This is a genomic window from Flavobacterium sp., assembly GCF_036782315.1.
Classification (GTDB): domain Bacteria; phylum Bacteroidota; class Bacteroidia; order Flavobacteriales; family Flavobacteriaceae; genus Flavobacterium.
Genome location: NZ_DAIPZK010000003.1, coordinates 115,344 through 173,014, shown reverse-complemented (window position 1 = coordinate 173,014; position 57,671 = coordinate 115,344). Strand labels below are relative to the sequence as shown.

The following is a 57,671-nucleotide window of genomic DNA, read 5'->3' as shown; positions in this document are numbered from 1 at the left end:
CATAAGTTGTCTCATCAACATTTGAATATTCGCTTTTTTGAAGTTTCCTTTGATTCGAAATTACCTGATTCCAAACCATTTACAGAAATAGAAAAACTACCTTTCCCAATAGTAATTCACAATTTTATCGTTGCAAATTATTGTAATTCACTTTAAATTACTATTTTTGATTAACCCTAATAAATATACAAGCCATGAACGGAACATTAAATAAGGTTATTTTGATAGGTCATTTAGGTGACGAAGTTAAAATGCACTACTTTGAAGGTGGTAATTGCATTGGACGTTTTCCTTTAGCAACAAACGAAGTGTATATCAATAAGACTACTGGAGAAAAAATTACTTCTACAGAATGGCATAATATTGTTGTTCGAAATAAAGCAGCCGAAATTTGCGAAAAATACCTTTCTAAAGGCGATAAAATTTACATTGAAGGCCGAATCAAATCGCGTCAATGGCAAGCAGAGGATGGTGCAACTAAATACACTACTGAAATTCAGGTAACCGAATTTACTTTTTTAAACACTAAAAAAGATACTGATTTGGGAAAATCGTCTTTACCTACAGGTAGCGCTCCTGATGATTATAATGTTTAACTAAATTAATTTAATTTGGATCCTGACCCGGCCAGTTTACTCAATTCTATAGATTTTGAATTCCTTTTCGGAATCGCAGCAATTATGTTGTTGCTCATTTGTTCTGCATTCATTTCGGGTTCTGAAGTGGCGCTCTTTTCATTGTCTCAAAAAGATTTAGACGAAATATTAAATAAAGATTACAATAAAGGAACACTCATTTCTAAATTATTAGAAAAACCTAAAAAACTTTTAGCTACCATTTTAGTAGCCAATAACTTTGTAAATATTGCGGTAGTAATTCTTTTCTCTTCCTTTAGTGGTCGATTGTTTAATGGAATTGAATCTTCTATTTTCCGATTTATTTTAGAAGTAGTTGTGGTCACTTTTTTTCTATTGTTGTTTGGAGAAGTTTTACCTAAAATTTATGCCAATCGAAACAACATAGTTTTTTCACAAAAAGTAGCTATTCCAATTTCAATACTGAATAATGTATTATCGCCTATTAGCGTTCCTATGCGAAATGGAATTCTTTTTATTGAAAAGAAACTCAATGTACAAAAAGGGAATTTTTCGGTTGACCAACTTTCTCAAGCGCTAGAATTAACATCGCAAAACGACACTACTGATGGTGAGCAAAAAATATTAGAAGGAATTGTAACTTTTGGAAACACCGAAGTGCGACAAGTGATGAGCCCTAGAATTGATGTTTTTGCTTTAAATATTGAAGAGGCATTTGAAGAAATTATTCCTAAAATTGTAGCCAAAGGCTATTCACGAATCCCAGTTTATAAAGATAGTATTGATCAAATTGAAGGTATTTTGTTTATCAAAGATTTAATACCTTATATAGATAGCGAAGATTTTAATTGGACCGAATTATTACGTCAACCATTCTTCGTTCCAGAAAACAAAAAGTTAGATGATTTATTGAAAGATTTTCAAGGTATGAAAAGTCATTTAGCTATTGTAGTTGATGAATATGGTGGAACTTCGGGAATTATATCGTTAGAAGATGTTTTGGAAGAAATTGTAGGTGATATTAGTGATGAATTTGATGATGAAGATTTAATTTATTCTCAAATTGACGATAAAAATTTCCTCTTTGAAGGTAAAATCAGTTTGAAAGATTTTTACCGAATAATTGAAGTGGATGAAAACGAATTTGAAAGTAAAAAAGGCGAAGCCGAAACTCTGGCTGGTTTTTTACTTGAGATTTCTGGAAATTTTCCAAAGAAAAAGCAAAAAATAACATTCCATAATCTTATTTTTACCATCGAAAATGTAGATAAGAGAAGAATAAAACAAATAAAAGTTACGTTATTGTAATCATGATACAAAATATAGTAAAATGGAGTTGTTTGGGTTTGTTTTTAAGTTTGATTTCTTGTGGAGATGAAACCTTGCCAAAACCAAAAGGGCAATTGAGTTTGGAATATCCTAAAGCGAAATACTCTAAATTAAATTCCAATTGCTCATTCACTTTTGAGAAAAACAATTTAGCTTTAATCAAAGATAAGTCCTGTGCTTTTGAGATTAATTATCCAAAGATGAAAGCAACTATTTATCTAACTTATAAGCCAGTAAACAATGATATCGATAAATTACTGCGTGATGCTCAAAAACTCACATACGACCATGTGGTAAAAGCAGACGATATTACCGAACAACCTTTTATAAATGGAAAGAAAAAAGTGTATGGAATGTTTTATGAAGTAGGTGGAAATGCTGCAACTAATGCACAATTTTACGCTACAGATAGTACAAAAAACTTTATTGTAGGAAGTGTTTATTTTTACGCAAAACCTAATTTTGATTCCATTTTACCTGCCGCACAATATCTGAAAGAAGATATGCGAAGAATTATGGAAACGTTAGAGTGGAAATAAAAAACGCCCTGATTATCTCAGGGCGTTTTTTATTACATTTTTTTCGATTCCGTTACTTTATAAGAATCACCACCGGCAACAGCTTCAATAGTTTTGATTAACGATTCTAATGATTGTTTTTCTGCGTCGAATTTGACAGTTGCAATTTTAGTATCAAAATCAACAACCGCTTGTCCAACACCTTCTTGTGCTGCTAATTTGTTTTCTATTGTTTTTGCACAACCCATTGCACAAGTCATTCCTTCGATAGTAAAACTTGCCGTTTGCATTTTGGCTAAATCTGCTTCAGAAACCGCTTCTTTTTTAGTTTCTTCCACTGCAACTTCTTTGTTTTCTTGTTTGCAACTTGCTAATGAAAGCGTCATTATAAGTGCTAAACCAATATTTTTAAAATTTTTCATATCTGTAAATGTTAAATTATTTGTCTCACAATAAAGACATTGCAAAATTACAAAAATTCATAGTGCTATTTTCAAAATAAAGCCTGAATTTTGACACATAAAATGGCGCTATGGAAAACAATTCAACAAAATGGTATTTATTAGGCTTTTTAGGCTGTGTATGGGGAAGTTCTTTCATCTTAATGCAATTGGGTTTAAAAGGTGTGAATTCGATTCAATTGGGGAGTTTGCGAATAATTTTTGCCGCGATGTTTTTGATTGTTGTAGGGTTTAAACAAATTCCTCAAATTCCATCATACAAGTGGAAATACATTGCGTTAACTGCTTTATGTGGAACCTTTATTCCTGCATTTTTATTTGCTTTTGCACTTTCAAAAATTGATGGATCTATTAGTTCGATTTTAAATTCGTTAACTCCGTTAAATACCTTGTTAGTAGGTTTGCTCTTTTTTGGGATGAGTGTACAAAGAAGTCAAGTTTTCGGAGTAATTATTGGATTTATAGGTTGTGCTTTACTGGTTTTATTTGGCGACGGAGAAAATACTACCGAGAATTATTATTATGCCATCTTAATTGTAATTGCTTCCATTTTTTATGGTGTCAATGTTAATTTAATTAAAAAATACTTATCTGATTTAAAACCGTTAACCATTAGTACTGGTAACTTTTTAATCATGTTTTTTCCCGCTTTAATCGTTTTATACTTTACAGGTTTTTTTGATATCATTCACGAAACAAAGGTACAAACCTCATTAGGTTTTATTGCTGTTTTAGGAATCGTTGGGACAGGATTTTCGAATATTTTGTTCTTTAAATTAATTCAACTTTCATCGCCTGTTTTTGCTTCATCAGTAACTTATATTATTCCAGTAGTTGCTTTTATTTTGGGTTATTTATTTATGGATGAAACACTATCTATAATTCAATTATTAGGCGCTTTGATTGTTTTAGTTGGAGTATATTTTTCAAGCAAAAAATAAAAAAGCGCCCAATTTCTCGAGCGCTTTTCAGATTCATGTTTTGTTTATTATTTGAAATCAGCATCGGTTACACCTTCGTTAATTTTAACTTCAGTTGTAATTAATTCGATTTCGATACCAACATTCATGATGGTTTTGTATGGGAATTTTAATCCTTTTACGTCTTTGTAATCTTGGTAGTAAGTAGTTTGTGTCATTTTTTGACCGCCTTGCTCAACGTCTTTTACTTCAGCTACTTTAAATCCAGTTTTTACATCATAGAAATAAGTCGATTTTCCTTTTTTAATAGCATATGCATCTGCTCCATTGATGTTTTCTATTCCTGTTAAAGTAACATCTTTGTCTGTTAATAAAGATAATTCTTTAAAATTACCAGCCATATCTTGCATGTCTTTCAAATCTTGGTCTTTGAAATCTTTTCTTTGACCTTGTTGTACCATGTAAGCTTCTTTTTCGTTAACAACTTGTTTCATCATTACCATTCCCATAGCCTTCATTTCAACGCCTAATTTTTTAGGAGCTGTTTTTACTACTAATTCTAAAGGTGTTCCTTGAACAGTTCCGGCTGACATTACTGCTAACGTTTTTACGTTTTTAACAGCTTTTTCTCCACCGATAACATTAATGTAGTTGTTTAAAACGGTTTGAGCAGTTACACCAGCTGGGATTGGTTTTTTAACTTCTGGTTTATCTGTTGGATTACCATATTTATCAAAGTAGAAAATTGGTAATTTTTCTCTTTTGCTCATCCCTTCTAAACCAGGTAAAACATCTGCTGCTTTTCCAACGATAACTACTCTTGTTTTATCAGATAAGAAATATTTATTAGCTGCATTTTTGATATCTTCAGCCGTTACTGCATTGATATTTTTAATGTAGTTTTCGTAGAAATCTTCAGGTAAACCTTGTGTTTCTTTGTTTAAAGCGTAACCTGCAATAGTTGATGGTTTTTCAATTTGCATTACGAAGTTACCAACATATTTTGCTTTTGCATTTCTTAAATCTTCTTCAGAAACTAATTCTGTTTTGATTCTTTTTAACTCATTAAAAAATTCTACAACAGCACTGTCTGTAACAGTATTTCTAACAGAAGCGCTAGAACGGAATTTATTGATGTATTTTCCAGCACCGATAGAAGAGTAAGCGCCGTACGTCCAACCATGTTTTTCACGTAAGTTTAAGAATAATCTTCCTTCACCACCACCACCTAAAATTTGGTTAGCAAGTAAAACCGAAAAATATTCTTTATCTGTCATTTTTAAGTTTGACAAGTTTACTAACGCAATTTCTGATTGTACTGCGTTTGGTGTATCAATAAAGTTAATTTGACTGTATTGAACGTCTTTTGGATTAGAATACGTTAATTGAGGAGCAGTAGCTTTTTTCCAAGAACCAAATAATCTTTCTACTTCTTTTTTAACTTCTTTAAAGTTTACATCACCCACAATTACAAGGTAAGCATTTGAAGGAACGAAATACGTGTTATAGTTCATCACAACATCGTCTAAAGTAACATTCTTTAAAGTTTCTTCACTAGTAAATTCTCCTTTGTAGTGTTCTTTACCAAAAACTAAAACATTTTCAACTCTTCTGGCAATAGCTGCTACGCTTTTTTCGTCTGCTTTTAAACCTTCAATGATTTTCTCTTTTTCTTTTTCGAACTCTTTTTGGTCAAATAATGGATTTAAAGCTCCATCAGCCATTAATTCTAAGATTCTTTTAGAATATCTAGAAAGCCCGTTTGCAGAAGCGCCAGAGGCATAAAAATTAATATCAGCTCCTAAGAAATCGATTTCTTCATTAAATGCATCTTTATTAATTTTCTCAGTCCCGTTTCCTAACATTCCACTTAAAATATCAGAAACTCCTTTTTTGTTTCCTTCAGCATAAGGGGGATTGTCTAATGTTAAATTAAAAGAAACTCGTGGCAACTTGTGATTTTCAACCACTAAAACTTTCAAACCATTTTTTAGAACAAATCGCTGTGGTTTGTTAATGTTTATACTAGGTGCTGGCCCTGGTTTTGGTTGAGGTCTATCTTGTGCTTGCATTGTTATTGTTAAAAATAAACTGGCTGCTATGTATATAAATTTTTTCATATTCTTCAAATCTTAGTTTTGCGCTTTGTCTTTAGCAGGAACATAATCTAAAATCATTCTTTGGTTTGAATTTAGATATTTTTTTGCAACGTCTCTAATTTCTTCTCTTGTGATAGAACGATAAATATCAATTTCAGTGTTAATTAAATTAATATCGCCATATAACATATAATAAGTAGCTAAGTTGTCTGCAATACCTTCAACAGAAGAATTGCTGCTTACATAATTACTTTCAAATTTGTTTTGAAGCTTTTGGAAATCTTTTTCCGAAATTAATTCGTTTTGAATTTTTACTATTTCCTCATCAATTTCTTTTAAGATAGATTCTGTTGTGTTTTGACCCATTGGTAAACCATAGATTAAATACATCCCATAATCCTCTTGACTATAGTTAAAAGCTCCAATTTGTAAAGCCATTTTTTTGTCATCCACAATTTTCTTGTATAATTTAGAACTTTTTCCATCAGAAAGATATGTTGAAATCATGTCTAATACTCGAGCATCACGAGTTTTCATTGATGGAGTTCTGTACGAAGCTACTAACATTGGAATTTGAATGTTTGGATCTTGCCAAGTTGCTTTGAATTCTTTTGTAATTGGTGCTTCCTCGTATTTTTGACGTGTTACAGGAGCTCCTTTAGGAATAGGACTAAAATATTTTTTCACCCATTCTTTTGCTTGAGCTTTATCGAATTGTCCAGCGATTACTAAAACCGCATTGTTAGGCACATAGAATTTTTTATTAAACGCCAAGAATTCCTCTAAAGTAGCAGCGTCTAAATGTTCCATTTCGCCAATAGTTGTCCAGCGATAAGGATGCACTTTAAACATATTTTCCTTAACTGCTTTAATCAAATTCCCGTAAGGTTGGTTGTCAACACGTAATCTTTTTTCTTCTTTAACTACTTCATTTTGCGTATCAACTCCAATTTGGTTAATTACAGGATGCATTAATCTTTCAGATTCCATCCAAATAGCCAACTCTAGGTTGTTAGATGGGAAAACTTCATAGTAATACGTTCTGTCGTCAGTAGTATTGGCATTATTGTTACCGCCATTCGCAGTTACTAACTTAAACCAATCACCACGCCCGATGTTTTTAGTTCCTTCAAATAAAAGATGTTCAAAAAAGTGAGCAAAACCTGTGCGGTTTGGTTGTTCGTCTTTTGCTCCTACGTGATACATTACAGATGTAATCACCACTGGTGCTGAATTATCTTGATGAAGCACAACATGTAAACCATTGTCTAAATCAAATTCCTCAAATGTTACTTTTTGAGCCGTGGCAGTTCCGCCAAGCACTAGTGCAGTACCCAAAGCCATTAAAGTTTTTTTCATACGTTATTAATTTGTTTGATATAATTCTAATTAGACGCAATTTCGCGATTATGTTACAATTACATAATGATTTTTTATATAAAATTTATTGAAAATGCATTTTTTAGTTTTTTTATTGGATGTATAGTTGTTTGGTTTAGAAATTATTGTATATTTGCAACCTTAAATTTTTTAACTAAAATCATTGTTATGTACGCAATCGTAGAGATAGCAGGGCAACAATTCAAAGTAAGCAAAGACCAAAAGGTTTATGTTCACCGTTTAGCTTCAGAAGAAGGAGCTAAAGTTTCTTTTGATAAAGTTCTTTTATTAGATGAAAACGGAACAGTAACTTTAGGCGCCCCAGCTGTAGAAGGTGCTTCAGTAGAAGCCAAAGTGTTACAACACTTAAAAGGTGATAAAGTAATCGTTTTCAAAAAGAAAAGAAGAAAAGGTTACAAAAAGAAAAACGGTCACAGACAATCATTCACTCAAATTTTAATTGAGGGGATTTCAGCAACAGGAGCTAAGAAAAAAGCAACTAAAAAAGCTGATGTTGAAGTAGCAGAGGTTGCTGAAGAAGTTAAACCAAAAGCTAAAGCAACAAAAAAACCTAAAACTGAAGAATAACATTTAAAAATATTACGTCATGGCTCACAAGAAAGGTGTCGGTAGTTCGAAGAATGGTAGAGAATCAGAATCGAAACGTTTAGGCGTTAAGATTTATGGTGGTCAAGCTGCTATTGCTGGAAACATCATTGTTAGACAAAGAGGTTCGAAGCACAACCCAGGTGAAAACGTTTACATGGGTAAAGATCATACTTTACATGCTAAAGTTGATGGAGTTGTAAAATTCCAGAAAAAAGGAGAAAACAAATCGTATGTATCTGTAATTCCTTTTGAAGCTTAATAATTTTATTTAGCAAGCACAATATAAAACCTCTCGATTTGAGAGGTTTTTTTATTAAAATAAATGTGGTTTGTGTTTGCATATTTAATGCAATTACTTATATTTGCACCCACAATAAATCATACGCGGGTATGGTGAAATTGGTAGACACGCCAGACTTAGGATCTGGTGCCGCAAGGTGTGAAGGTTCGAGTCCTTTTACCCGCACTTAAAGCTCTAACGGAAGTTAGGGCTTTTTTATTTTGAGATTATAGCATTAAAAAAGCCGATTGAATAATTCAATCGGCTTTTCTTAACTAACTATAAATTTATTCTTTGATTAGTTTTTTTGCTTGGCTTATACCATTAATATCTGTTATTTTTATTAAATACATGCCATTTTCTAACGTTTCAATGTCTAATTGTTGATTAGATATGACATTTGAGAATGATTTAATTAATTGTCCTGTTATAGAGTAAATCTCTACTAGATTTGCATCTTCTGAAAGTGCAAAACCATTTTTTGTAGGGTTAGGATAAATGGCTACTTCATTTTTTATCACTTCTAAATTATTAGATGATAAAGTTGAAGGTCTGTTTCCATAAACTCTAAATTGCCCTGGAGTTAACGCAATAGTAGCTGTTGGGCTAGTTATGGTTATGGGAGTATTGTCCATTAAATTATACCATGTCATAGGATATGTGTACACATCAGTAGGGAAATTAGGGTTTATATTTTGGTTTCCTACAGAAAAGTTAGCAATAACAACTACATTACGTAACTGGGTAGTTGGATAAGCATTATTATAAACATATAATCTTTGACGTATATTACTTCCGTCAGGACTAATTGTGAAATCAGAACTAAATACAGGCTCTGAAGTTTTGATATTAATCAATCTTGACCATTCATTTAAAATGGCTGTTCTTCTTGAATCCGCTAACCAATTTTGTGTCCATTGAACTTGCTCTTTGGTGTCTAGTTTGCAATCTCCTGGTAACGCTGCGGTTTCATCGTTAATTGTTCCGTTAGTACAAGTATAAATAGATTGATTATTTCCTAATTCAGCAAAGTGCCAAATCATTTTTGGACCTGGTACTAAAATACTCATAGCGCCTAAAGCTCCCATTCTAGCTAAAGCATTGGTTAGGTTGCCATTTACAGGGGCAGTTCCTCCACCATTACCATAGGTTACGGCTTCATACATCATTCTATCTTTATCATGACTTTCGGGATAGCCTAATAATCTTTTACCTGAAAATCCTCTGCTAGTATGTCCCATTCTTGAAATGTTCTGTGTTGAGAATCCCATTGCAAGTTCTTTGTATTGCGTATACATTTCTCCCCACATCATAATGCCTTTACCTTCTCCAAGTCTGTAATTTGCCCATTGTTGTTCTTCAGTATCGGTTCCTAAATGTTCAAAAATTACATAATGGTCGTTATCTAAACTCCATGAGTAATCGGCATATTCTTTTAGTACATCCACACGATCTTGCTGGTATGCATTGGTACAAGCATCGTCTCCCGCATTACAGTTTTGAGTAAATCCTTTGGTTAAATCCCATCTAAATCCATCAATTTTATACTCTGTTATCCAATGCTTAATGGTTTGTTTAACATAATTTCTAGTTAGGATAGAAGCGTGATTGAAATCTTCACCTACACTATAGCTGTGTTTTGCAGTAGTATTGAAATAAGGATTGTCTGTTGCAGGACTTCCCCATCCATCTCCATCAGGGTCGTTCATCCACATTCTAACCATTGGATTTCTTCCAAATGCATGATTAAAAGCAATATCAAGAATAACAGCAATGCCATTTTGATGACATACGTCTACTAGTTCTTTGAATTTTTCAGGTGTACCATAGAATTTATCTAATGCCATGTGAAAAGCTGTATTATATCCCCAACTTTCATTTCCTTCAAATTCCATTACTGGCATTAATTCAATTGCATTAATTCCTAAGTTTTTGAAATATTGAATTCTATCAATAATGTTTTGATAACTTCTATTCGTATCAAAATCGCGTACTAACAATTCATAAACTACCAGTTTATCTTTGTTTGGTTTTGTAAAGTTAGTTACTTGCCAATTATATGGAGTTGCTCCTGTTTTAAACCAAGTTACTTCACGTTCTTGTCCAGTAGGATAGGGTGGTAAACCAGGAAAATTAGTACTTGAAATTCCAGGGTCATCGTATGGAGACAAAACTATAGTTGAACATGGGTCTGCCACTTTTACTAATGCAGGGGAATTTGCAAGAGGAGTTTGGTCTACTACCCAATATTGGTAAGTGTTATTAGCTCCAGGAGTAAGTCCAGTAAGTTCTAACCAAAATTTTCCTGTTGTTGGGTCTTTCTTCATAGCATAACTGCTATTTGGAATATAATTGTTAAAATTACCCGCTACATAAACAAAGTCTTTTCCAGGAGCTTCCAAAACTAAAGTGGCTTTAGTATTATCAGTGGAATTATAGTTAATTCCATTTACCAAACCAACAGGAATGGCTTGAGATGTATTTCCTGGATTTACAACAACATTAAATCTTCTGATAATTGTAGTAGCACCTAATGTAGCTTCTAATTCATAACTTGTGTTAGTAGTGATATTGGTATGACTAAAAGAATAATTAGAAGTTGTATTTGTATTAATGATAGTTCCGTTTGCTTTTAGGTTATAGGATGCATTTCCTCCAGTATTGGTGGCAACAATGTTTAGATTACCACCTGAATTTATGATTGTAGCGCTATTATTTGCCGGTGCTATTAAGTTGACTTGAAAAGTACCTACATTAAAGATAAAATCACCGCAAGATGGAGGTAGTTTTAAAGTTTGGCTTCCATTAGCATTTCTAAAAACCATTCCTAGTTTTGTTGCATTGGCTTGTTGTGTAGCGTTTAAACCAAAATAAGTGCTTGGAGTTAAAGTTATACTCCATGTTCCGTTTCCGTTATTAGTCATTAAACCAATTCCATCGTCTTGTCCCCAATTTCCTTTTACTGAAAAACCAAATGCATTACTGTCGTCTCCAATTCCTGCATGCATGTACACTTTTGTTGGGCTTGTTCCAATTAAATTACAAGACTGAACTGCAGTGGAAACGGTAATTGTAATTTGGTCTGTAACATTAAAGCTGCTGGGGGTTATTGTCACTTGTGCATTTGCAAAAGAGATAGAGCATAAAGTTAGTAGTGTAAATAATATTTTTTTCATAGCTATAATTTGAAAAGGGCTGCCATAGAAGCAGCCCTTTGTAAATTTAAATTAAAGAGCAATTAACTCGTAAGTATATCTTCTAGGATTTGATAAATCTAAGATTACTTTATAATTTCCAGCAGGGCCAGAGAATGTTAAATCTCCACCATCAACTAGATAACCATCAGCATTAACTGTTCCTAAATCGAAACCATTGCTCCATGCATTGTTTCCTCTAAATTTGAATGCACCTGGCACTAAAGCAATACTAGCAATTTCTAATTTTTTAGTGGTTGGGTTATATATTAAGTCAGTGTCTGAATCCCATCCTGTTGGTGTTGCAGAACCAATTATACCCCAACTAACCGCTGTTGTTGTATAAGTTAAAGTTGTTGTATTAGCTCTTACACGGTAATAACCTGTTACAGCAGAACAATTTGACTCTCCAGTTTCAGCTAGAATACCTGAAAAATCTCCATTATCTCCCCAGTCAGTATTTCCCCATTCAAATACACCCGATCCATTTGGCGCAACAAATTTAAATTCGCCATCAAGCCATACATACCCTTCATAATCTGTTTGACCAAAACCAGAAGCTGCAATTCTTGGAGCTGTTCCAGGGCTCCAACCTTGATGATTACCAGGTACTGCAAGTTTTGGTAAATCTGTTGTAAAAGGAGTAACAGTTATTGTAATTACATTAGAATAATTTGGTAAATCATTATTGGAGCCTAAAGAAGATTTTATTCTTACATCTAAATCACCAGCAACATAAGGAATTAACCCTGCTTGTAATGCAACGCCATTTAATGCTTCAACTGTCCAAACTATAAAACGATTAGTTGTACTTCCCGCAGAAACAATTGTTTCAAAATCGGTTCCAGAAAGTGCTACCTCTACTTCATAGTTTATTTCTGTTTGTACACTGTAATCAGCATGGTTCCAAACTAAGGTTGTGGCTTCATTTGTGGCATTTTGAGGGAGTAAAACATATGAACTTCCGTCTAGCGGTGTCAATAACTGCGGTCCCCCACTTGGAGTAGCTATTGTTTGATCGTCATTTTCACAAGAAACACTTGCAAAAAGTAATAACGTTAAAGTTGATATTTTTAATAAATTTTTCATGTTGTTACAATTTTTTTATGTTAATAACCAGGATTTTGTGTTAAGTTTGGATTAGCTTGCAAAGCGGTCAAAGGGATAGGAAATAAATTGTATGTATTTGGAATCGCAGTTCCGTTTTGAACATTACCTTTCCAAGGCCACAAATAAGATCCTCCAGTAAATTTTCCGAAACGAATTAAATCGCTTCTTCTATGACCCTCTAAGTTTAGTTCTCTTGCTCTTTCGTCAATTAAAAAATCTAACGTTAATTGTCCAGGAGTTATTGTTGTTGCATTTGAACGAGTTCTTACAGCGTTTACATAATTAACGGCTTGATTAAGTGTTCCGCCTGTTCCACCTCTTACAACGCATTCTGCATACATCAAGTAAGCGTCTGCTAAACGAAATAAAGGAAAATCAGTTCCTGAGAATACTGTTGGAGTGGAAGCAGAAAAATAATTACTATTTCTAAATTTAATTGAGGGATAACCATTTGTCCATTCTCTGTAATCTGACATTTCATACTGATGTCCTGAGGTCCAAAATAATTGCGCTCTGTCATCAGTTGAAGTATTAAGATTTCCAAAAAGGCCATACCATGCTTTAGTTGCTCTATGTCCACCCCATGCATCATTTCCGCCAGGATTTCCAAAAGGAATAGTGTTCATTGTAGCGCTATTCATGCTTCCATTAACAATATATGTTGTATTACCATAACTTTGACTAACTAAAGCATCAGCAATTAAGGGATAAATAATTTCTGGAGAAGTGTTGTTATCACCAGAGAAGTTGCTTACAAAGTTTGTAGCAAGTGTATAACCACCTTCATCAATTACTTTTTTAGTATAAGTTAAAGCTTCTGTATAGCGAGCTGTACCGGTATAAACTTCAGCGTTTAAATAAAGTTTAGCTAATAACATTCTTACTACAGCTTTGTTTGCTCTTCCATAATCGTTAGAAGTAGCAATAGAATTTTCAATTGCTAATAATTCTGATTCTACAAAATCAAATAATTGTTGTCTTGAAGCTTCTGGAAGTGGAGCAGACTGACCAACGTTTTCCTCAGTAACTAAAACTCCTTTCCCAAAACAATCAATCATATAGTAATATGCTAGTGAACGTAAGAAACGAACTTCACTAATTACCGACTCTTTGTTTGGAACGTCAACATTGTTTAATACAACCAATAGGTTATTACATTGTGGTACAGTGTAATATACTCGATTATATAGGTATCTAAAGAACTTGTTGTTCTCATCCCAATTTGAAGTAGTGGTTAACTGGTCTAATCCATTATCTCCCCAACGATTTTTCATTCCATCTGCTGTAAATTCTTGAAGATTGATAATTCCTCTCAAAAAGGGAGATTCTCCAGGATCATCACTTATATCAGAACTTCCTGGTCCATTTGGACCTGAAAGGGCAAATGAACCATATAATTTTGACATAATACCTGTAATTGCATTAGGGTCTTGTTGTAGCAATTGTTCTAAGGACAATTCTACTCTTGGCTCTGTATTTAAGTCATCGGTACAAGCAGATAGCGAAGCAAGTAATAGTATACTTAAAACAAATAATTTAATTCTTTTCATATCTTTTTTATTAAAAATCAAAGTTTAAACCAAATGTGAAACTGGTAGGTCTCGGATAAAAATTATTATCGATAGCACCAAAGTTTTCAGGATCTTGTCCTGTGTATTTTGTTAAAATAAATGGGTTGTTTACAGCTCCATATACTCTCATAGAAGAGTTTTTATAGAATTTGTTGAAACGGTATCCTAAAACTATGTTTTCACAACGTAAAAAAGTAGCGTCTTCTAAAAAATAATCTGAGAAAGTAGCATTTCCGTTGTAATTTTGGAATTGTATATCTGCAGCACCGTCATAAAAATCTAAAACATTTGATAAACTACTAGAGTTTGTTGGAATAGATCTGTTAACCCATCCTGAAGTTAATTTTCTTGCATTGTAAATTTGACCTCCTAATTGTCCTCTAAAATTAGAACTAAAATCCCATTTTTTATAGGTAAAGTTTATACCAAAACCAAATGTCCAATTTGGAATTACAGCTTTATAATATCTGTCATCATTAGTTATAACACCGTCAGCATTTCTATCTACAAAGGCACCAGGAATTGCATTTCCATTTTCATCATATAACTGTTGAAAAACCCAAAAAGAATAGGGTTGAAATCCCACAGCATGAGTTGCAATATTAACGTTAGTTCCTGTTGGAAGCCCACCTCCGGCAGATATTCTTTCGAGACCACCTAGATTAGTTACTTTTGAATATGTGTATGCGATATTTGTTGGAATATTAAATGTAAAGTTGTCATTTTGAATTAATTTAAAATTTATGCCTAATTCAAATCCTTTACCTTCTGTACTTCCTACATTTTTGATGAAACTGTCTGATAATCCTTGTCCTGGAGGAAGTGGAACTCGAGCTAATAAATCATCTGTTTTTCTTTTGTAAATATCAAAACTACCCGAAATAAAATTGTTTTTAAATAAATCAAAATCAAATCCTATGTTATAAGTGGTGGTTTTTTCCCAAGTCAAATCTTTATTAAATGCTAAAGCAGAGTAAAGATTTGAATTTTCTAAATATTGACTGTTATTATTACCTATTGTAAATAATGGAGTAGAAGGATAAAAACCAACATTTCCTGTTATGTCTTGTTGTCCCGTTTTACCGTATCCTAATCTTATTTTGAAATCGTTTATGTAGTTTATGTTTTTCATAAACCCTTCTTCTTTAAGCTTCCATGCAAAAGCAGCTGATGGAAAGTATCCCCATCTATTCTCTTCTCTGAATAAAGAAGATCCATCTGCTCTTAATGATAACGTTACAAGATATTTATTATTTAAATCAAAATTTGTTCTTCCAAAGAAAGATTGTAAATTCAATACGTTGTAATATCGGTTATTTGGATTGTTATCGTTAGGTTGGATTTCTCTTATACCAGTGTTTTCATTATAACGATAGATTTCTTTATTACCATCATTTTTAAAATTTTGATAAGAATATCCCCCTTGAATATCAAATTTTTTCAAGAATCCATTTAAGTTTTTAGAATATGCTAAATAAGAATCAAGAGTTGTATTTGTCATAGTTTGGTTTTCTAGATAATTTTTACCCGGATTGAAAACATAATCTGCACCTGAATTAATAACACGGTATGTTGCTAATGCATTGTCTCCAAAAGTTTCTCTTATGTTTGCTTGAGAAGCATCAAGCCCTAAATTGACAACAGCTCTTAATTCTGGTAAGAAATGCATTTTGTAATCAAATTCCATATTTCCAAGAAAACGAACCGCTCTCTCTGGTCTTGTTCTTTGCATCAATAAAGCAACTGGATTATATTGACCACTAATCGTGTTTGTTCCCGGAACCAAATCTTGATAATATCCTCCAAATCTATTTGTTGAAGAATTATCATGAATAGGTTTTGTAGGGTCCATATTAATTGCTCCACCTAAAGCTCCACCTTCATCAATTGCATTTTTATTTGTAAAGATTCCTTTGGCGTTAGCATCAATTTTTAAGTGATTGCTAAAAAGCGAAGGAGTCATTTTTAATGAATAACTTAATCTTTCATAATCATTAGTTTTAACTAAACCTTGATTATTAGTATATCCAATAGAAGCTCTAAACGGAATTTTACCATATAAATTAGCTTTTGCACTAAAACTGTGATCTGTTGATATAGCAGTTCTGTATATAGCATCTTGCCAATCAGTGTTAGAAAGAATTCTACCTTCAATTTCAGGTGTGCTTAAATCATCTGTAGCAGTTGTAGATGGATCATCAACACCTAACAAGTTAGTTAAGGTTGGATGATAAGTTTGAATAAAATTGGTAAACTGGTTTCCACTCATTACATCAATTTTTTTGCCAACTTTACCTATCGTAATATTGGAGGAGTAGTTGAATTCAGGAGTGCCACTTGTTCCTTTTTTAGTAGTAATTATTATAACTCCATTAGAAGCTCGAGATCCATATATTGCTGTAGCCGAGGCATCTTTAAGAATTGTAAAACTTTCAATGTCATTTGGGTTAATTAAATTTAATGGATTACTAACGCCTGCAGGAGTTGTATTGTCGACAGGGATTCCGTCAATAACAATTAATGGACTACTGTTGGCATTTAAAGAAGCTCCACCTCTAATTCTAATATTTGGAGCTGAATCTGGTTGCCCCCCGTTGTTAGTGATTCTTACGCCAGGAGCTTTTCCTGTAAGTAATTGGTCAGCTGAAACAATTGCACCTTTATTAAAATCTTTTGAAGTAATAGATTGTAAAGACCCAGTAGCATCTTTTTTTGTTGTTGTACCATACCCAATTACAACAACATCTTTTAATTCTTTTTGATCTTCTTGTAAAGTGACTGTAATGGTTTTTTGATTATCATATATTATGGATTCATCCTTGAAGCCTATATAAGAAAATAAAATTTTGTCGCCCTTTTTGACATTGTTTAAAGTGAAATTTCCGTCAAAATCGGTAGTTGTTCCATTTGTTGTACCCGCTACTAATACATTTACTCCTGGCAATGGTTGTTTTAAAGAACCATCCAAAACTACTCCTTTGAGAGTGTTTTGCGCCAGTAAACCAAATGGTAAAATCAGTAGCAAAAGTAATAACTTTTTTTGCAGTGTTTTCATACAAATTGTTTAGATTAGATTGTTTTTTAATTGCTTATAAATTCACTTCTAATGTTAAATTTATGTAAAAATTGCAGATAAAAAAACCAACTTTTACGAAAAGCCTTTCGAAAACGTTTTCGTGTTGAAAACTTTATTAATATCAGTCGTTTTTTAACATAATATTGCAATACCCAAAAAAATAAGTTACATTTATTAAAAAATTATAAACGACTAAAATTCTTATGAGAAGAAAAGTTACGCTAAAGCAAATTGCGAAAGAGTTAGATGTTTCCATTTCTACAGTTTCAAAATCACTACGTGACAGCCCCGAAATTAGTGAAGACACAAGATTGAAAGTACAAGCATTTGCAAAGCTTTATAATTACAAACCCAATAATATCGCATTAAGTTTAAAGAATAAAAAAACTAAAACAATTGGTATTATTATTCCTGAAATTGTTCATCACTTTTTTGCAACTGTAATCAGTGGTATTGAACAAGTGGCAAATGAATGTGGCTATAATGTAATCGTATGTTTATCAGACGAATCTTTCGATAAAGAAGTTATTAATATGGAAATGTTGGCCAATGGTAGTACCGATGGTTTTATCATGTCGTTATCAAAAGAGACCCAACAAAAGAAAGATTTTCACCATCTTCAAGAGGTAATTAACCAAGGAATGCCTGTGGTACTTTTTGATAGAATTTCCAATGATATTCTATGTGATAAAGTAATTATTGACGATCAATTAGCCGCGTATGAAGCAACTAATTTCTTAATTTCAAAAGGACTTAAAAAAATTGCATTACTCACTACGGTTGATTATGTAAGTGTTGGAAAGCTTAGAACAGATGGTTATTTAAATGTTTTGCACGATCATGGAATCGAAGTAGATGAAAGTCTTATTATTCGAATTGAAGATACCGAACATTGTGATGAAAAAATTAATGAATTATTAGAAAATCAAACCATTGATGCAATTTTGGCCGTTAATGAGTTATTTGCTGTTACAGCAATAAAATTAGCGATGTCTAAAGGGATCAAAATTCCAGATGATTTATCGGTTGTTGCTTTTACGGATGGAATTATCTCAAAATATTCCACGCCAACCATTACCACTATTAGTCAAAATGGGATTAAAATGGGTAGAAAAGCTGCCGAAATGCTAATCAAAAGATTGGAATTAGAAGATGAAGAAGACGAACATTACAAAACCGAAATTATTGAAACTAATCTAATAATTCGAGAATCTACGAAATCGTGATAGTTGATTTTAATTTGTTGAAAATCAATTAATTAAAAATTTAATTTACACTATTCGAATAAAAAATATTTGACAAAAAGCGATTATTTATTGAAAATAACCTTTTATATTTGTGAAATCAAAGCTTGTAAGTTCACTTCTAAAAACATAAGTTTTGATAAGCACATAGAACGCTTATCGATTTATTAATCAATAAATTACGATAATGGAAAAGCGTAAATTAGGTTTCTGGGAAATTTGGAACATGAGTTTCGGTTTTTTGGGAATCCAAATGGGTTTTGCCCTACAAAATGCTAACGCAAGTAGAATTCTTCAACTTTTTGGTGCCGATGTGCATGAATTATCATGGTTTTGGATAATTGCTCCTTTAATGGGATTAATTGTGCAACCGATAATCGGACATTATAGTGATAATACTTGGTCTAAATTTGGTAGAAGAAAACCTTATTTCTTAGCAGGAGCTCTTTTGGCATCTGTGGGTTTAATTTTAATGCCACAAGCCGAAATTTTCATTGCCTTCATGCCTGCTCTTTGGGTAGGTGCCGGAATGTTAATGATTATGGATGCTTCTTTTAACATTGCTATGGAGCCGTTCCGTGCTTTGGTAGGAGATAATTTGAGAGCTGACCAGCATACATTAGGTTTCAGCGTTCAAACCGCATTAATTGGAATAGGAGCCGTTGTAGGATCATGGTTGCCATATGTTTTAACCAATTGGTTTGGAATTAGTAACCAACCTTCGGAAACTTCTGCTGTTCCATTAAACTTAATTTATTCTTTTATCATTGGAGCTGTAATTTTAGTCGCTTCCATTTTAGTTACCATTTTTACAACTAAAGAATATTCTCCTGAAGAATTAGAACAATTTAGAGACGAGAAAGAACACAAAGAAGCTATTGGTGAAACCAAAGAAGCCAAACTTTCAGATGTTTTTTCGGATTTTACTAAAATGCCAGAAACGATGCGTCAACTGAGTTGGGTGCAATTCTTTTCATGGTTTGGATTATTTGGTATGTGGGTTTTTACAACTCCGGCAATTGCCCAACACATTTATGGGTTATCAGTAGGCGATACTAAAAGTCCAGAATTTCAATCTGCTGGAGATTGGGTAGGAATTATTTTCGGAGTTTATAATGCAGTTTCTGCTGTAGTAGCATTTGCGTTGCCTTACATCGCAAAACAAATTGGACGAAGAAAAACACACGCACTTTCTTTAGTTTTAGGTGGAATCGGATTAATCTCGATGTATTTTATGCCTAACAAAGAGGTTTTAATATTCTCAATGGTTTTAGTAGGATTTGCTTGGGCAAGTATTTTGGCTATGCCTTACGCTATTTTGGCGGGCTCCATTCAACCTAAAAAAATGGGTGTTTACATGGGAATTTTCAACTTCTTTATTGTAATTCCACAAATTATCAATGCATTGATTGGTGGTCCTTTAGTGAAATACGTTTATAACGATCATGCTATTTATGCTATTGTTATGAGCGGTGTAAGTTTCCTATTGGCTGCCCTTTTGGTATTAAAAGTTAAAGATCAAAAAGATATTTAGACCATGAAAAAAGCATTCATATTCGACCTTGACGGCGTAATTGTTGACACGGCTAAATATCATTTTTTAGCTTGGCAAAAGTTGGCCAACCAATTAGGAATCGAATTTACGCACGAACATAACGAAGGTTTAAAAGGTGTAAGCCGTGTTCGTTCGTTAGACATTATTTTAGAATTGGGAAATGTTCAAGCTTCCCAAGAAGATAAAAACCAATGGTTGGTTCAAAAAAATGAAGAATACCTTTCCTATTTAGTAGACATGGACGAAAGCGAAATTCTTCCAGGTGTACTAAAAGTATTGGAATATCTGAAAAGTAAAAACCAATTCATTGCTTTGGGTTCGGCAAGTAAAAACGCGCGACCTATTTTACAAAAAACCAATATCATGCACTTTTTCGATGCTATTGTTGACGGGAATGACGTTTCCAACGCAAAACCTGATCCAGAAGTTTTTTTAAGAGCAGCTCAATTGGTTGGAGTTTTAAATGAAAACGCTATCGTTTTTGAAGATTCAGTAGCGGGAATTCAAGCGGCAAACATTGCCAACATGATAAGCGTAGGAATAGGTGATGCCACCGTCTTACATGAAGCAAAATACAATTTTAAAGATTTTACTTTTATTGATGAAGCCTTTTTATCACAATTAATTGGTTAAGAAATTGACTAATTGACACATTAACAAAATTGACATATTACAAAAATGAATCAAGATTATATACAACCCGACAATTGGTCGATTATTGAAGAAGGATTTGATGCAGAGCGAGTTAAATCTTCTGAAAGTTTATTTAGTATTGGGAACGGTGCTATGGGGCAACGCGCTAATTTTGAAGAACACTATTCGGGCAAAACATTTCAAGGAAGTTACATTGCCGGAATTTATTATCCCGATAAAACAAAAGTAGGTTGGTGGAAAAACGGTTATCCTGAATATTTCGCTAAAGTATTAAATGCTCCCAACTGGACTGGAATTGACATCGAAATTAATGGCGAAAATTTAGATTTAGCTAAATGTCAGTCGGTTTCTAATTTCCGTCGTGAATTGAACATGAAAGAAGGTATTTATTATCGTTCTTTTAATGCAACTTTAGCAAACGGAATTGAAATCGCTGTAAAAGCAAAACGTTTCTTGTCTTTAGATTTGGATGAAGTTGGGGTTATCAACTACGAAATCACCGCTTTGAATTCGGATGCAAAAATTGTTTTCAAGCCTTATGTGGATGCTGGAGTTCATAACGAAGATGCCAATTGGGAAGAAAAATTTTGGGAACCAATAAGCGTAAAGCATTCAGGAAACGAAGCTTTCGTAACAGCAAGAACCTTTAAAACACATTTTACAGCTACAACTTTTATGCAAAATAGTATTTTGTTAGAAGGTTCTAATTTGAGTGTAGCTCCAGTGAGTGTTGAAGAAACGAAAGAAAAGATTCAGTTTTGCTATCAAGTTGCAGTTACAAAAGGGCAGTCGACTACCATTCAAAAAATTGGTGGTTACACCGTTTCAATGAATCATGAGGACACGATTTTAGCTGCTAAAAAAAGCATTGCAAAAGCATTAGAAATTGGCATTGCTCAATTAACTGAAAACCAAAAACAAGCTTGGGCTAAAATTTGGGAAATGAGCGATATTACAATTGATGGTGATGTAAAAGCCCAACAAGGAATTCGTTTCAATATTTTCCAATTGAATCAAACCTATTTAGGAAAAGATTCCAGATTAAACATTGGTCCAAAAGGATTTACAGGTGAAAAATACGGTGGTTCTACTTATTGGGATACCGAAGCCTATTGTATTCCTTTTTATATGGCTACCAAAGACCAACAAGTAGCTAGAAATCTTTTAGCTTATCGATACAACCAATTGGATAAAGCCATCGAAAATGCAGAAAAATTAGGTTTCAAAAATGGAGCTGCTCTGTATCCAATGGTAACTATGAACGGAGAAGAATGTCATAACGAATGGGAAATTACTTTCGAGGAAATTCACAGAAATGGCGCCATCGCTTTCGCTATTTACAACTACTATCGTTTCACTGGCGATTATTCTTATATTCCAGAAAAAGGCTTAGAAGTTTTAATCGGAATTGCGCGTTTTTGGCATCAAAGAGCTACTTTCTCAACGTACAGGAATCAATATGTAATTCTTGGTGTTACGGGACCAAATGAATACGAAAACAACGTAAATAACAATTGGTACACAAATTACATAGCAAAATGGTGTATTGATTACACTGTTGAGCAAATCAATAAAATTGAAAACGAATATCCATCGGATTATACCCGAATCATGAATAAAGTGAAATTATCACAAGCCGAAATTTCAGCAATGAAAAAAGTGGCAGATAATATGTATTTCCCTTATTCAGAAGAACATGGCGTATATTTACAACAAGATGGTTTCTTAGATAAAGAATTAATTACAGTAGCAGATTTAGATAAATCGCAACGACCAATCAATCAAAAATGGTCTTGGGATCGAATTTTACGTTCGCCTTACATCAAACAAGCGGATACGTTACAAGGATTCTATTTCTTCGAAGATCATTTTACCAAAGAACAATTAGAGAAACATTTCGATTTTTACGAACCATTTACGGTTCACGAAAGTTCACTTTCACCATGTGTACACTCGATTCAAGCGGCAGTTTTGGGTAGAATGGAACAAGCGTACACCTTTTATTTAAGAACTTCACGTTTGGACTTAGACGATTACAACAAAGAAGTGGAAGAAGGTTTACACATTACTTCAATGGCGGGAACTTGGATGAGTATCGTTGAAGGTTTTGGTGGAATGCGCGTTAGAAATAACCAATTGCATTTTGAACCAAAAATTCCAGCACAATGGAAAGGCTATTCCTTCAAAGTGAATTTTAGAAACGCCATTGTAAAAGTAGAAGTAAAACAAGAAGGAACTAACGTTTCTATTGAAGGAAATTCAGATGTGGATGTTTTTGTAAACGGAGAATCGCAATTAATTAAATAGTTAGATATGTATAAATATTTTGTTTCAGTATTAGTAATGGTTTTTTCGATTCTTGGGATGAATGCTCAAGAATTAAAATCGCCAAATGGGAATTTCAAGATGATTTTCGCTTTAGAAAATGATGGTACACCAACGTACCAACTTTTCATGAAAAACAAAGAAATCATCAAAAAAAGTAAGTTGGGTTTAGAACTTCAAAAAGATAAAAAGTCGTTATTAAATGACTTTAAATTGGTAAACGAAGTTCGTAACACTTTCGATGAAACTTGGAATACCGTTTGGGGTGAGGAAACCGAAATCCGCAACCATTACAACGAATTAGCGTTAACTCTGAAACAAAACGAAACAGAACGACAAGTAATCATTCGTTTTCGATTATTCAATGATGGTTTAGGTTTCCGTTACGAATTCCCTGAACAAAAAAACCTAACGTATTTTGTAGTAAAAGAAGAACGTACCGAGTTTGCTATGACTGGTGATCACACCGCATTTTGGATTCCTGGTGATTATGATACACAAGAATACGATTTTACAGAAAGTAAGTTGACTGAGATTAGAAAGTTATTCCGAGGTGCTGTTTCTGAGAATGCATCACAAAAACAATTTTCAGATACAGGAGTACAAACTTCTTTGATGTTAAAAACTGCGGACGGAATTTACATCAACATTCACGAAGCGGCATTAATCAATTATTCTTGCATGCATTTGAATCTTGACGATAAAAATTTAGTTTTTCAATCGCATTTAACTCCTGATGCTAAAGGAAATAAAGGACATTTACAAGCGCCATGTGTTTCGCCATGGAGAACGATAATTGCAAGTGCAGATGCTCGTGATATTTTAGCTTCTAGAATGACATTGAATTTAAATGAACCTTGTAAAATAGAAGATACTTCTTGGATTAAACCTGTAAAATATATCGGAGTTTGGTGGGAAATGATTACCGGAAAAAGCTCTTGGGCATACACCGATGAAATTCCATCCGTACAATTAGGAGTAACGGATTTCACCAAAGCTAAACCAAATGGTAAACACGCAGCAAATACCAAACACGTAAAAGAATATATCGATTTTGCTGCTAAACATGGTTTCGATGCGGTTTTAGTAGAAGGTTGGAACGAAGGTTGGGAAGACTGGTTCGGTCACGAAAAAGATTATGTATTCGATTTCGTTACTCCTTACCCTGATTTTGATGTAAAAGGAATTCACGAATATGCGAAATCTAAAGGTGTGAAAATGATTATGCATCACGAAACTTCTGGTTCAACAAGAAATTATGAGCGTCATTTAGACAAAGCATTTCAATTTATGAATGAAAATGGATATGATGCTGCTAAAACGGGTTATGTAGGTAACATTTTACCTTTAGGCGAACATCATTATAGTCAATCGATTTTAAATCATTATCAATATGTGATTGAAAAAGCAGTCGATTATAAAATCATGATTAATGCGCATGAAGCGGTTCGCCCAACAGGAATTTGCAGAACGTATCCAAACATGATTGGTAACGAATCAGCTCGTGGTACAGAATTTCAAGCGTTTGGTGGTTCAAAAGCAAATCATACTACTTTATTGCCCTTCACGAGATTACTTGGTGGTCCAATGGATTACACACCAGGAGTTTTTGAAATGGATATTGCCAAATTAAATCCAAACAACAATTCACATGTGAATACAACCTTAGCGAATCAATTGGGATTATATGTGGTAATGTATTCGCCACTTCAAATGGCTGCCGATTTACCAGAAAACTACAATCGATTCTTAGATGCGTTCCAATTCATAAAAGATGTTCCTGTTGAATGGTCAACTTCGAAATATTTAGAAGCTGAGCCAGGTTATTACATCACCATCGCAAGAAAAGATAAAAATTCTAACAATTGGTTCGTTGGAAATTCAAACGGATACAATGCTAGAGCATCCACTATTACTTTAGATTTCTTAGAAAAAGGAAAAAAATACGAAGCCATTATTTACGCTGATGCTGCCGATGCGGATTACAAAACGAATCCACAAGCTTACAAAATTTCAAAACAAAAAGTAACCAATAAAACTAAATTGAAATTAAGAACGGCAGCTGGCGGTGGCTACGCTATTAGTATTGTTGAGGTTAAATAATAAAAGCTATGAAAAAAATAATTTTCTCTCTAATTACCTTATTCACACTTTCGCTTTCGGCACAAATTGATCGAATGGAACCACCGTTTTGGTACGAAGGAATGAATAAAAGCGAAATTCAAGTATTATTTTACGGAAAGAATATCGCTCAAAATTCGGTACAAGTTTCTAATAATGTAATAATTACGAATGTAACTAAAACCGAAAATCCGAATTATCTTTTCGTTACAATTGATACCAAAAATGTAAAAGCGCAAGAATTGCAATTTACGTTTACCAATGGTAAAAAATCATTCAAAAGAAATTTCGAAATCAAAAAAAGAAAACCAAATTCAGCGCTTCGTAAAAGTTTTGATGCTTCTGATGTGATGTATTTATTGATGCCAGATAGATTTGCAAATGGAAATCCAAATAATGATTCGTCACCAGAACTACAAGAAAAAGCGAACAGGAGTTTGCCAGGCGGACGACATGGTGGAGACATTCAAGGCATCATCAATAATTTGGATTACATCAAAGAGTTAGGTGCAACGGCAATTTGGAGCACGCCTATGTGTGAAGATAACGACAAAGGCTATTCGTATCATACTTACGGACAATCAGATGTTTACAGAATTGATCCTCGTTATGGAACCAATGAAGAATATAAAAAGCTTGCCGATGAAATGCATAAGCGTGACATGAAATTAATCAAAGATTACGTTACGAATCATTGGGGCGCTGAACATTGGATGTTCAAAGATATGCCAACCTACGATTGGTTTCATCAATTTCCAGGTTACAAACAAAGTAACTATCGCATGACCACACAATACGATACAAATGGTTCAAAAATTGATGCAAAACTATGTATGGATGGTTGGTTTGTGCCAAGTATGCCCGATTTGAATCAATCGAATCCTTTGGTATTGAATTATTTAATTCAAAATGCGATTTGGTGGATTGAATATGCTGATTTAGATGGTTTTCGAGTAGATACTTATTCGTATAATGATAAAGAAGGAATTGCAAAATGGACAAAAGCGATTACAGATGAATACCCATATTTCAATATTGTAGGTGAAGTTTGGATGCACGATCAAGCCCAAATTTCGTATTGGCAAAAAGACAGTCCAATTGCTAAAATTCAAAGTTATAATTCCTATTTACCAAGCGTGATGGATTTTACATTGCACGATGTTTTTGGAAATGTTTTCAATGAAGATAGAGCCGATTGGAGCAACGGAATGATTAAATTTTACGAGAATTTCGTAAACGATTTCTTATATGCCGACCCAAATAATTTGTTGATTTTCCTAGAGAATCATGATACAGGTCGTTTCAATCAGATTTATCAAAACGATTTTAAAAAATACCAATTAGGAATGACCATAATGGCAACCATGAGAGGAATTCCACAATTATATTACGGTTCTGAAATTGGAATGGCGGGCGACAAAGGAAAAGGCGATGCCGATATTCGTCAAGATTTTCCGGGTGGTTGGAAAGGCGATACAAACAATGCATTTTCTGATAGTGGAAGAACAGCTGAACAAGCCAAATATTTCGATTTTTCAAAGAAAGTTCTGAATTGGAGAAAGAACAAGGAAGTGATTCACACTGGAAAACTAACGCATTACATTCCTGAAAATAATGTGTATGTGTATTTCCGTCACAATGACAAAGAAACTGTTATGGTGGTTATCAATAATGCTCCTGATACTCAGAAATTGAATCTTTCTCGTTTTCAAGAAAATATCAAATTGTTTACTTCTGGAAATGATATTCTTTCAGGAAAAACTATCGATTTGAAAACTGAATTAGCGATAGATGGAAAATCGGCAATGATTTTAGAATTGAAATAATGAAACAACTATTACTCTTTCTATTATGCTCTTGTTTTACTTTTTCTCAAAGTAAGATAAAATCATATGTTCTTGAAAATTCAGGAAAATTTGAAGGAAATATTGAAAGAGTAGATAGTTTTCCATCAAAATATGTTGTGCCAAGAACGGTTGATGTTTGGTTACCAAAAACCTATTCTAAAACAAAAAAGTACAATGTTTTGTATATACATGATGGACAAATGCTTTTTGATTCAACTAAAACTTGGAACAAACAAGAATGGAAAGTTGATGAAGTGGCATCCCAACTTATGCTAGAAAATAAAGTGAATGATTTTATTGTCGTAGCTATTTGGAACATTCCAAATTTACGTCACATGGATTTGTATCCAAAAAAACCTTACGAATCGCTTTCAAATGAGTTAAAAGAGAAAATTCAAATAGAAGCCAAAAAATCGCAATTTCCATTTGATGACAGCAAAATAAATTCGGATAACTATTTGAAATTTATTGTAGAAGAATTGAAGCCTTACATTGATAAAAAGTATTCGGTTTTAACAACTGCGAACAATACAGCTATTATGGGTTCAAGTATGGGCGGATTGATTTCGATGTATGCTTTATGTGAATATCCAACTATTTTTGGAAAAGCGGCTTGTTTATCAACGCATTGGATTGGATTTAGAGAATTTGATAACAATCCCATTCCGGAATCTTTTTTCGCGTATATGGAAAAGAAATTACCCGAAGCTAAAAACCACAAAATATATTTTGATTACGGAACAGAAACTTTAGATGCTTTCTATATAAAATATGAATATCGAGTTGATGAAATTTTAAAAGCAAAAGGATATACGGATGTAGATTCTCGAAATTTAAAGTTTGAAGGCGAAAACCATTCCGAAGCTTCTTGGCAAAAAAGAGTCAATATTCCGTTAGAATTTATGTTTGGAAAATAAAACTATAAAAAATGAAAAAGACAATCGTTACTGCATTAGCTGTTTTAACTTTGTTTAGTTGTAAAAACGAAACAGAAAAAACGGCAGAAAATTCAAAAACTGAAATCGCAAAATTTTCTCCAGAAGTGGAAGAAAGTGCTGTCATTTATGAAGTAAATATCCGTCAGTATTCACCAGAAGGAACTTTTAATGCCTTTACTAAAGATATTCCGCAATTGAAAGAATTGGGAGTAAAAATCATTTGGATAATGCCTATTTTTCCCATTTCACAGACGAAAAGAAAAGCTACTGGTGGCGACGATAGTAAGTTTGCATCTGAAATGCCAAAAGAAGAACAACACAAATACTTAGGAAGTTACTATGCGGTTTCTGATTTCAAAAAAGTAAATCCGGAGTTTGGAACAATTGAAGATTTTAGAAATTTAGTAAAAACAGCTCATGATAATGGGATTTATGTGATTTTAGATTGGGTTCCAAATCACACAGGGTGGGATCACGTTTGGATTAAAGAACATCCAGAATATTACACGAAAAATGGCAAAGGAGAAATCATCGACCCAATCAATCCAGAAACTGGAAAATCTTGGGGTTGGTCTGATGTTGCTGATTTGAATTATGACAATCAAGAATTGCGCAAAGAAATGACTTCTGATATGTTGCATTGGATTAAAAACGAAAACATTGATGGATTCCGTTGTGATGTGGCAGGAAATGTACCTTTAGATTTTTGGCAGCAAGCTATTCCGCAATTGCGTAAAGAAAAGAATATTTTCATGTTAGCAGAAGCTTGGGAACCTGAATTGTTAAAAGATGGTTTGTTTGATATGGCGTATGGTTGGGAAGCGCATCACACCATGAATAGAATAGCTCAAGGAAAAAATACCGTAAAAGAATGGGATGCATATATTCAAAAGGTAAATAAAGATTATGAAGCGGATGATATTTTGATGAATTTTGTTGATAATCACGATGAAAATTCATGGAATGGAACGTTAAAAAGTAGATTAGGCAGAGGAGAGGAAGCCATGACAGCTTTATCCTATGTAATGCCAGGAATGCCTTTAATTTATAGTGGAAATGAATACGGTTTGAATCACAGTTTGAAATTTTTTGAAAAAGATTCTATTCCAAAAACAAAAGGAAAAGATTGGGAATTAAGAGCAAAATTAGGAAAGCTAAAAACTGAAAATCCTGCGTTAAATGGTGGGAAAAACAAAGCGAAATATACCCGAATCAAGACAGATGATGATGCCAATATTTTAGCTTTTATTCGTGAAAAAAACGGTAAAAAAGTAGTTTATATCGCGAATTTTTCAAACAATCCAATAAATACAAAAATTGCAATTACAGGCGAATTTACAAATTATATGACTGGTAAAATGATGGGGTTAAATAACAAACAAGTTTATACGATACAACCTTTCGAGTATTTCATATTAACGATCTAATTAATTTTGAAAAACCACATTTAAAGTCCTATTGTACACCAATAGGGCTTTTTATTTTGAAAATAACGATATTTGCAAAAACAAATTCATTGAACTCAAAATACGACATCATTATTATCGGCGGAGGTGCTGCCGGATTTTTCACAGCAATTAATATTGTAGAGAAAAATTCGAAACTAAAAGTAGCTATTCTAGAACGTGGGAAAAGCGTTTTAGAAAAAGTTCGCATTTCTGGTGGCGGTCGTTGCAATGTTACCCATGCTTGTTTTGTACCAAATGAATTGGTTAAATTTTATCCAAGAGGAGAAAAAGAACTCAGAGGGCCGTTTCATCAATTTTGTTCTGGAGATACGATTGAATGGTTTGAGAAACATGGAGTTGAACTCAAAATCGAGGACGATGGTAGAATGTTTCCAGTTTCCAACTCATCGCAGACGATAATCGATTGTTTTTTAAAAGCGACTCAGAACCTTAAAATTGATGTTTTAACGGGTCATAGTGTTCAAGAATTGTATCAAGGTGATGATTACTGGAAAATTTCTACCAATCAAGAGGTTTTTAGTTGCCAAAAAGTGGTAATGACAACAGGTAGTAATCCAAAAATTTGGGAATTGTTACAAAATTTGGGACATACAATTGTTGAGCCCGTTCCATCATTGTTTACTTTCAATATCAAAGATGTTCGAATTAAAGATTTAATGGGACTTTCCACTTTGGCATCCGTAAAAGTAAAAAAATCAAAATTAGAAGCATCTGGACCTTTGTTGATTACACATTGGGGGATGAGTGGGCCAGGTATTTTACGACTCTCGGCTTGGGGAGCTCGAGAATTAGCAGACAAAAGATACCAATTTGCTATTCAAGTGAATTGGTTAAATGAAACGGATTTTGAAGAAGCCATTGATTTGTTGAAAAATATCAAAGAAGAGAATTCTAAAAAATTAGTTTCAAAATATGCCCATTTCGATTTGCCAAAACGACTTTGGGAAAACTTGGTAAAAGCAGCGGGAATTTCTGAAGAAACCAAATGGGCAGATGTAAATAAAAAACAATTAAATACGTTAGCCGAACAATTAACCCAAGCTGAATTTCAGGTAAACGGTAAAAGCACCTTCAAAGAAGAATTCGTTACTGCTGGCGGAATCGACTTGAAAGAAGTGAATTTCAAAACCATGGAAAGCAAAATTCTACCGAATCTATTTTTTGCAGGTGAAATTCTTAATATAGATGCTATTACAGGTGGATTTAATTTTCAAAACGCTTGGACTGGCGGTTTTATCGTTGCTAATACTATAACATCGCTTGAACCATAGCGCTATAATTTACAATTTTGATTTTATCCATAAGCGATTGTAAAGCGTCTTGTTCAGCTAATTCCGCACTTGAACCAATTCCAATGATATTATGAAGAGTTTCTTGATACACAATATGATTATTGGTGTTCGTAATTTTAATTCGACTTTCTAATTTGGTAGAAATTTTACCATTTACTTGTAAGTTTTCAATCTTTTTACTTTCGATAGTAATAGTAAAATCTTTTTTCGCTTTTTTTGAAGCTAATGTGAAATAATCGGATGAAAAAATTTGAAATAACTCGTCTTCTAATGCATTCAAATTTTTCTTAGAATTTTCAAGTAAATAAATGTCAAATTCAATCGTAGGTAATTGTTTTGCAATCGCTAATTCAAATTTTTTAGACTGATAATTTTCAAATATTTTTTGAACTACTCGGTTTTGACTTAAATTTTTTACCAAAGAATAAGTGTCTAAAACTGCTGTGATTTTTTCCAAATTATTTTTACTACAATTTCTCGGGATCAGTAATGAAATAGTTCCATTGCTTTCCGAAACTAAATCTAAGTTTTGTCCTGGTTGCCAAGAGTAAAATACAGAAATAGGAATATTACTCAAAGCTTTATTTTGTGTTTGAATAATTATAGGTTGAATGGAAATATCTTTTGCATCTGAAGCGTGTTTTATATTCAACTGCTTTAGTGGAAACGAAATTTCAATTTGATTCAAATTAGCGAAAATCGTATTCATTAAAAGACTAACATATGGTCTTTCTGTTTGATTTTCTGTATATCGTAAATCTTCATTTAAAAATTCGCTAATGTCTTCTAAAGCTAAAATTTGTTGTTTTATAGCTTCTGAAAAGTCTTTTTCTGCAGTTAATTTTTTGGCGTAATCAAATTTAAAAATGGAAGCTTCTAATGCTTTATTAATTCTGGCTTTTCGTAATTGTTGGTGTTTTTGTTTTGACAAACTCAAATAAGTGTAATAATAATGTTCTGTTTCGAAAACATCAACAATATCATAGCCTTCTAAATAAGCAGCACTTGAAACCATACTATTCATACGATAAAACTCATTAAAAGTATTATCATATTGAAATACATTTAATGAATTATTACTAGATACGGTAACCGAAATACTATTTGAAATTTCGGTAAGAGCCATTTTTTGGGCTTTTTCTCTATAATCTGATGAAGATTTAGGCGCCATCCCAATTCCAATGTAATTGAAATTACTTAAAGGAGTTTTTGAAACCCATTCTGGTGCGTTTTCAGGTATTGCAGAGTTGTTTTTAGAACTTCCACAAGAGAAAAAAACAAAAAGGCTAGAGAGTAAAACGATATATTTAAGCATTATTCTTCTGGATTAAAAAGCAAAATTTCAGAAACAATTCGTTTTCTAAAATCGGTTAAAATAGTGTCAGCTAATGATTGGCTGTTAATTTGGTCGCTGGTTTGAAAAAGAGTCTGTAAGTTTTTATAATTAGACTCGTCTCTCATAATTTGATCGGCAATGGTTCGAATAGGATAAATTAATTTATAATTTGAATCGTTGTTTCGCGCATATCGAATTTGTTTTTCATCACTTTTTTGAATTGTTTTTTGCATCAAAATTTTACCAGTTGCAATCTCAACTAATCGATAAGTAATGTTAGATTGTAGTATACTTCTTTTCTCATACTCTTTATAAACTACTCTTTTTTCAACTATTGAATCGCCACCACTTCGAGCTTTTAATTTTTTTACTTCTAATCCATTAACCTCATAACTTCTTACAGGCTCTTCTTGTAATTGGTATTGATTAATATGTATGGTTAAAACGGCTTTGGCATTTGTACTAAAATACGAATTTTCTACATAACGCTTTAGTTGTGAATTATTCTTACCAATTTCAGAAATATTATAATAAGGAGAAGAAATATCATTACTTCCTTTAATAATTTTTACAAAAGGATTTTTACTTGCTAAAATATCTTCAATAACTGCATTTTGAATGTTGCTTTCAAAACCATTTGAGTTTCTTACTCTATAAGATTCTACAATAATTGGATATTCAGCACATACTAAAGCTTCTGATTTTAATTCGTCTGCATTTTTATAACTGTCAAATCTTTTTACAATTTCGTCTAAACCTAGGTAAGCTGTTCTGCATTTTCCTTTTTTCAAATCTTTAATAGCTTTACGATAAATAGGTTCGCTCGCAGCCTCACGGTGTAAATTTTTTACATCTAAATAGTTACTATTGATATTTTTAACTTGTTCAAAAGCTAATTCTGCCTCTTTGAAGTTTTCTTGCATTAAATAATAACTTCCTTCTTTATAGCGTTCATTTAAGGCTTGCTGTAGTTTGTTTTTTACGTCTTTGTAGTTGGCTTCACGTGAGTAAATTTCATTCCATTTTTCGTAAGCTGACATGTATTTTTTCTCTCCAAAAAGTTGAATTCCGCTTAAATAAACAGGCTCGTTAACCGCAATGCTTAGTTGTTTTTGAGTGTCTTTGTAGTTAGGGTTGAATCGAGAAATAGTATTAAAAACATCTTCTGCATCAGCAAATTTCTGCTCTGAAAGATATTTAATTCCTAAATCATACTGACTTATTAAATATTGATCCAAGTTTTTATTGTAAATGGCTTTAGTTTGCGGGTCGATATCTAAATTTTTTGTAAAAGCATTTACTTGATTTACAAAGGTGTTTAGGTTATAATATTCATTTACCACACCTTCTTTATCTCCTTTTTCATTTTTGTTTGCGATGGTAAAAGCGGTTTCTGAAATATGTAGTTGAGCGCTTCTTCTTAAAGCGTTTTCAATTTCTGGAAGGTTTTGTTTTCTATATAAAACCCCTAAATATAATTCTGAAGCTTGTTTAAAATTACCCGCTTTCTCCATCTCTGCACCTTTTTTCAAAGTAGCGTTTTTAACGCTACACGCAAAGACAAATAGTAATGATAATGCTATAGAATATTTTTTGGTAAAGTTCAATTTCATAAATTGGCACGTATTTTGTAAAATGTGTTAAAGTTCGGTTGACAATTTTAAAACAAAAATAACAAACAAACGTTTTTTTGAGTTGTTTTTTTTGTTAATATTGACAAATCTTTCAAATTTAATACCAAAAATTAGAGTTTAATAAATAATTATAGAAATATGAGAAAAATTACAAACATGAGAAATACAATTTTAGTAGGTTTATTAGTGCTTGGCGCGGCTTCTTGTAGAAGTAAAAAAGAAGAAAAACCAGTTGATGCTCCAAAAGGTGAAGTTAAAGTAGAAGTTTTATGCAGTGGTCCAAAATACTTTACTGATAAAGATTTCTTTAGAGCAAATAGTGTAGGCGAAAGTCCAGATCAAGCAAACTCTAAAAGAATGGCATTAAGTAATGCGCGTTTAGAATTAGCGGGACAAATCGAAGTAACTTTAAAAGCAGTTATTGATAACTATTTTAACGATGTAAATTCTGGTGGTAAACAAGAATACATTGCTAAATATGAAGGATTAAGCCGTGAGGTTATTAATCAATCCATTTCTGGAACTAAAACTATTTGTGAAGAATTAACAAAAACTGCAACTGGTAAATACAAAACTTACATTGCAATTGAATTAAACAATGCAGCGCTATTAAGTACATTAAACAATAGAATTTCTGCTGATGATCGTTTAAAAGTAGATTATAACTACGAAAAATTCAAAGAAACTTTCTATAAAGAAATGGATGAGTTTAAAAATAGATAATGAAGAAGCGGTTCAAATTTTGAACCGCTTTTTTTATAAATTCAACCAGTAAATACTGCCAGTCAAAATTGTTGCAAAACCTACCCAAGCTAAATACGGAATAAATAAATAACCCGCTCTTTTGTCAATTTGTTTGAAAATGTAATAGGTTTCGTAAATGATTAACCAAAGTAAAACAATCTCAATTAAAGCCAATAAAATATTATTCAATCCAAAGAACAAATAGGACCATAAAGCGTTTAAAAGCAACTGAACAGTAAAAAATAATAATCCTTTTTTAACTAATTCTTTGTTGGTTTCTAGTTTATCCCAAACCAATCCAGCAGCAATTCCCATCATAATGAAAAGCATCGTCCAAACCGGTGCAAAAACCCAGTTAGGCGGATTAAAACTCGGTTTTTTTATTAAAGGATACCAAGTACTAATGCTCGATTGTGTTACCTTACTAGATAAATAGCCGACAGCCAAACAAATGGCAACACAATATGTTATTTTAAGATATTTGTTCATGTTTTCAATTTTATAGGCAAATTAACGAAATATCAAGGGAACAAATCAATCAAAATCGGTATTTTTGTCAAAATTTTAAGCTATGCTTACTGAAAAAGATTTTATCGCAACCTCATATAACGCTGTTGAATCGGCTAGTTTCGAATGGAGCGCACCAAGTAATATTGCCTTAGTGAAATATTGGGGCAAGAAAGAAAACCAAATTCCAGCGAACCCTTCGATAAGTTTTACGTTAAACAATTGTAAGACAATTACGAAGTTGGAAGTAAATAAAAAATCGGAAACAAATGATTTTTCTTTCGATTTACTTTTTGAAGGGAAACCAAAAGAAGATTTCAAACCAAAAATTCAAAAATTCTTCGAAAGAATTGAAAAATATTGTCCGTTTTTAAAAGAATATCATTTTAAAATTGACACTCAAAACACCTTTCCTCATAGTTCAGGAATTGCTTCTTCAGCCTCTGGAATGGCAGCTTTAGCTATGAATATTATGAGTTTGGAAAAAGCAATTAATCCAACAATTTCTGATGACTATTTCTATTCCAAAGCATCATTTTTAGCCCGATTAGGAAGTGGAAGTGCTTGCAGAAGCATCAAAGGTGAAGTAGTAGTTTGGGGAACTCATGCTGAAATTAACGGAAGTTCGGATTTGTTTGGAGTTGAGTTTTCAGAAATTCATCAAAATTTTAAAAATTATCAAGACACCATTTTATTAGTCGATAAAGGAGAAAAGCAAGTTTCGAGTACGGTTGGACACGATTTAATGCACAATCATCCGTATGCGGAAAGACGTTTTGCGCAAGCACACGAAAATTTATCCCAAATAAAAGCGATTTTGACCTCTGGAAATGTAGCAGAATTCATTAAAATTGTAGAAAGCGAAGCCTTGACTTTGCATGCTATGATGATGACTTCAATGCCTTATTTTATCTTGATGAAACCCAATACATTGGAAATTATCAATAAAATTTGGAAATTCAGAAAAGAAACGCAAATTCCAGTTTGTTTTACCTTAGATGCTGGAGCAAATGTACACGTTTTATATCCCGAAAATGTGAAAGAAAATGTATTGCAATTTATTCGAGATGAATTAGTTGGCTATTGTCAAAATGGTCAGTATATTTGTGATGAAATTGGGAATGGTGCAAATCAATTAAAATAATTCGTATATTTACCATAGATTTCAATAAAAATGGACATTCGATTGGAAAAATTAGAGCTTATGAAAATGCTGATGGAAACAGAAAATCCTTCAGTATTGAAAGCTATTAGGAAAATTTTTCAAAAAGAAGAGAAAGATTGGTGGGATGATTTAACAGAAGAGCAAAAAGAATTTCTCGAAGAATCATTAAAGCAGGCAGATAATGGAGAAGTGCATGATTTTAATGCATTTATAGAGCCTTATTTAAAATGAGAAAGTTAGTATTAACAACTTTAGCTCGTGAAAATTTAAAAGATGTTTTTGAGTTCATTGAGTCCGAATTTGGGATTAATTCAAGAATAAAGTTTGCTAATAAAGTTAATAAAAGTTTAAATTTGATTGTTATAAATCCTGAACTTTTTCCAAAGTCAGAATTAAATGTTAGAATCCATAAATGTGTAATTACGAAGCAATCAACTTTGTATTACACTTACACAATAAAAGAAATTAAAGTTTTGTCAGTTTTTGACACGCGTCAAAATCCATCAAAAATTAAAAAGTTTATATAAATGAAAGGACCACTTTTTTACTCAAAAATATTACTTTTCGGAGAATACGGAATTATCCAAGATTCGAAAGGACTTTCAATTCCTTATAATTTTTATAATGGTGCTTTAAAGAACGATGGGAATTCGTCTGAAAGTGCTATTAAATCAAACGAAAGTTTAAAGAAATTTGTTGTTTATTTAGAGCAATTGCAAACAGAGCAACCTGAGTTGGTAACTTTCGATTTAACAACATTGCAAAATGATGTAAATAACGGAATGTATTTCGATTCCAGTATTCCGCAAGGATATGGAGTAGGAAGTAGTGGTGCTTTAGTAGCAGCGATTTATGATAAATATGCCAATGATAAAATCACGGTTTTAGAAAATTTAACGCGTGAAAAATTATTGCAATTAAAAACGATTTTCTCTCAAATGGAATCGTTTTTCCACGGAAAAAGTTCAGGTTTAGATCCGTTGAACAGTTATTTGAGTATTCCAATTTTAATCAATTCGAAAGATAACATCGAACCAACCGGAATTCCAAGTCAAAGTACACAAGGAAAAGGTGCGGTTTTCTTAATTGATTCAGGAATTGTGGGCGAAACGGCTCCAATGGTTTCAATTTTCATGGAAAACTTGAAAGATAATGGTTTCCGTAATATGTTAAAATCACAATTCATAAAATATACCGATGCTTGTGTGGAAAATTTCTTGCACGGCGATGTAAAATCGTTATTAGAAAACACCAAACAATTATCAAAAGTAGTGTTGAACAACTTCAAACCTATGATTCCAGAGCAGTTTCACCAAGTGTGGCAAAAAGGAATCGATACCAACGATTACTATTTGAAACTATGTGGTTCTGGCGGTGGCGGTTATATTTTAGGATTTACACAAGACTTAGATAAAGCAAAAGAATCCTTAAAAGACTATAAATTAGAAGTAGTTTATAATTTTTAGGAATGGAATTATTTCTATTTGGATACAATATATTAACTGCATATTTATTTGGATATGCAGTTTTTTTTATAATTTCTAACCTTATTAAAAATCAAAGATTATCAGATTTTGTTGATTTTTCAGAATCTCTGGTTCCTATTTTCGGATTGTTAATTGCTTTTTTATTAATACCAGGTTTTGTTTCTGTTTTTTATGAAGATTTTTTTTCGATTGGATATACAACTTATAGTTTTCCTGGTCAAAAATTATTTCCAAGCATTTATGTTTATTCCATTTTAACAGCTTTATGGTTTCTTTTTTCAACACAATTATTCAGAATCAATAGAGTTAAAAATTCTATAATAATTAAATCTATACTTGTATTATTTTTTATTTTTGAATTTGATTGGGTTTTAATTGAAATTGAAGAATTCTTGAAATTAAGAGGACCAAAATCGTATTTTTCTTTTTCTGAATTCGGAATTGGAATACTTAAAAAGATACTGGTTTATTTTGTATTGAATTTCATATTGTTTAAATTCTTAAAGAAAAATGCTAACACGTAAATCCAAATTAGTCCTTTCTAAAATATTTAGTTTTTTCTCTGTGATTAGAGGATACAATATTTGGGTAATAGCGTTAGCGCAATATCTTTCTGCGATATTTATTTTGGCTCCCGAAAAACGAGCATTAGATATTATTCTCGATTGGCGTTTGTTTTTAATCGTGGTTGCTTCAACATTAACCATTGCTTCGGGTTATATTATCAATAATTTTTACGATGCTAAAAAAGATTTAATCAATCGCCCTAAAAAAGCTATGATTGACCGTTTGGTGAGTCAGGAAACTAAGCTAAAAGTCTATTTTGGAATTAATTTCATCGTTGCTTTGTTGATGTTTTTCATTTCGTGGCGTGCGGTTTTGTTCTTTTCGACTTATATTTTTCTGATTTGGTTTTATTCTCATAAGTTGAAAAAAATGTTTTTAATTGGAAATATCACGGCTGCTGTTTTAGCTGTTTTGCCTTTTTTCGGTATTTTGATGTATTATAAGAATTTTTACCATGTTATTTTCGCTCATGCGACTTTCTTGTTGTTGCTGATTTTAATTCGTGAATTAATTAAAGATTTAGAAAACATCGAAGGTGATTTAATTGCCGATTACAAGACGATTCCTGTTGTTTTTGGTGAAAAAATGGCGAAATCTATTATTTCGATTTTAACGATTTCTACTTTAATCCCAGTTTATTTTTTAATTGAAGTATATGATGTGGGTTATATGGATATTTACTTCTATTTAAGTTTGATTGGGTTGTTGTTTTTTGCTTTACTTTTATGGAAATCAACTTCTAAGACGGAATATCTAAAACTTCATTTTTTATTGAAATTTATTATTGTTTCAGGTGTTTTTTGTATTGTTTTAATAGAACCTTCCGTTTTAATTCACGGCAAAAAATTGATTTCAGCATATTAGTTATATCTTTGCAAAAATTGTTTAGAATATGTCACGTCATCAAGATAGCGATAAACGTCATCCAGGTTCAGGAAGACAAGGAGGTTACAAGAAAAATAGTAATTCAAGAGGGAATGCACCAATTCGTAAAGCGCCTTCTAAATTTGGACCAAAACCAGATGCTCCAAAGTCGAATAAACCAAAACAACCATCTAATCCAGACGAAATTCGTTTGAATCGTTATATTTCTAATTCGGGTGTTTGTAGCAGAAGAGATGCGGATATTTACATTCAAAGCGGAAACGTAAAAGTAAATGGCGAAGTAGTAACCGAAATGGGTTATAAAGTAAAATTGACTGATGTTGTACAATTTGATGGTGTGAACATTACGCCAGAAAAAAAAGAATATATTTTATTGAACAAACCAAAAAACTTCTCTACTTCAGGTGATGAAGAAAAAGGTTCTGCTAATGTTTTGGATTTGGTTCGAAATGCTACTAAAGCAAAGTTACAACCTGTAGGAAGAATGGATAAAACTACAACGGGTTTGTTATTGTTTACCAATGATAATGAAATTATTCAAAAATTCACAGCTCCAAACCAACGTTCGTCTAAAGTATATCAAGTGACTTTAGATAAAAACTTAAAATTTGAAGATTTAGAGCGCATCCAAAAAGGATTAACTATCGAAGAACACCGCGTTTACGTTGAAGAAATATCCTATATCGAAGACCAACCAAAGAGTGAAATCGGTTTGAAAATGAAAACTTCGAATGTAAAAATTGTTCGTAAAATTTTCGAACATTTGAAATATAACGTTTTAAAAGTAGACCGAGTAACATTCGCAGGTTTAACCAAGAAAAATTTACCAAGAGGAGATTGGAGATTCTTAACTGAACAAGAAATCATTAATCTTAAAAATGCTTAAACGTATTTTTTAAAACATATAGACACTTAGATTATTCTTTGTGTCTTTTTTTTAAATTTTTCACAACGCTATGTTTTCTATGCAGAGTGAAACGACTTTTTTTAAAACTATGAAACCTATATGTCTATGTGTTTCAAATAAAAAATAGTGTAATCTATGCCCAATCAACTACAACAAATCGCCATTAAATGGTTTGATGCTTTTAATACGAAAAACTTAGAGAAGTTACTAGAACTATACGACGACGAAGCCCAACATTTCAGTCCGAAATTAAAAATTCGTCAACCCGAAACTAATGGCTTAATCATTGGAAAAGAAGCGATGCGCGTTTGGTGGCAAGACGCATTTGATAGATTACCAACATTGCACTACAAAGTAACTTCATTAACCGCTAACACTGATCGAGTTTTTATGGAATACACTCGTCAAGTAGCAGGCGAAGCCGATATGTTAGTAGCTGAAGTTTTAGAAATTAAAGAAGGGAAGATTGTGTTTTCTAGGGTGTATCATGGGTAAAAATCTCTTTGTTGTCATTTCGACATAAGGAGAAATCACATAATATTAAACTTTTATAGATGACCATTTATCAATTAAAGAGGTGATATGGCTTGTTAATGGTGTAGATTCTCCATCTATTGTAAGACTTTCGACTTCCAAATCTATTAGTAAATCAATTATGTCGTTTAATTGTTTTTTTGATAAATCTATTTTGTAATGATTAGTTTCTAAATCTTCCTTTTTGTTGTGTTTTTCAGGTTTAGGAATTTTGTTGTTGTTTAAGGTATCGAGTAGCCTATCTACTAAAGTGTTATTTTCAGTTTTTGCCAATTCGTTAATTGTAGATTTAATCGTAAGATAATCAATGATATTTTTCATTTTGTTTACCTACATTTAAATTACCCTTCAAAAACATAATCCGCATAAACCTGCTCAATCTCAGTAAACACATCCAATAATTGATTGATCCCATCTGTGGTGACCAATTTTTGTTTGTATTCTTTAAAACCGTGAATGCCTTTGAAATAATTGGTATAATGACGACGCATTTCGTTGATGCCTAAACGTTCGCCTTTCCATTCTACGCTCCAAATTAAGTGATTTTTTGCGGCTTCAATTCGGTCATTCATGCTTGGTGGCGCTAGTTTTTCTCCTGTGGCGAAATAATGTTTAATTTCATTAAAAATCCAAGGATAACCAATCGCAGCGCGACCAATCATCATGCCATCTAAACCGTATTTATTTTTGTATTCCAAAGCTTTTTCTGGAGAATCGATATCGCCATTTCCAAAAATTGGCATCGTAATTCTCGGATTTTCCTTCACTCGTTGAATGTGCGACCAATCGGAATGCCCTTTGTACATCTGTGCACGAGTTCTAGCGTGAATCGTTAAGGCTTGAACACCAATATCTTGCAAACGTTCGGCAACTTCGTCAATATTAATCGAATTTTCATCCCAACCTAAACGCGTTTTTACAGTAACAGGTAAGCTTGTTCCTTTGATAACGGCTTTTGTTAAGCGAATCATCAAATCTACATCTTTTAAAACCCCAGCTCCAGCACCTTTACAAACTACTTTTTTAACAGGACAACCAAAATTGATGTCGACCAAATCAGGTTGAACGGTATCTACAATTTTAGCACTCATTTCCATCGCTTCTTCATCACCACCAAAAATCTGAATTCCAACTGGACGTTCGTAATCGAAAATATCCAATTTTTGCTTGCTTTTCATCGCATCACGAATCAAGCCTTCCGAAGAAATAAATTCAGAATACATTAAATCAGCTCCGTGTAATTTACATAAACGACGAAATGGTGGGTCGCTTACATCTTCCATTGGGGCTAATAATAAAGGGAAATCAGGTAGTATGATGTTACCAATTTTAGGCATGGTGCTTCAATTTTTTTGCAAAGATAAGAAATTTTTAAACCTGACAGGTTTCTGAAACCTGTCAGGTTTAAATTCCAAAACTTTAGCTTATATTTGCAGATTAAACGAACAAGAGTTTGGAAGATGAAAATGGCTCTTGTACCTGAACTTTACATTGAAAGATGAAACACATTAGAAATTTCTGCATTATTGCACACATTGACCACGGAAAAAGTACGTTAGCCGACAGATTGTTGAGTGCTACACAAACCGTTTCGGCTCGCGAAGAAAAAGCTCAGTTACTAGATAACATGGACTTAGAGCGCGAACGTGGTATTACCATAAAAAGTCACGCCATTCAAATGGAGTACAAATACAAAGGAGAAGATTATATCTTAAACTTAATTGACACTCCAGGTCACGTAGATTTCTCGTATGAGGTTTCTCGTTCGATTGCGGCTTGTGAAGGCGCTTTGTTGATTGTAGATGCGGCGCAAAGTATTCAGGCACAAACGATTTCAAATTTGTATTTGGCGTTAGAAAATGACTTGGAAATTATCCCAGTTTTAAATAAAGTAGATTTACCTAGTGCTAATCCTGAAGAAGTTAGTGACGATATTATCGATTTATTAGGTTGTAAATTAGAAGATATTATTCATGCTTCTGGAAAAACAGGTTTTGGTGTTGAAAATATTTTGGCAGCGATTATTGAGAAAATTCCAGCCCCAAAAGGTGATCCAAACGAACCACTTCAAGCTTTGATTTTCGACTCTCATTATAACCCGTTTAGAGGAATTGAAGTAATTTTTCGTGTGATTAACGGAGAAATGAAAAAAGGGCAGAAGATTAAATTCATGGCTACTGGAAATGAATACTTTGCTGATGAAGTGGGAACTTTGAAATTAAATCAAGTTCCAAAAAGTGTGATTTCAGCTGGAGATGTAGGATATCTAGTTTCTGGAATTAAAGAGGCAAAAGAAGTTAAAGTTGGTGATACAATTACCGATGCCAAAGAGCCAACTCAAAATGCAATTCAAGGATTTGAAGATGTAAAACCAATGGTTTTTGCTGGAATTTATCCTGTAGATACAGAAGATTACGAAGACTTACGTGCTTCAATGGAAAAGTTACAATTGAATGATGCTTCGTTAGTTTTCCAAGCGGAGAGTTCGGCGGCTTTAGGATTTGGTTTCCGTTGTGGATTCTTAGGAATGTTACATATGGAAATTATCCAAGAGCGTTTAGAGCGTGAGTTTGATATGACGGTTATTACTACGGTTCCTAACGTTTCGTACCATGCATTTACTAAAAAAGAGCCTGATACTATTTTAATTGTAAACAATCCTTCGGATTTACCAGAGCCTTCAAAATTAGATAGAGTAGAAGAACCATATATCAAAGCAACCATTATTACAAAAGCGGATTTCGTAGGAAACGTAATGAGTTTGTGTATCGAAAAACGTGGTTTAATTACAAATCAAACCTATTTAACAACGGAGCGTGTTGAGCTGAATTTCGATATGCCATTAGCGGAAATCGTATTTGATTTTTATGATAGATTAAAAACAGTTTCTAAAGGATATGCTTCTTTTGATTACCATCCAATAGGAATGCGTGAATCGAAATTAGTACGTTTGGATGTGTTATTAAATGCACAACCAGTAGATGCGCTTTCGGCTTTAATTCACGAAAGTAATGCGTATAATATTGGTAAAAAAATGTGTGAGAAGCTAAAAGAATTAATCCCAAGACAACAGTTTGATATTCCTATTCAAGCTGCAATTGGGGCAAAAGTAATTGCTCGTGAAACTATTAAAGCTTTAAGAAAAGACGTAACAGCAAAATGTTATGGTGGAGATATTTCGCGTAAACGTAAACTTTTAGAGAAACAGAAAAAAGGTAAAAAACGTATGCGTCAGGTTGGAAATGTAGAAATTCCACAAGAAGCGTTCATGGCGGTTTTGAAGCTAAACGATTAGTAATTAATTACATAATTAACAAAAAGTTTGAATATTTAATAATGTTCAAACTTTTTCTTTTTTAATTTCTTTTTAAATCTCTTTTTTTGTTATATTTATATCAATTATTTTAAATTCTTAACAGATTTTGAAAAGACTACTCTATATATTCGCCTTTATATATTCTAATTGTTTGTTTTCGCAAGCTATAACAGTTGATAATTCATCTTATACTCCCGCGCAATTAGTTAATTTACTTTTGGGAAATTCTTGTGTTCAAGTTTCAAACATTTCGGTTTCATCAACCCAATCAGTAGCGTATTTTAATAGAAATGGCTCAACATTTCCTATTACAGAGGGAATTATTATTAGAAATGGTGTGGCGGCTTTTACACAAGGGCCTTATACAGGGGTTAATTTGAGTAGTTCTGTAACAGCAGCAGGTGATGCTTTTTTGCAAAATTTAAGTAATAGCATTGGAGGAACAAGTCCAATTGTAAATGCCGAATTTTTAGAGTTTGATTTTATTCCGCTTTCGAATAGTTTTAGTTTTAATTTCCTGTTCGCTTCAAACGAATATGGTTTTTATCAATGTGAATTCAGTGATGTTTTTGCTTTTGTTTTAACCGATTTGTCTTCTGGAGTTTCAACAAATCTCGCTGTGATTCCAGGTACAAGTACACCAGTTTCGGTTACTACAATTAGAAATAGTATTTACAACGATCCATCGAGTCCTAATAATAGTTGCGCTTCTACTAATCCAAGTTTTTTTGGAACATATAATGTGGGTAATCCTACTTCGGCTTTGAATATGAGGGGACAAACTGTGGTTATGAATGCTTCTTCAACAGTCGTTCCAAATACGCCGTATAGAATTCGATTAGTGATTGGTGACTATGCAAATACTGGTTTTGATTCTGCAGTTTTCATAGCTGCTGGAAGTTTTACCACTACTTTAGATTTAGGGAATGATCAAATTATTTGTTCAGGAGATGAAGTTCTCTTGAATACCAATTTAGATAATACCTTCACTTATACTTGGTACGAAAATGGAAATCCTATTCCAGGTGAAACCAATTCAACTTATACAGTAACTCATGCAGGAACTTATGCGGTTGAAGCGGTAAGAGGAACTTGTGTTATTACAGATACTATCGTCTTTACTGATTTGGCAGTTACAAATCCGTCAAACTTACTTACTTGTAATACAGGCGCTGCAACTTATAATTTTAATCTTACGGCTAATAATGAAGCTACTTTAGGTATTGATACCACTATTTACGATGTTTTTTATTATGAATCACTTGCTGATATTACGGCTAACAATCCCATTCCGAACGGAAATTTAGCAACTTATTCTAGCGCTGGTGGCCAAACGATTTATATTAAAATATTTAATACCATTTCAGGAAATTTCTGTGATGCGCAATATCCTTTTGATTTGATTGTTAATAATGCTGCTGTTGCAACTCCTCCTAGTCCAATTTCTATTTGTGAAGGGCAAGGAGGGACTAATTATACTTTTACAAGTACAACAACCAATGAAGTTTTGAATGGACAATCGCCAGTAAATTATACGGTAACCTATTATAATTCGGTTGGAGATGCTACTTCAGCAACAAATCCTATAACATCTATTTCAATTCCAATTGGAACACCAACAATTACAGTTGGAATTCGAATTCAAGATAACTCGAATCCAAGTTGTTTTGATGTTACTTCGGTTACTATAACGGTTAATCCTTTACCATTAGTAGATGATATTCCAGATCCAATAGAATGTAGCCAGTTTACTTTACCTGTTATTGTAAATGGAACTTATTATCTTTTACCGGGTGGTCCAACGACTCCTGGTCAAGTGCAATTTAATATTGGAGATATTTTAGTAGATGGTGGGACTTACTACATTTTTGCTGGTCCTGATGCTAATGGTTGTACCAATGAATCCAGTTTTAACTTAACTTTGATTGAAGAATATGTCCCACAGTTAGACCATTGTGGTAGATTTGTGGTACCTACACCTCCAGAAAATGTTGGTAATTTTTACACACAACCTGGAGGGCCAACTGGAACTGGAGTTGTCGTTCCAGCTGGCACAGAGTATTTAAATACTACGGCAACAACTTTTACGGTAACCTTATATTATTACGCTGAAATAAACGGAGTGTTTTGTAGAGATGAACAATTTGTTTTTTATGTTCATCCTTTGCCATTGGTTGATGACCCTGCTGATGTTGTTACTTGTAACAGCTATGTTTTACCTGCTTTAACAAATGGAAATTATTTTTCTGGGCCTAATGGAACTGGAACTCCTTTGTTTGCAGGTGATGTAATAAGTGTAAATGGACCAAATTTTCCTGGCGTTTATTATGTTTATAATCAATTGGCACATACCACAAGTTCAGGAACTCCCGGGAATTGTACACTTCAAAACGATTTTAGAATTGATTTGGTAGATACAACGGTTTTTACAGCTACTTCCGGTTGTGGTGTTTATACGTTACCTGCAGTTCCTTTCGGAGGGTATTATACTGCGCCTAATGGTGGTGGAACTCAAATTACCGATTTGAACATAACTTCATCGCAAGTGGTTTACTATTTTACGAATACGACTACATTACCCAATTGTACTTCTAACTTAAATTATAACATTACGATTCATCCGTTACCTTTAGTAGATACCATTCCAAGTGGAACTCATTGCGGTGAGTTTGTTTTACCTGTTTTGACTAATGGAACGTATTATACTTTATCTGGTGGCCCAACAATTCCTGGACAAGTGCAGTTAAATGCTGGTGATAGAATTGATTTATCGGGTGTGAATTTATCACCGGGAACCTATTATATTTACAATGGTATTGATGCTAACGGCTGTGAAAACGAATCAAGTTTTACCATTACTTTAAATCCATTTCCACCTGCAGATAATGTTATCAGTAGAACGGAGTGTTTGCCTTACTCCATTACAACTCCAGTTAACGGAACTGTATATACAGCACCTGGTGGGCCAAGTGGCGGTGGAACGATCGTTTCTTCAACTCAAGTTTTTGATACTACTCAAACTTTCTATTTGTATAACATTGATACCACAACAGGTTGCGAAATCAATCGTCCTTTCACGATTACTTATAACGGTATTAATTTACCAAATTATACAAATGTGAATGTGTGTGAATTTGAAAATTATCAATTACCCGCATTAACCCACGTGGCACCTACACCTTTTAATTATACTATTGGTTATTTTTATGCACCAAATGGTGTAAATCCTGTGCCGCCTGGAACTGTTTTTAATACGCCTAATACTACAACAACAATTTATGTCTATGCCGTAAACGGAGACCGAATCATTTGTACGCAAGAAGATAGTTTTGATATTATAGTTTCCGAAACTCCAAATTTAGCAGCTTTAGGATTGGTTTTCGATAATGAAGAATGTGGAAATTATGTATTGCCAACATTGCCAACAACAACGTATAATATTGGTTATTATTCTCAGTCAGGGGGTAATGCTGCTGATTCAATTACGAATTTGAACATTACGACTCCTGGAACTTATACCTACTATGTGTACGCTTCCGCTATTGGTAATCCGAATTGTAATGATGAAATTTCATTCACATTTACTGTTCATCCTTTACTTGATATCGTGATTCAAGGAGGAATTATTTGTGTAGATTCTCAAACGGGAGATGTGTTACGAACATTTACGATGAATTCTGGTTTAAATCCTGCCTTTTTTACGGTGAATTGGTATTTGAATGGTAATTTAATGGGTACTGGACCAAGTTATACTGCTTCACAAGCTGGAGTTTACACCGTTGAATTTATCAAACTTACACCTGATGTGGGAGCAAATTGTAATTATAATACGACTACTGTAACAATTACGCAATCAGGACCTGCTGTGGCTGATTTTACTGTAAGTACACCGTTTGAAAATAACACGTTCATTACAGTGAATTTAACCGGTGGGTTTGGAGATTATCTCTATCAATTGGTTTATCCAGATGGAAGCGTCACTGAATATCAATCGAGTAACGTCTTTACAAATTTACCAACTGGAGCATATTACGTAAATATTTACGATATTTTAGGTGGTTGTTCGCCAACAATTGTAGGTCCAATTTATATTATTAATTATCCAAATTACTTTACACCAAATGCAGATGGAGTTAACGATAATTGGAATATCTGGGATTTAAGTCATCAACCCGATGCGGTGATTAATATTTTTGATCGTTATGGTAAATTCTTGAAACAAATGTCGCCTGCAAGTTCAGGTTGGGATGGTACTTTTAATGGAGAAAAATTACCTTCAACTGATTATTGGTTTACCGTAGAATATTTACCTCAAAATGAAACTACTAAACAAATTTTTAAAGCACACTTTTCTTTAAAACGATAATTTATTAACATTAACAATTGACTCATTTTCTTTTTGTGAAAGTTGAAGTAACTTTACCAAATGTATGCTTTAGTCGATTGTAATAATTTTTACGTTTCATGTGAACGAGTTTTTCAACCTCAGTTAAATGGCAAACCAGTTGTGGTATTGTCTAATAATGATGGTTGCATTATTTCGCGTAGTAATGAAGCTAAAGCATTAGGAATTTCCATGGGTGCGCCCGAATTTAAAGTTCGTGATTTGATAAAACAACATAATATTCATGTTTTTTCTTCTAATTATGCATTGTATGGGGATTTGAGTCACCGCGTGATGAAAACGCTAGAACATTTTACACCTAATGTGGAAGTCTATAGTATTGATGAAGCTTTTTTGAATTTTTCAGGTCAAAATATATTAGATTATCATGAATATGGTTTGCAAATTCGTAAGCGTATTATAAAGTGGTTAAGTATTCCCACAGGAATTGGTTTTGCACCTACTAAAGCATTATCAAAAATAGCAAATCATATTGCTAAGAAATTTCCTGAGCGAACACAAGGAGTTTATGTAATTGATACCGATGAAAAACGAATCAAAGCGTTAAAATGGACTAAAATTGGTGATGTTTGGGGAATTGGTTTTCGTTTAAATAAGAAAATGCATGCCAAAGGAATCTTAACTGCGTATGACTTTACTTTACCTCATAATGAAGGGTTTATTCGTAAAGAAATGGGAGTGGTTGGAATGCGGTTGAAGTATGAGCTTGAAGGTAAATCGGTGTTAGAAATGGAGGAGCCAAAAGCTAAAAAAAACATTGCGGTTACCCGTAGTTTTGAAAAAGACATATCTGATTTCAATGAGCTTAAAGAACGCGTCGTAACTTTTGCTAGTGTTTGTTCCGAGAAATTGCGAAAACAAAACTCGTGTTGTTATGGTGTTATTTTGTATTTGAGTAAAAATAAATTCAAGGCAGACGGTTCAAAATATAGTTTTTATCGTTTACAAACGTTAACTTTTCCAAGTAACACAGCATTTTCAATTAGTGGTTTGGCAGTACAAATGTTAAACGAATTATACGAAGAAGGCGCCGTTTATAAAAAAGCAGGCGTAATTGTTACTGAGATTATTCCGTCTAATCAAAAGCAGTTTCATTTGTTTGATGAGGAGAATCCAAAGTTTCAAAGGTTGATGGAAGTTATGGATGCTTATCATGAAAAAGTAGGTGAACGTAAAATAAGATTGGCAAATCAAGATTTGAAAAGAACATGGAAAATGAAGCAGAATCATTTGTCAAAACGGTATACAACTAATTTTAATGAACTATTGGAAGTGCAATGCAAGTAAAACCAAAAATAACATTCTTCATTCCTGATTTAGAGAATCCTATTCCAACTTCTTTCATTACAGGAGAAATAAAAGCGGGTTTTCCCTCGCCAGCAGCTGATTTTGAGGAGCTTAAATTGAGTTTAGATCATCTGCTCATTAAAAATAAAGAAGCTACATTTTACGCAAAAGCCAGTGGAAACTCAATGATTGGAGCAGGAATTGATGATGGTGATATCTTAGTAATAGATAGAAGTTTAGAGCCAAGAAACAATGCTATCGCGGTTTGTTTGATTGACGGTGAGTTTACGGTAAAACGAATTAAGAAAGATAATGATGAGGTGTATTTAATGCCTGAAAATCCGCAGTATGAGCCTATAGTGATTAGAGAAGAAAATCAATTAATCATTTGGGGAATTGTAACGTATGCTATCAAACAAATGAAATAAAAAAAGAGGCTGATAAAAAATATCAGCCTCTTTTTTATGAGTAAATAGCTATTAGAAATTAGCTCTATTGTCTTTAATATCCGCTTTGTCTTTTAAAGCTGTGAAAACTTTAGAAATGGCATAAGATTGATTTTGAGCTCTTTCTTGTGTAATGTAAGTTGTATAACTTGGAACTCCTGGAGCTTTAGTTACAGCTTTTGCTCTTACCATAAACATACCTGAATTTCCTTCAATAATTTCTGAAGTTTTACCAGCAGCTAAACCAAATGCTTTACCCACTACTTTAGGTTCGCTACCAATATTTGGAAGAACAGGCATTTTTAACGAAACTCCTAATGCTGGTTGAACAGAAGCACCAGATGCTTTTGCTACAGCCTCTAAAGAAGCGCCAGCCATTTTCTTCTTAATAATTTCAGCTTTTTTCTGATTTCTAATGATTGGTTCAACAGATTGTTTTGCAATATCAATAGGTAATAAACCACTAGTATTTTTGTCTTTTAATTTTGCAATAACAAATCCTTGTGGTACTTCAAAACGTCTAACATCACCTACTTCAGTATCTTTGTTAAAAGACCATCTTACAATTTCTCTTTGAGAACCTATTCCTTGAACATACTCATCATAACCTTTTAAGTTTGTTGCTGGAATAACCTCTAAACCTGCTTTTTTAGCTAAAGCTGCAAAGTCAGAATTTTCATTAGCGTCTGCTTCTAATTGACTTGCTTTAGTGTAAATCGCATCAATCGTAGCTTCAGAAGGTTGAATTTTTTGAGCAACAGTTCCCATTAAAACAGCATCGTATTTTTCAGAAACTTTCATCACGTGGAAACCAAATTCTGTTTCAACAAGTCCAATTGTTCCAGCCGGATTGTTAAATACAAAATCATTGAATTTTGGTGTCATTTGACCTGGGGTGATATTGTCATATTCACCACCATTGTTTTTTGATCCTGGATCATCAGAATTAGTCATTGCTAACATAGCAAAGTTAGCTGGATTTGCTTTTGCTTGTGCTAATAAATCATTAGCTAGAGCTTGTGCTTCTTCTTTTGTTCTAGTTGCAGAAGAACGTTCTGCTCCTTTGAATGCAATTAAAATATGACTTGCTTTTGCACTAGCATTAGCTTTTCTTTTAATCATTTTTGAGATACATTGATGACCATTGAAAACATATGGGCCATAAACTCCACCAATTGGTAAGTTAAATAATGCTTCTTGATAGTCTAAAGGTAAATCTTTTTTAGCTAAATAGGTAGAGTCAAATTTAATGTCTGAATTTGCATTAACGAATTCACCAACATTCACAACTGAATCAAATTTAACTTTAACTTCTCCAATAGAAGATAACATTGCTTGCTCATCTTCTTTAGAAGGTTTGTTTTCAACTAAAACAAAATCAATACTTGTAGTATTATCTGATTTATATTTTTTAGGAGATTTTTTCATGAAATCGATAATCTCAGCATCAGAAACTTTTACCTGATCATCGTTTACAGTTGAAAAAGCAACCGTTACATAATCAAAATCTGCTTTATCGTTTTCTAACTGATATTGAAATTTACCTTCAGCTTTAGTAGTGTAAACACCAGATTTAATCATAGTGTTGTACATTTGTTCAACTGCAAATCTTTCAATATTTGCTTCAAATTCCTTCCATTGTAACCATTGTGTTTGGTCTGGAGCGTTTTTGATTCCTTTTAAAAATTCTTTGAATTTATTTTCGTCAAACTGACCCGCAGCATTCAAAAATTGAGGATTTTGAGCCAAGTTAGGGTTTTGTTTGATAACGTTAATTAATTGTTCGCTACCAATTTTCAAGCCTAATTTGTCAAATTCTTCAGAAAGGATAATTCTTCTAACTTCTTGTTCCCAAGCACTATTCATAGCTTGAGTTGTGCTAGTTCCTTGTCCTTGTTTTTCAATCATTGCCACATTTTGCATGAATTGTTGTGCTTCAATGTCTGTTCCGTTAACTGAACCTACATCACTAGCTCCACTGCCAAATGTGCCACTTTGAATTACATCTGCTAATACAAATGAAAACAATGCTAAAGCAATGATAATAATTAGGAAGAATGAACGTTGTCTAATTTTAGATAAAACTGCCATTTTTATTTGTGTTTAATTTTTTTCAGAGGGCGAAAATACAATTATCTATTTAATAATAAAATAGTAAAGTCATATTTTACTTCAAATTTTTAAAGATTTTTATCTTTTTTCTTCTTTTATCGAAAAACGAACTAATTCAATTTTTTTATTACTCGCAGAATGAATAACAATTTCAAAATTTTCAATTTTAATTTTTTCTTCGTTTGTAGGAATTTCATTCGTATAATTTACAATAAAACCACCAAGAGTAGTATAGGAATCTGATTCAGGGATTTGTAAATTATACTTTTCATTTAAAAACTCTACTTCTAATCGGGCAGAAAATAAATACGTGTTTTCTTCAATTAATTCATCAATTAATTCTTCATCTAAATCGTGTTCATCTTCAATTTCGCCAAAAAGTTGTTCGATTATATCTTCAATTGTTATTATGCCTGACGTGCCTCCATATTCATCTAAAACAACGGCTATACTTTTTCTTTTTTTAGTAAGTAAATCTAATGCGTCTTTTATAAATATGGTTTCTGGAACATATTCAACTGGAATCATGATGCTTTTTATAGTCTTAGGCTTTTTAAACAACTCAAAGGAATGCACATAACCTAAAATATCATCAATTGAATTTTGATAAATAATCAATTTTGAATAACCTGTTTTAATAAAAGTGTCTTTTAATTCTGCTATTGAATCAAGAATCTCAGCACCACTAATTTCGGTTCGTGGTGTCATAATGTCTCGAGCTTTTAAATCTGAGAATTCAAGAGCATTTTGAAAAATTTGTATTTCAGAATCAATTTCATTTTCATGTGACACATTGTTCATTTGTTCCGTAATGTAATTTCCTAATTCAACTTTACTAAAATATTCTTGCACTTGATCTCCTGGAGTTTTAAAGAATTTTCTCAGAATAATATCGGAAATCCAAATGATAAATTTGGTTGGCCAAAAGAATAATTGGTAAAAGAAATAAGTAGGAACTGCAAAAAACTTTATAAACGAATTAGCATATATCTGAAAAAATACTTTTGGAAGGAATTCTGCTGTTAGTAAAATGATTGCAGTTGATAGTAAGGTTTGTAATAACAAACCCACGAATGATGTAAATGTAAAATAATTATTTAACCATTCAATTATTAAATCACCTGAGTATATACCATAAATTACCAACACAACATTGTTGCCCACGAGCATTGCCGTAATGAATTGTGAAGGTTTTTCAGTTAATTTATTAAGTATGGAAGCATTAAAGTTTTGTTGTCTTTTTTCAATAGATAAGTATACTTTGTTTGAAGAAACATAAGCAATTTCCATTCCTGAAAAGAATGCCGAAAGCAATAAACAAATTACAATAATGGCAATTTCCATTTAATTATTTTCTGTTTTGATATTTGTTTTGGAAATGCCTTCTAAAAAAGAACATTCCAATTGCAACAACAGCAATAATTATACTTAAAAGTATATCGTTGAATGGTCTTCCTTCAGCATATTTTTTATATGCATCATAAAAAAAGAATCCTGCAAAAATTAAATAGATATATTGAATAAATTTTAAATAAGTCATAGTAATTAATTTTATCAAATGTAGTGAAAACTGAAATGCAAAACAATTATTTATTCAGAAGTGTTTACTTCTCCGCTACTTCTTTGCATATTAAAGATTTTGAAATCTTTGCTAAAATCTACTCCAGGCCCTTCTAGATATCCGCCTGCTTCATCAGTATATTTAAAATGTTTTTCAGTAAAAAACCATTCATTTTTTTGGTCAAAATACAATTGAGAAGTTTCTAGTTTTTTGCCGTTTTGAGAGGTGATTGTTACATTTCCTTGGAGATCAATAATGTCGGTTTTTTTATAAGAAATGGCATAATTTGCAACCACTATAGTTGTATTTCCTTTGTTGTCAAATAAGGTTACGTGGATACCTTTAGGAAATTCAGTAAAAGGATTAGTAATATTGCTGAAATCCAACATTTTTGGGCTTTTTAAAATAGATTTTATTTGTCCAGAGTCGGTATATTTTAAATTTATAGTGTCGGCCTCACCTGTAGGAATAAAACTAGTTTTGCTAAGTTGTTGTACCTTTTTGATGTCGCTTTCACATGAAAAAAACATAGTCACGATAAAAATCGTGACCATGTTTAGAATATTATTTTTAATGAATAGCTTCATCTTACAAGTTTGGAACCACTACACTTTCACCTACCCAACAGTTAAAAGCAATTCTTTGACCTGCTTTATTTTCTTGGAAAATTTCAGTTTTTGAAGGTGCCGCTGCTCTATATTTAGCAGCATCGCTACTTGCTTTTCCTTTCAAAGTTGAATCCACGGCTGCAGCTTTGTCGCAATATTGAGCAGCTAACCAATACATTGCTCTTTTTTCGAATTGAGTATTACCACATTCATTTATACTGCTACCATATAATGATGCGATTAATAAATAAGCCTTTCCGTAAGAAGGTTTAACTTCTAATGCTTTTCTTGCATATGTACGAGCTTGAACTTTGTTAGTTTTGCTGTATAAGCTTGCTATTTTATAATAGATATTTGCTTTTTTAGTATTATCTGTTTGTAAACTAGCTGCTTGGTTAAAATATTCCATCGCTTTAGTTACATTTTTTCTTTGATACTCCACTATACCTAATTTTTCTGCAGCTTCAGCACTTGGATTTAATTTATAAAGCGCTTCAGACATTTTAGAGAACAATGGATCAGAATCACAACCTTTAGCATCTAAACGATTTGTAGCTCTTTTTAACCATTCTTCATTAGTTTTGTTTTGTTCAAATCCTTTTTGGTAAAATGGAATTAACTTCGCACAAGTAGACAATTCTAAAATGATATTGTCCATATCATTTCTAACATTTTCAAAGATTTCAAGATTATTTTCTAATCTAGCTTTTCTAAGGCTTTCTTTTTCAGTTAAGGCTTGTCCAGCTTCTTCTTTGTTTAAAAGACCATCTTTTTCATCAGATAATTCTTTCTCTTCCTCTTCAAGTTTTTTTGTTAAATCGTCGTATTTGTCAAATACCTGTTGTAATTCAACACCTTTATTTGCTTTGTGATTATTTACTAGAATTTCGAAATATACATAGATTGCTTTTGCATATTTGAAATTTGCATAATCGGTTTTAAATGCAACATCTAATAATTGAAATACTTCTTCGTTGTTGCCTACTTTGTTTTCAAACAAAGCAAGTCCTTTTTTCATCTTATTTCCAGCGCCATTGTTAGGGAAATGTTGGTCATGTTCGTCATATAATTTTAATAAATCACGAACATATTTTTCTTTTTCTTGTGCGTTTGCTGCTTTTTCTATTTTCAATTTTATAGCAAATTCACCTTGTGTATAAATACTTTTATGAAAAGAAGGGCAATCTTTTCTTAATGTTGTTAAATAATCGTAAGCCGCAACGTCTTTAGCCTTAACAGATGAAGCCATTAAGCTTAAGGTTTCGGTACAAGCTTCAGTATTTTGAGCTTGAACAAAAAAACTAGCCGCTGCTATAAAAAATAAAGTTAATTTCGTTTTCATTGTTTGGTAATATAATAGGTTAATTAATCTCTCTTTTTCTAAACCATAAATCATTTAAGGATAATCCGATGTTTAGGTTAAAATAATTTTCTTGAATTAGGTTTTGAGTAGTTGTCCCTCTTTTGCCAAATTCAAATCCTAAGTTAATTTTGGATAATCCTACTGGTAAACCTAAACCAAAAGTCATGCCATAATCGTTTATACTTTCATTTCTTAACACTAATCCAGTATTCTCATATCTAAAACCAGCTCTATAAATTACTCTACTAAAGTAATTTGAAAAGGAATCATACTTTGGAATATAATAACCGCCAAGTGCTATTCTAGTTGAGTTTTCAAAACTTGCATTTGCAATTTCTCCAGTACGATTTTTCATTTTGCTGTTCTCTGTAAAAGTAATTTCAGTTCCAATTAACCATTTGTTATTTCTTCCAATACCAGCACCAAAACTATATTTTGTAGGAATAATTAATTTACTATCTGCGACAGGAATATCTTGAGATGGGTTGCTAACTAATTCGGTTCCATTAATGTTGTAAATGATAGTAGCAATATTTCTTTGATTCTTTGAGTTTAATTTAGCTTCTGGGCTAAATGTAAAACTTGAATAAAGATCAAGTTTATTGTCTAGTTTTGTCTTATAAAATAAGCCGGTTGTAAAAGAAACTCCTGTAATGTTTGAAATGTTTTTTTCTCTACTTCTAAGTTGTAAAATTATAGGTGAGTAAATACTTTCTACATAATCTGTTTCGATTTCTCCGAAATTGTAATTAAAGTTTAAGCCGATGCTAAATTTTTTATTTATAGAATAACCTGTGCCAATAAAAAAACGATTGATGTTACCATTTCCGGTAATTCTTTTGTTTCTTTCCGTGTCATCCGAAGTGTCTATTGTTCCGTTGGTATTGGTTTCATTATTTTCTATTTGATAACCAACAGAAGAAAAAGGCATTAGGCCAAAAGTAAAGCCAAGTTTTTTAATTGGTATTCCTACAGCAATGTAGTTTAAACTAGTTCGCTGTGCTTTTTCACTAGTGAAATTTGTTTCTAATTTAGAAAAAGAAGAAGTGGTTCCAACTGCAAAAGTGCTAAATTTTAATTTTGAATAAGAAGCAGGATTAAGTAAATTTAAATGAATACTATCGGCTACAATTCCTAAACCTCCCATAGTTCTAATGTCTTCAGTTCCTTTGAGTCTAATTTCGCCAAGCCCATAATGAGAATAAGGAGATGCTGTATTGTCTTGGCTCCAAGAAACTATTGAAAAAAATATACTAGCAAATACTATAAGTTTTTTAATCATTTTGATGTGTATATATAGATAATAAATTCAAACTTTCTAGCAAGAAATTTGAATTGGCAAATATGGTGTTTTTTAATCTTTTAGCCAAAAAATCTGAGTCTCCACCTGTTAAAATTATTGTTAAATCTTGATTTTTAAGAGAATATTGGGAAATAAAACCTTCAATTTCAAAGATTACGCCATTAATTACACCGCTATGAATGGCATTTTTTGTACTAGTTCCAATAATTTCAAAATCATCATTTAATGTTAGTAACGGTAATTTTGATGTATAATTGTTTAAACTTTTATAACGAATGGAAAGCCCTGGAGAGATAGCTCCGCCCAAATACTCATCATTAGAGTTTACAAAATCATAAGTGATACAAGTTCCCGCATCAATTACTAATCTATTTTGTTTAGGGAATTGTAATGTTGCCCCCGCAGCTAAAACCATCCTGTCAATTCCGAGAGTTTCAGGTGTTGTGTATAAATTTTTGAAAGGGAATTTAGATTTATGTGTAATTATTTCTGTTGAAAACTGACTTTTGATGTAGTTCAAAACAATTTCATCAAGATTTCCAACTGAAGAAAGTATGATTTTATGCAGATTGGAATGTTTTTGAAAAATTTTTTCAATTTTTTTTAAGGCTTCATTTGTTTCAAAAGTGAAAAAATCGATTTGCTTATTGTGTTCAAAGACAGCAACTTTAATTCTTGAATTTCCAACATCGATAGTTAAAAGCATGTTTTTGTTTTTGGAATTGCAAATATACAAATTGATTTTTTTTAATATTTGTTTTGGAAAATATAAAAATGGTTCTATATTTGCACCCGCAATCAACAAGCAGTAACGCTTAAAATTGTAAAGGTACCTTAGCTCAGTTGGTAGAGCAATGGACTGAAAATCCATGTGTCCCTGGTTCGATTCCTGGAGGTACCACAAAAACCACTCTTT

Annotated in this window: 48 protein-coding genes and 2 tRNA genes (1 of these 50 only partly in view); 31 read left to right on the top strand and 19 right to left on the bottom strand. The window is 32.6% G+C overall.

The window, feature by feature from the left end; genetic code table 11:
* The 4 genes in view from mutY to gldD are tightly spaced (at most 38 nt apart) and all read left to right on the top strand, a layout consistent with a single transcriptional unit that may run on beyond the window.
* A protein-coding gene (mutY, locus tag V7P59_RS04435) for an A/G-specific adenine glycosylase (RefSeq protein ID WP_333808957.1) crosses the window boundary here: on the top strand, positions 1–156 show its end. Its footprint begins 894 nt before the window's first position; 156 of the gene's 1,050 nt are visible here — the last part of the coding sequence; the start codon falls outside the window, past its left edge; the stop codon is at positions 154–156.
* A 38-nt stretch (positions 157–194) separates the two neighbouring features.
* Positions 195–596 carry a single-stranded DNA-binding protein gene (locus V7P59_RS04430; RefSeq protein WP_333808956.1) on the top strand — a complete coding sequence of 134 codons (402 nt, stop codon included), beginning with the start codon at positions 195–197 and terminating at the stop codon, positions 594–596.
* 15 nt (positions 597–611) lie between these two features.
* Positions 612–1,904, top strand: a complete 1,293-nt coding sequence (locus V7P59_RS04425) for a gliding motility-associated protein GldE (RefSeq protein WP_333808955.1) — start codon at positions 612–614, stop codon at positions 1,902–1,904.
* Positions 1,905–1,906: 2 nt separating this feature from the next.
* The gene (gene gldD / locus V7P59_RS04420; protein WP_333808954.1) at positions 1,907–2,464 is read left to right on the top strand and encodes a gliding motility lipoprotein GldD; all 558 of its coding nucleotides are present in this window, start codon (positions 1,907–1,909) and stop codon (positions 2,462–2,464) included.
* A gap of 32 nt (positions 2,465–2,496) precedes the next feature.
* Here gldD and V7P59_RS04415 read toward each other — a convergent pair whose 3' ends face one another.
* Positions 2,497–2,865 carry a heavy-metal-associated domain-containing protein gene (locus tag V7P59_RS04415; protein WP_333808953.1) on the bottom strand — a complete coding sequence of 123 codons (369 nt, stop codon included), beginning with the start codon at positions 2,863–2,865 and terminating at the stop codon, positions 2,497–2,499.
* A gap of 110 nt (positions 2,866–2,975) precedes the next feature.
* On the opposite strand from V7P59_RS04415, the gene V7P59_RS04410 reads away from it, so the two are divergent.
* Positions 2,976–3,845 (top strand): DMT family transporter, encoded by an 870-nt coding sequence (locus V7P59_RS04410; protein WP_333808952.1) that lies wholly within the window; start codon positions 2,976–2,978, stop codon positions 3,843–3,845.
* A 47-nt stretch (positions 3,846–3,892) separates the two neighbouring features.
* Here the strand turns inward: V7P59_RS04410 and V7P59_RS04405 are convergent, their stop codons facing one another.
* Positions 3,893–5,944 (bottom strand): M16 family metallopeptidase, encoded by a 2,052-nt coding sequence (locus V7P59_RS04405; protein WP_333808951.1) that lies wholly within the window; start codon positions 5,942–5,944, stop codon positions 3,893–3,895.
* A gap of 12 nt (positions 5,945–5,956) precedes the next feature.
* Positions 5,957–7,282 (bottom strand): M16 family metallopeptidase, encoded by a 1,326-nt coding sequence (locus V7P59_RS04400; protein WP_333808950.1) that lies wholly within the window; start codon positions 7,280–7,282, stop codon positions 5,957–5,959.
* Between the two features lie 189 nt (positions 7,283–7,471).
* On the opposite strand from V7P59_RS04400, the gene rplU reads away from it, so the two are divergent.
* The 3 genes from rplU (at position 7,472) to V7P59_RS04385 (ending at position 8,378) form a co-directional block, all read left to right on the top strand.
* Positions 7,472–7,891 (top strand): 50S ribosomal protein L21, encoded by a 420-nt coding sequence (gene rplU, locus V7P59_RS04395; RefSeq protein ID WP_333808949.1) that lies wholly within the window; start codon positions 7,472–7,474, stop codon positions 7,889–7,891.
* A 19-nt stretch (positions 7,892–7,910) separates the two neighbouring features.
* Positions 7,911–8,171 carry a 50S ribosomal protein L27 gene (gene rpmA / locus V7P59_RS04390; protein ID WP_073582069.1) on the top strand — a complete coding sequence of 87 codons (261 nt, stop codon included), beginning with the start codon at positions 7,911–7,913 and terminating at the stop codon, positions 8,169–8,171.
* 125 nt (positions 8,172–8,296) lie between these two features.
* Positions 8,297–8,378: transfer RNA gene (locus tag V7P59_RS04385), tRNA-Leu, on the top strand.
* 101 nt (positions 8,379–8,479) lie between these two features.
* Here V7P59_RS04385 and V7P59_RS04380 read toward each other — a convergent pair.
* From V7P59_RS04380 to V7P59_RS04365, 4 genes are read right to left on the bottom strand one after another with little or no spacing between them, the layout of a single operon-like run.
* A complete protein-coding gene (locus tag V7P59_RS04380) occupies positions 8,480–11,368 on the bottom strand; it encodes an alpha-amylase family glycosyl hydrolase (protein ID WP_333808948.1) in 2,889 nt (962 codons plus the stop codon).
* A 51-nt stretch (positions 11,369–11,419) separates the two neighbouring features.
* Positions 11,420–12,475: a SusE domain-containing protein gene (locus V7P59_RS04375; RefSeq protein ID WP_333808947.1), complete on the bottom strand. Its 1,056-nt coding sequence runs from the start codon at positions 12,473–12,475 to the stop codon at positions 11,420–11,422.
* A gap of 20 nt (positions 12,476–12,495) precedes the next feature.
* A complete protein-coding gene (locus tag V7P59_RS04370; RefSeq protein WP_333808946.1) occupies positions 12,496–14,046 on the bottom strand; it encodes a RagB/SusD family nutrient uptake outer membrane protein in 1,551 nt (516 codons plus the stop codon).
* Between the two features lie 10 nt (positions 14,047–14,056).
* Complete coding sequence (locus V7P59_RS04365; protein WP_333808945.1) at positions 14,057–17,122, bottom strand: SusC/RagA family TonB-linked outer membrane protein; 3,066 nt, start codon at positions 17,120–17,122, stop codon at positions 14,057–14,059.
* A gap of 224 nt (positions 17,123–17,346) precedes the next feature.
* On the opposite strand from V7P59_RS04365, the gene V7P59_RS04360 reads away from it, so the two are divergent.
* The 9 genes from V7P59_RS04360 (at position 17,347) to V7P59_RS04320 (ending at position 30,567) form a co-directional block, all read left to right on the top strand.
* A complete protein-coding gene (locus V7P59_RS04360) occupies positions 17,347–18,369 on the top strand; it encodes a LacI family DNA-binding transcriptional regulator (protein WP_333808944.1) in 1,023 nt (340 codons plus the stop codon).
* Positions 18,370–18,574: 205 nt separating this feature from the next.
* A complete protein-coding gene (locus V7P59_RS04355) occupies positions 18,575–19,921 on the top strand; it encodes an MFS transporter (RefSeq protein WP_333808943.1) in 1,347 nt (448 codons plus the stop codon).
* Positions 19,922–19,924: 3 nt separating this feature from the next.
* Positions 19,925–20,575, top strand: coding sequence for a beta-phosphoglucomutase (gene pgmB, locus V7P59_RS04350; protein ID WP_333808942.1), 651 nt, complete (start codon positions 19,925–19,927; stop codon positions 20,573–20,575).
* Between the two features lie 45 nt (positions 20,576–20,620).
* A complete protein-coding gene (locus V7P59_RS04345; RefSeq protein WP_333808941.1) occupies positions 20,621–22,903 on the top strand; it encodes a glycoside hydrolase family 65 protein in 2,283 nt (760 codons plus the stop codon).
* Between the two features lie 6 nt (positions 22,904–22,909).
* A complete protein-coding gene (locus tag V7P59_RS04340; RefSeq protein WP_333808940.1) occupies positions 22,910–25,024 on the top strand; it encodes a glycoside hydrolase family 97 protein in 2,115 nt (704 codons plus the stop codon).
* 8 nt (positions 25,025–25,032) lie between these two features.
* Positions 25,033–26,868, top strand: a complete 1,836-nt coding sequence (locus V7P59_RS04335) for a glycoside hydrolase family 13 protein (RefSeq protein WP_333808939.1) — start codon at positions 25,033–25,035, stop codon at positions 26,866–26,868.
* Positions 26,868–27,806, top strand: a complete 939-nt coding sequence (locus tag V7P59_RS04330; RefSeq protein ID WP_333808938.1) for an alpha/beta hydrolase — start codon at positions 26,868–26,870, stop codon at positions 27,804–27,806. Before V7P59_RS04335 ends, V7P59_RS04330 begins: the two co-directional genes overlap by 1 nt.
* A gap of 11 nt (positions 27,807–27,817) precedes the next feature.
* A complete protein-coding gene (locus V7P59_RS04325) occupies positions 27,818–29,254 on the top strand; it encodes an alpha-amylase family glycosyl hydrolase (RefSeq protein WP_333808937.1) in 1,437 nt (478 codons plus the stop codon).
* Between the two features lie 89 nt (positions 29,255–29,343).
* The gene (locus V7P59_RS04320) at positions 29,344–30,567 is read left to right on the top strand and encodes an NAD(P)/FAD-dependent oxidoreductase (protein ID WP_333808936.1); all 1,224 of its coding nucleotides are present in this window, start codon (positions 29,344–29,346) and stop codon (positions 30,565–30,567) included.
* On the opposite strand, the gene V7P59_RS04315 is transcribed toward V7P59_RS04320, so the two are convergent.
* Together V7P59_RS04315 and V7P59_RS04310 are read right to left on the bottom strand one after the other, a co-directional pair.
* A complete protein-coding gene (locus tag V7P59_RS04315) occupies positions 30,545–31,903 on the bottom strand; it encodes an LPP20 family lipoprotein (RefSeq protein ID WP_333808935.1) in 1,359 nt (452 codons plus the stop codon). The genes V7P59_RS04320 and V7P59_RS04315 overlap by 23 nt on opposite strands.
* Positions 31,903–33,537: a tetratricopeptide repeat protein gene (locus tag V7P59_RS04310; protein ID WP_333808934.1), complete on the bottom strand. Its 1,635-nt coding sequence runs from the start codon at positions 33,535–33,537 to the stop codon at positions 31,903–31,905. The genes V7P59_RS04315 and V7P59_RS04310 overlap by 1 nt, the downstream gene beginning before the upstream one ends.
* Before the next feature lie 177 nt (positions 33,538–33,714).
* On the opposite strand from V7P59_RS04310, the gene V7P59_RS04305 reads away from it, so the two are divergent.
* Complete coding sequence (locus V7P59_RS04305; RefSeq protein WP_333808933.1) at positions 33,715–34,281, top strand: hypothetical protein; 567 nt, start codon at positions 33,715–33,717, stop codon at positions 34,279–34,281.
* Between the two features lie 33 nt (positions 34,282–34,314).
* Here V7P59_RS04305 and V7P59_RS04300 read toward each other — a convergent pair whose 3' ends face one another.
* A complete protein-coding gene (locus V7P59_RS04300) occupies positions 34,315–34,791 on the bottom strand; it encodes a TspO/MBR family protein (protein WP_333808932.1) in 477 nt (158 codons plus the stop codon).
* Between the two features lie 82 nt (positions 34,792–34,873).
* Here V7P59_RS04300 and V7P59_RS04295 point away from each other — a divergent pair, with 82 nt between their 5' ends.
* The 8 genes from V7P59_RS04295 to V7P59_RS04260 all read left to right on the top strand — a co-directional run bounded on the left by V7P59_RS04295 (position 34,874) and on the right by V7P59_RS04260 (position 40,315).
* Entirely contained in the window at positions 34,874–35,953 is a 1,080-nt protein-coding gene (locus V7P59_RS04295; RefSeq protein ID WP_333808931.1) for a diphosphomevalonate/mevalonate 3,5-bisphosphate decarboxylase family protein, read from the top strand.
* Positions 35,954–35,995: 42 nt separating this feature from the next.
* On the top strand, positions 35,996–36,205 hold the full coding sequence (locus V7P59_RS04290) for a hypothetical protein (protein ID WP_333808930.1): 210 nt from the start codon (positions 35,996–35,998) through the stop codon (positions 36,203–36,205).
* Positions 36,202–36,501 (top strand): type II toxin-antitoxin system RelE/ParE family toxin, encoded by a 300-nt coding sequence (locus tag V7P59_RS04285; RefSeq protein WP_333808929.1) that lies wholly within the window; start codon positions 36,202–36,204, stop codon positions 36,499–36,501. Before V7P59_RS04290 ends, V7P59_RS04285 begins: the two co-directional genes overlap by 4 nt.
* Positions 36,502–37,440: a mevalonate kinase family protein gene (locus V7P59_RS04280; RefSeq protein ID WP_333808928.1), complete on the top strand. Its 939-nt coding sequence runs from the start codon at positions 36,502–36,504 to the stop codon at positions 37,438–37,440.
* A gap of 2 nt (positions 37,441–37,442) precedes the next feature.
* Positions 37,443–37,985 (top strand): hypothetical protein, encoded by a 543-nt coding sequence (locus tag V7P59_RS04275; RefSeq protein WP_333808927.1) that lies wholly within the window; start codon positions 37,443–37,445, stop codon positions 37,983–37,985.
* Entirely contained in the window at positions 37,972–38,892 is a 921-nt protein-coding gene (locus V7P59_RS04270) for a geranylgeranylglycerol-phosphate geranylgeranyltransferase (protein ID WP_333808926.1), read from the top strand. Before V7P59_RS04275 ends, V7P59_RS04270 begins: the two co-directional genes overlap by 14 nt.
* Before the next feature lie 28 nt (positions 38,893–38,920).
* Entirely contained in the window at positions 38,921–39,799 is an 879-nt protein-coding gene (locus V7P59_RS04265) for a pseudouridine synthase (protein WP_333808925.1), read from the top strand.
* A 156-nt stretch (positions 39,800–39,955) separates the two neighbouring features.
* Complete coding sequence (locus V7P59_RS04260; RefSeq protein ID WP_026725323.1) at positions 39,956–40,315, top strand: nuclear transport factor 2 family protein; 360 nt, start codon at positions 39,956–39,958, stop codon at positions 40,313–40,315.
* Positions 40,316–40,360: 45 nt separating this feature from the next.
* Here V7P59_RS04260 and V7P59_RS04255 read toward each other — a convergent pair whose 3' ends face one another.
* The gene (locus V7P59_RS04255) at positions 40,361–40,675 is read right to left on the bottom strand and encodes a hypothetical protein (protein WP_333808924.1); all 315 of its coding nucleotides are present in this window, start codon (positions 40,673–40,675) and stop codon (positions 40,361–40,363) included.
* 20 nt (positions 40,676–40,695) lie between these two features.
* Positions 40,696–41,691: a tRNA dihydrouridine synthase DusB gene (gene dusB, locus V7P59_RS04250; RefSeq protein ID WP_333808923.1), complete on the bottom strand. Its 996-nt coding sequence runs from the start codon at positions 41,689–41,691 to the stop codon at positions 40,696–40,698.
* A 161-nt stretch (positions 41,692–41,852) separates the two neighbouring features.
* Here dusB and lepA point away from each other — a divergent pair, with 161 nt between their 5' ends.
* The 4 genes from lepA to V7P59_RS04230 all read left to right on the top strand — a co-directional run bounded on the left by lepA (position 41,853) and on the right by V7P59_RS04230 (position 49,790).
* Positions 41,853–43,649, top strand: coding sequence for a translation elongation factor 4 (lepA, locus tag V7P59_RS04245; protein ID WP_333808922.1), 1,797 nt, complete (start codon positions 41,853–41,855; stop codon positions 43,647–43,649).
* 127 nt (positions 43,650–43,776) lie between these two features.
* Positions 43,777–48,036 (top strand): T9SS type B sorting domain-containing protein, encoded by a 4,260-nt coding sequence (locus V7P59_RS04240; RefSeq protein ID WP_333808921.1) that lies wholly within the window; start codon positions 43,777–43,779, stop codon positions 48,034–48,036.
* A gap of 60 nt (positions 48,037–48,096) precedes the next feature.
* Positions 48,097–49,362: a Y-family DNA polymerase gene (locus V7P59_RS04235; protein WP_333808920.1), complete on the top strand. Its 1,266-nt coding sequence runs from the start codon at positions 48,097–48,099 to the stop codon at positions 49,360–49,362.
* On the top strand, positions 49,353–49,790 hold the full coding sequence (locus V7P59_RS04230) for a LexA family protein (RefSeq protein ID WP_333808919.1): 438 nt from the start codon (positions 49,353–49,355) through the stop codon (positions 49,788–49,790). Before V7P59_RS04235 ends, V7P59_RS04230 begins: the two co-directional genes overlap by 10 nt.
* 51 nt (positions 49,791–49,841) lie before the next feature.
* On the opposite strand, the gene V7P59_RS04225 is transcribed toward V7P59_RS04230, so the two are convergent.
* The 7 genes from V7P59_RS04225 to V7P59_RS04195 form a co-directional block, all read right to left on the bottom strand.
* A complete protein-coding gene (locus V7P59_RS04225; RefSeq protein ID WP_333808918.1) occupies positions 49,842–51,899 on the bottom strand; it encodes a peptidylprolyl isomerase in 2,058 nt (685 codons plus the stop codon).
* Between the two features lie 99 nt (positions 51,900–51,998).
* Positions 51,999–53,264 carry a hemolysin family protein gene (locus V7P59_RS04220; protein WP_333808917.1) on the bottom strand — a complete coding sequence of 422 codons (1,266 nt, stop codon included), beginning with the start codon at positions 53,262–53,264 and terminating at the stop codon, positions 51,999–52,001.
* A gap of 4 nt (positions 53,265–53,268) precedes the next feature.
* Positions 53,269–53,460: a hypothetical protein gene (locus V7P59_RS04215; RefSeq protein WP_333808916.1), complete on the bottom strand. Its 192-nt coding sequence runs from the start codon at positions 53,458–53,460 to the stop codon at positions 53,269–53,271.
* 50 nt (positions 53,461–53,510) lie between these two features.
* Positions 53,511–54,068 (bottom strand): LPS export ABC transporter periplasmic protein LptC, encoded by a 558-nt coding sequence (gene lptC, locus V7P59_RS04210; protein WP_333808915.1) that lies wholly within the window; start codon positions 54,066–54,068, stop codon positions 53,511–53,513.
* A gap of 1 nt (position 54,069) precedes the next feature.
* Entirely contained in the window at positions 54,070–55,431 is a 1,362-nt protein-coding gene (locus V7P59_RS04205; RefSeq protein WP_333808914.1) for a tetratricopeptide repeat protein, read from the bottom strand.
* A 19-nt stretch (positions 55,432–55,450) separates the two neighbouring features.
* Positions 55,451–56,734, bottom strand: coding sequence for a hypothetical protein (locus V7P59_RS04200; protein ID WP_333808913.1), 1,284 nt, complete (start codon positions 56,732–56,734; stop codon positions 55,451–55,453).
* Positions 56,727–57,461: a type III pantothenate kinase gene (locus tag V7P59_RS04195; RefSeq protein WP_333808912.1), complete on the bottom strand. Its 735-nt coding sequence runs from the start codon at positions 57,459–57,461 to the stop codon at positions 56,727–56,729. Before V7P59_RS04195 ends, V7P59_RS04200 begins: the two co-directional genes overlap by 8 nt.
* 122 nt (positions 57,462–57,583) lie before the next feature.
* On the opposite strand from V7P59_RS04195, the gene V7P59_RS04190 reads away from it, so the two are divergent.
* A tRNA-Phe gene (locus tag V7P59_RS04190) sits at positions 57,584–57,656 on the top strand.
* Positions 57,657–57,671: the final 15 nt, after the last annotated feature.

Coding starts and splice junctions, on each gene's coding strand:
- V7P59_RS04430 (WP_333808956.1), top strand. CDS start 195: ATGAACGGAACATTAAATAAGGTTATTTTGATAGGTCATTTAGGTGAC.
- gldD (WP_333808954.1), top strand. CDS start 1,907: ATGATACAAAATATAGTAAAATGGAGTTGTTTGGGTTTGTTTTTAAGT.
- V7P59_RS04415 (WP_333808953.1), bottom strand. CDS start 2,865: ATGAAAAATTTTAAAAATATTGGTTTAGCACTTATAATGACGCTTTCA.
- V7P59_RS04410 (WP_333808952.1), top strand. CDS start 2,976: ATGGAAAACAATTCAACAAAATGGTATTTATTAGGCTTTTTAGGCTGT.
- V7P59_RS04405 (WP_333808951.1), bottom strand. CDS start 5,944: ATGAAAAAATTTATATACATAGCAGCCAGTTTATTTTTAACAATAACA.
- V7P59_RS04400 (WP_333808950.1), bottom strand. CDS start 7,282: ATGAAAAAAACTTTAATGGCTTTGGGTACTGCACTAGTGCTTGGCGGA.
- rplU (WP_333808949.1), top strand. CDS start 7,472: ATGTACGCAATCGTAGAGATAGCAGGGCAACAATTCAAAGTAAGCAAA.
- rpmA (WP_073582069.1), top strand. CDS start 7,911: ATGGCTCACAAGAAAGGTGTCGGTAGTTCGAAGAATGGTAGAGAATCA.
- V7P59_RS04380 (WP_333808948.1), bottom strand. CDS start 11,368: ATGAAAAAAATATTATTTACACTACTAACTTTATGCTCTATCTCTTTT.
- V7P59_RS04375 (WP_333808947.1), bottom strand. CDS start 12,475: ATGAAAAATTTATTAAAAATATCAACTTTAACGTTATTACTTTTTGCA.
- V7P59_RS04370 (WP_333808946.1), bottom strand. CDS start 14,046: ATGAAAAGAATTAAATTATTTGTTTTAAGTATACTATTACTTGCTTCG.
- V7P59_RS04365 (WP_333808945.1), bottom strand. CDS start 17,122: ATGAAAACACTGCAAAAAAAGTTATTACTTTTGCTACTGATTTTACCA.
- V7P59_RS04360 (WP_333808944.1), top strand. CDS start 17,347: ATGAGAAGAAAAGTTACGCTAAAGCAAATTGCGAAAGAGTTAGATGTT.
- V7P59_RS04355 (WP_333808943.1), top strand. CDS start 18,575: ATGGAAAAGCGTAAATTAGGTTTCTGGGAAATTTGGAACATGAGTTTC.
- pgmB (WP_333808942.1), top strand. CDS start 19,925: ATGAAAAAAGCATTCATATTCGACCTTGACGGCGTAATTGTTGACACG.
- V7P59_RS04345 (WP_333808941.1), top strand. CDS start 20,621: ATGAATCAAGATTATATACAACCCGACAATTGGTCGATTATTGAAGAA.
- V7P59_RS04340 (WP_333808940.1), top strand. CDS start 22,910: ATGTATAAATATTTTGTTTCAGTATTAGTAATGGTTTTTTCGATTCTT.
- V7P59_RS04335 (WP_333808939.1), top strand. CDS start 25,033: ATGAAAAAAATAATTTTCTCTCTAATTACCTTATTCACACTTTCGCTT.
- V7P59_RS04330 (WP_333808938.1), top strand. CDS start 26,868: ATGAAACAACTATTACTCTTTCTATTATGCTCTTGTTTTACTTTTTCT.
- V7P59_RS04325 (WP_333808937.1), top strand. CDS start 27,818: ATGAAAAAGACAATCGTTACTGCATTAGCTGTTTTAACTTTGTTTAGT.
- V7P59_RS04315 (WP_333808935.1), bottom strand. CDS start 31,903: ATGCTTAAATATATCGTTTTACTCTCTAGCCTTTTTGTTTTTTTCTCT.
- V7P59_RS04310 (WP_333808934.1), bottom strand. CDS start 33,537: ATGAAATTGAACTTTACCAAAAAATATTCTATAGCATTATCATTACTA.
- V7P59_RS04305 (WP_333808933.1), top strand. CDS start 33,715: ATGAGAAATACAATTTTAGTAGGTTTATTAGTGCTTGGCGCGGCTTCT.
- V7P59_RS04300 (WP_333808932.1), bottom strand. CDS start 34,791: ATGAACAAATATCTTAAAATAACATATTGTGTTGCCATTTGTTTGGCT.
- V7P59_RS04295 (WP_333808931.1), top strand. CDS start 34,874: ATGCTTACTGAAAAAGATTTTATCGCAACCTCATATAACGCTGTTGAA.
- V7P59_RS04285 (WP_333808929.1), top strand. CDS start 36,202: ATGAGAAAGTTAGTATTAACAACTTTAGCTCGTGAAAATTTAAAAGAT.
- V7P59_RS04280 (WP_333808928.1), top strand. CDS start 36,502: ATGAAAGGACCACTTTTTTACTCAAAAATATTACTTTTCGGAGAATAC.
- V7P59_RS04275 (WP_333808927.1), top strand. CDS start 37,443: ATGGAATTATTTCTATTTGGATACAATATATTAACTGCATATTTATTT.
- V7P59_RS04270 (WP_333808926.1), top strand. CDS start 37,972: ATGCTAACACGTAAATCCAAATTAGTCCTTTCTAAAATATTTAGTTTT.
- V7P59_RS04265 (WP_333808925.1), top strand. CDS start 38,921: ATGTCACGTCATCAAGATAGCGATAAACGTCATCCAGGTTCAGGAAGA.
- V7P59_RS04260 (WP_026725323.1), top strand. CDS start 39,956: ATGCCCAATCAACTACAACAAATCGCCATTAAATGGTTTGATGCTTTT.
- V7P59_RS04255 (WP_333808924.1), bottom strand. CDS start 40,675: ATGAAAAATATCATTGATTATCTTACGATTAAATCTACAATTAACGAA.
- dusB (WP_333808923.1), bottom strand. CDS start 41,691: ATGCCTAAAATTGGTAACATCATACTACCTGATTTCCCTTTATTATTA.
- lepA (WP_333808922.1), top strand. CDS start 41,853: ATGAAACACATTAGAAATTTCTGCATTATTGCACACATTGACCACGGA.
- V7P59_RS04235 (WP_333808920.1), top strand. CDS start 48,097: ATGTATGCTTTAGTCGATTGTAATAATTTTTACGTTTCATGTGAACGA.
- V7P59_RS04230 (WP_333808919.1), top strand. CDS start 49,353: ATGCAAGTAAAACCAAAAATAACATTCTTCATTCCTGATTTAGAGAAT.
- V7P59_RS04225 (WP_333808918.1), bottom strand. CDS start 51,899: ATGGCAGTTTTATCTAAAATTAGACAACGTTCATTCTTCCTAATTATT.
- V7P59_RS04220 (WP_333808917.1), bottom strand. CDS start 53,264: ATGGAAATTGCCATTATTGTAATTTGTTTATTGCTTTCGGCATTCTTT.
- V7P59_RS04215 (WP_333808916.1), bottom strand. CDS start 53,460: ATGACTTATTTAAAATTTATTCAATATATCTATTTAATTTTTGCAGGA.
- lptC (WP_333808915.1), bottom strand. CDS start 54,068: ATGAAGCTATTCATTAAAAATAATATTCTAAACATGGTCACGATTTTT.
- V7P59_RS04205 (WP_333808914.1), bottom strand. CDS start 55,431: ATGAAAACGAAATTAACTTTATTTTTTATAGCAGCGGCTAGTTTTTTT.
- V7P59_RS04200 (WP_333808913.1), bottom strand. CDS start 56,734: ATGATTAAAAAACTTATAGTATTTGCTAGTATATTTTTTTCAATAGTT.
- V7P59_RS04195 (WP_333808912.1), bottom strand. CDS start 57,461: ATGCTTTTAACTATCGATGTTGGAAATTCAAGAATTAAAGTTGCTGTC.